Source organism: Aliiglaciecola sp., assembly GCF_039982535.1.
In the GTDB taxonomy this organism is placed as follows: Bacteria; Pseudomonadota; Gammaproteobacteria; order Enterobacterales; family Alteromonadaceae; genus Aliiglaciecola.
Genome location: NZ_JBDWYG010000062.1, coordinates 1 through 45,237 on the forward strand (window position 1 = coordinate 1; position 45,237 = coordinate 45,237).

At 40.7% G+C, this 45,237-nt stretch carries 38 protein-coding genes; 22 read left to right on the forward strand and 16 right to left on the reverse strand.

The window, feature by feature from the left end:
* Together ABJV04_RS16895 and ABJV04_RS16900 are read right to left on the reverse strand one after the other, a co-directional pair.
* Window positions 1-536: aminotransferase class I/II-fold pyridoxal phosphate-dependent enzyme (locus tag ABJV04_RS16895; protein ID WP_348492762.1), on the reverse strand; the 536-nt coding region annotated here is incomplete at its 3' end.
* Between the two features lie 97 nt (window positions 537-633).
* Window positions 634-4,161, reverse strand: a complete 3,528-nt coding sequence (locus ABJV04_RS16900; RefSeq protein WP_348492763.1) for a 6-hydroxymethylpterin diphosphokinase MptE-like protein — start codon at window positions 4,159-4,161, stop codon at window positions 634-636.
* Window positions 4,162-4,453: 292 nt separating this feature from the next.
* On the opposite strand from ABJV04_RS16900, the gene ABJV04_RS16905 reads away from it, so the two are divergent.
* The 19 genes from ABJV04_RS16905 to flhB all read left to right on the forward strand — a co-directional run bounded on the left by ABJV04_RS16905 (window position 4,454) and on the right by flhB (window position 23,787).
* Window positions 4,454-5,254 carry a flagellin gene (locus tag ABJV04_RS16905; protein ID WP_348492764.1) on the forward strand — a complete coding sequence of 267 codons (801 nt, stop codon included), beginning with the start codon at window positions 4,454-4,456 and terminating at the stop codon, window positions 5,252-5,254.
* A 350-nt stretch (window positions 5,255-5,604) separates the two neighbouring features.
* Window positions 5,605-7,086, forward strand: coding sequence for a sigma-54 dependent transcriptional regulator (locus ABJV04_RS16910; RefSeq protein ID WP_348492765.1), 1,482 nt, complete (start codon window positions 5,605-5,607; stop codon window positions 7,084-7,086).
* A 189-nt stretch (window positions 7,087-7,275) separates the two neighbouring features.
* Window positions 7,276-8,457: an ATP-binding protein gene (locus tag ABJV04_RS16915; RefSeq protein WP_348492766.1), complete on the forward strand. Its 1,182-nt coding sequence runs from the start codon at window positions 7,276-7,278 to the stop codon at window positions 8,455-8,457.
* The gene (locus tag ABJV04_RS16920) at window positions 8,454-9,797 is read left to right on the forward strand and encodes a sigma-54 dependent transcriptional regulator (protein ID WP_348492767.1); all 1,344 of its coding nucleotides are present in this window, start codon (window positions 8,454-8,456) and stop codon (window positions 9,795-9,797) included. Before ABJV04_RS16915 ends, ABJV04_RS16920 begins: the two co-directional genes overlap by 4 nt.
* A gap of 313 nt (window positions 9,798-10,110) precedes the next feature.
* Window positions 10,111-10,431: a flagellar hook-basal body complex protein FliE gene (gene fliE, locus ABJV04_RS16925; protein WP_348492768.1), complete on the forward strand. Its 321-nt coding sequence runs from the start codon at window positions 10,111-10,113 to the stop codon at window positions 10,429-10,431.
* Window positions 10,432-10,450: 19 nt separating this feature from the next.
* Window positions 10,451-12,154: a flagellar basal-body MS-ring/collar protein FliF gene (gene fliF / locus ABJV04_RS16930; RefSeq protein WP_348492769.1), complete on the forward strand. Its 1,704-nt coding sequence runs from the start codon at window positions 10,451-10,453 to the stop codon at window positions 12,152-12,154.
* An 8-nt stretch (window positions 12,155-12,162) separates the two neighbouring features.
* Window positions 12,163-13,200 carry a flagellar motor switch protein FliG gene (gene fliG, locus ABJV04_RS16935; RefSeq protein ID WP_303470190.1) on the forward strand — a complete coding sequence of 346 codons (1,038 nt, stop codon included), beginning with the start codon at window positions 12,163-12,165 and terminating at the stop codon, window positions 13,198-13,200.
* A 42-nt stretch (window positions 13,201-13,242) separates the two neighbouring features.
* Window positions 13,243-14,052 carry a flagellar assembly protein FliH gene (gene fliH / locus ABJV04_RS16940; protein ID WP_348492770.1) on the forward strand — a complete coding sequence of 270 codons (810 nt, stop codon included), beginning with the start codon at window positions 13,243-13,245 and terminating at the stop codon, window positions 14,050-14,052.
* A 3-nt stretch (window positions 14,053-14,055) separates the two neighbouring features.
* A complete protein-coding gene (gene fliI, locus ABJV04_RS16945; protein ID WP_348492771.1) occupies window positions 14,056-15,390 on the forward strand; it encodes a flagellar protein export ATPase FliI in 1,335 nt (444 codons plus the stop codon).
* Window positions 15,390-15,827, forward strand: a complete 438-nt coding sequence (fliJ, locus tag ABJV04_RS16950) for a flagellar export protein FliJ (RefSeq protein ID WP_348492772.1) — start codon at window positions 15,390-15,392, stop codon at window positions 15,825-15,827. The genes fliI and fliJ overlap by 1 nt, the downstream gene beginning before the upstream one ends.
* 116 nt (window positions 15,828-15,943) lie before the next feature.
* Window positions 15,944-18,232 (forward strand): flagellar hook-length control protein FliK, encoded by a 2,289-nt coding sequence (locus ABJV04_RS16955; RefSeq protein ID WP_348492773.1) that lies wholly within the window; start codon window positions 15,944-15,946, stop codon window positions 18,230-18,232.
* A 92-nt stretch (window positions 18,233-18,324) separates the two neighbouring features.
* Complete coding sequence (gene fliL / locus ABJV04_RS16960; RefSeq protein ID WP_348492774.1) at window positions 18,325-18,846, forward strand: flagellar basal body-associated protein FliL; 522 nt, start codon at window positions 18,325-18,327, stop codon at window positions 18,844-18,846.
* A gap of 31 nt (window positions 18,847-18,877) precedes the next feature.
* Window positions 18,878-19,936 (forward strand): flagellar motor switch protein FliM, encoded by a 1,059-nt coding sequence (gene fliM / locus ABJV04_RS16965; protein WP_348492775.1) that lies wholly within the window; start codon window positions 18,878-18,880, stop codon window positions 19,934-19,936.
* Between the two features lie 27 nt (window positions 19,937-19,963).
* On the forward strand, window positions 19,964-20,380 hold the full coding sequence (fliN, locus tag ABJV04_RS16970) for a flagellar motor switch protein FliN (RefSeq protein ID WP_348492776.1): 417 nt from the start codon (window positions 19,964-19,966) through the stop codon (window positions 20,378-20,380).
* On the forward strand, window positions 20,340-20,840 hold the full coding sequence (gene fliO / locus ABJV04_RS16975) for a flagellar biosynthetic protein FliO (protein ID WP_348492777.1): 501 nt from the start codon (window positions 20,340-20,342) through the stop codon (window positions 20,838-20,840). The genes fliN and fliO overlap by 41 nt, the downstream gene beginning before the upstream one ends.
* The gene (gene fliP / locus ABJV04_RS16980) at window positions 20,833-21,582 is read left to right on the forward strand and encodes a flagellar type III secretion system pore protein FliP (RefSeq protein WP_348492778.1); all 750 of its coding nucleotides are present in this window, start codon (window positions 20,833-20,835) and stop codon (window positions 21,580-21,582) included. The genes fliO and fliP overlap by 8 nt, the downstream gene beginning before the upstream one ends.
* Before the next feature lie 12 nt (window positions 21,583-21,594).
* Window positions 21,595-21,864 carry a flagellar biosynthesis protein FliQ gene (fliQ, locus tag ABJV04_RS16985; protein WP_348492779.1) on the forward strand — a complete coding sequence of 90 codons (270 nt, stop codon included), beginning with the start codon at window positions 21,595-21,597 and terminating at the stop codon, window positions 21,862-21,864.
* Window positions 21,865-21,868: 4 nt separating this feature from the next.
* Window positions 21,869-22,651 (forward strand): flagellar biosynthetic protein FliR, encoded by a 783-nt coding sequence (gene fliR / locus ABJV04_RS16990; RefSeq protein WP_348492780.1) that lies wholly within the window; start codon window positions 21,869-21,871, stop codon window positions 22,649-22,651.
* 11 nt (window positions 22,652-22,662) lie between these two features.
* Window positions 22,663-23,787, forward strand: a complete 1,125-nt coding sequence (gene flhB / locus ABJV04_RS16995) for a flagellar biosynthesis protein FlhB (protein WP_348492781.1) — start codon at window positions 22,663-22,665, stop codon at window positions 23,785-23,787.
* A 54-nt stretch (window positions 23,788-23,841) separates the two neighbouring features.
* On the opposite strand, the gene ABJV04_RS17000 is transcribed toward flhB, so the two are convergent.
* From ABJV04_RS17000 to ABJV04_RS17010, 3 genes are all read right to left on the reverse strand, one after another.
* Window positions 23,842-24,699, reverse strand: a complete 858-nt coding sequence (locus ABJV04_RS17000; protein ID WP_348492797.1) for a PA4780 family RIO1-like protein kinase — start codon at window positions 24,697-24,699, stop codon at window positions 23,842-23,844.
* A 106-nt stretch (window positions 24,700-24,805) separates the two neighbouring features.
* Window positions 24,806-25,000: a YwbE family protein gene (locus ABJV04_RS17005; RefSeq protein ID WP_348492782.1), complete on the reverse strand. Its 195-nt coding sequence runs from the start codon at window positions 24,998-25,000 to the stop codon at window positions 24,806-24,808.
* The gene (locus tag ABJV04_RS17010) at window positions 25,001-25,549 is read right to left on the reverse strand and encodes a hypothetical protein (RefSeq protein ID WP_348492783.1); all 549 of its coding nucleotides are present in this window, start codon (window positions 25,547-25,549) and stop codon (window positions 25,001-25,003) included.
* A 131-nt stretch (window positions 25,550-25,680) separates the two neighbouring features.
* Here ABJV04_RS17010 and ABJV04_RS17015 point away from each other — a divergent pair, with 131 nt between their 5' ends.
* Window positions 25,681-26,187 carry a DUF3087 domain-containing protein gene (locus ABJV04_RS17015; protein WP_348492784.1) on the forward strand — a complete coding sequence of 169 codons (507 nt, stop codon included), beginning with the start codon at window positions 25,681-25,683 and terminating at the stop codon, window positions 26,185-26,187.
* A gap of 93 nt (window positions 26,188-26,280) precedes the next feature.
* Here ABJV04_RS17015 and ABJV04_RS17020 read toward each other — a convergent pair whose 3' ends face one another.
* The 9 genes from ABJV04_RS17020 to ABJV04_RS17060 form a co-directional block, all read right to left on the reverse strand.
* A complete protein-coding gene (locus ABJV04_RS17020) occupies window positions 26,281-26,994 on the reverse strand; it encodes a DUF3379 family protein (protein WP_348492785.1) in 714 nt (237 codons plus the stop codon).
* Window positions 26,987-27,544 (reverse strand): sigma-70 family RNA polymerase sigma factor, encoded by a 558-nt coding sequence (locus ABJV04_RS17025; RefSeq protein ID WP_348492786.1) that lies wholly within the window; start codon window positions 27,542-27,544, stop codon window positions 26,987-26,989. The genes ABJV04_RS17020 and ABJV04_RS17025 overlap by 8 nt, the downstream gene beginning before the upstream one ends.
* Before the next feature lie 168 nt (window positions 27,545-27,712).
* Window positions 27,713-29,566: a DUF885 domain-containing protein gene (locus tag ABJV04_RS17030; RefSeq protein ID WP_348492787.1), complete on the reverse strand. Its 1,854-nt coding sequence runs from the start codon at window positions 29,564-29,566 to the stop codon at window positions 27,713-27,715.
* Window positions 29,567-29,584: 18 nt separating this feature from the next.
* The gene (locus ABJV04_RS17035) at window positions 29,585-31,333 is read right to left on the reverse strand and encodes a BatD family protein (RefSeq protein WP_348492788.1); all 1,749 of its coding nucleotides are present in this window, start codon (window positions 31,331-31,333) and stop codon (window positions 29,585-29,587) included.
* 1 nt (window position 31,334) lies between these two features.
* Window positions 31,335-33,233 carry a VWA domain-containing protein gene (locus ABJV04_RS17040; RefSeq protein WP_348492789.1) on the reverse strand — a complete coding sequence of 633 codons (1,899 nt, stop codon included), beginning with the start codon at window positions 33,231-33,233 and terminating at the stop codon, window positions 31,335-31,337.
* Window positions 33,230-34,234, reverse strand: coding sequence for a VWA domain-containing protein (locus ABJV04_RS17045; protein WP_348492790.1), 1,005 nt, complete (start codon window positions 34,232-34,234; stop codon window positions 33,230-33,232). The genes ABJV04_RS17040 and ABJV04_RS17045 overlap by 4 nt, the downstream gene beginning before the upstream one ends.
* Window positions 34,227-34,733: a DUF4381 domain-containing protein gene (locus ABJV04_RS17050; protein ID WP_348492791.1), complete on the reverse strand. Its 507-nt coding sequence runs from the start codon at window positions 34,731-34,733 to the stop codon at window positions 34,227-34,229. The genes ABJV04_RS17045 and ABJV04_RS17050 overlap by 8 nt, the downstream gene beginning before the upstream one ends.
* Window positions 34,730-35,677: a DUF58 domain-containing protein gene (locus ABJV04_RS17055; protein WP_348492792.1), complete on the reverse strand. Its 948-nt coding sequence runs from the start codon at window positions 35,675-35,677 to the stop codon at window positions 34,730-34,732. Before ABJV04_RS17055 ends, ABJV04_RS17050 begins: the two co-directional genes overlap by 4 nt.
* A 10-nt stretch (window positions 35,678-35,687) precedes the next feature.
* On the reverse strand, window positions 35,688-36,644 hold the full coding sequence (locus tag ABJV04_RS17060; protein ID WP_348492793.1) for a MoxR family ATPase: 957 nt from the start codon (window positions 36,642-36,644) through the stop codon (window positions 35,688-35,690).
* 254 nt (window positions 36,645-36,898) lie between these two features.
* On the opposite strand from ABJV04_RS17060, the gene fadI reads away from it, so the two are divergent.
* Both fadI and fadJ read left to right on the forward strand, forming a co-directional pair.
* Window positions 36,899-38,209 carry an acetyl-CoA C-acyltransferase FadI gene (fadI, locus tag ABJV04_RS17065; protein WP_348492794.1) on the forward strand — a complete coding sequence of 437 codons (1,311 nt, stop codon included), beginning with the start codon at window positions 36,899-36,901 and terminating at the stop codon, window positions 38,207-38,209.
* 64 nt (window positions 38,210-38,273) lie between these two features.
* The gene (fadJ, locus tag ABJV04_RS17070; RefSeq protein ID WP_348492798.1) at window positions 38,274-40,409 is read left to right on the forward strand and encodes a fatty acid oxidation complex subunit alpha FadJ; all 2,136 of its coding nucleotides are present in this window, start codon (window positions 38,274-38,276) and stop codon (window positions 40,407-40,409) included.
* Window positions 40,410-40,882: 473 nt separating this feature from the next.
* Here the strand turns inward: fadJ and ABJV04_RS17075 are convergent, their stop codons facing one another.
* Together ABJV04_RS17075 and ABJV04_RS17080 are read right to left on the reverse strand one after the other, a co-directional pair.
* Complete coding sequence (locus ABJV04_RS17075) at window positions 40,883-41,113, reverse strand: hypothetical protein (RefSeq protein WP_348492795.1); 231 nt, start codon at window positions 41,111-41,113, stop codon at window positions 40,883-40,885.
* A 350-nt stretch (window positions 41,114-41,463) separates the two neighbouring features.
* On the reverse strand, window positions 41,464-45,237 hold a 3,774-nt coding region (locus tag ABJV04_RS17080), incomplete at its 5' end, for an EAL domain-containing protein (protein WP_348492796.1).

Consider the following 45,237-nt stretch of genomic DNA (forward strand, 5'->3'; position numbering starts at 1 on the left):
AAATTTTTGAGAGTTGTTTTAGGCCAGCAGACTCCGCTTGGGTTAACGGGATTACATATGATTATTGCTGATGTCGCAGAAGTTATTTTATTTAAAATTTCATCGAGAGTGGGAATGAATTTGCATTCTTGTTTACCCGAAATGGACTTAACGTGGACGCCTGAATATTCACAAATCTCTTTGTAACTCATCCAACAGGGTTCTGGAATAATGACCTCTGAGTCTTTTGGGCAAACAGCATTGATAGCATATAATAAACCTAATTTAGCTCCTGGTGTAACAACTACATTACTCGGGCTAGATGATAGGTTATGTTTTTTATTTACTAGTGTGGAAATTAGTTTGCGTAATTCTGAGGTACCGTAAGATGAACTATATTCACTGTGATTACTGGAGTTAAGGACTTTACGCAAAGTTTTCTGATTTATTGGAGCTTTAAAATCAGGCTGCCCTACACTTAAGTTTATTATTTTTACACCCTTAACCTCTAACTCTCGTGCTTTTTGGGCTATTTCAATTGATGCTGGAATTTTCATACGCCCCACTTCATAACTATTGACAGTAATTGGGAATCAAGTCTTTTATTATCGACTCGTATTAAAACAAAACTCAAATAACTGATTTGGCAGTCTATCATTGCTCATAATGCTCATCGTTAAGAATACTGACTCCTCGTTTTTGATTTTTCTCAATATCTTCTTTAGGAGCAACTTCGTGTAGGAGATCTCTTTTTGTTACTAGATTAGTTAACTTTGTACCTCTAGTGCCAGTTAAAGACAAAGGTTTAATTTTAGATGGCTTATTTTTTAAAAATACGCACACAAATAGGGGGAAATCATAGGCTACATAATCCTCTTCGATAAATAGAATTTTGTCATCGTTAAATATTTTTTCATTATATGTTCTATGCTTTCCTAGTATGAAGTCGCAATTGTGGGCACTCAAGCACGCCCTGATTGTAGCATTAGCTGCGTAAAAAGTGTCGTGGATAATACTCTTATCTTTAATGAGAAGTGGAAGCACTGTAACGTTTTCATACCTCAAGTTGATATTATCGCTTACTATTATTGTCGACTTTGTCCCTCTAATAATTGGGCCCTGTATATTTTGATAATAGATGACATAATCGGGTAATTTATCCGAGTTTGCAGCAAACTTATCAGTACTTTCTATGATTAGATAATTGGTTAAATAAGAAAAGTTTTTGTTTAATATCCATTTTAAACTTTTATTAAAATTTTGATCAGAAGATACGACCAAGAGAAAGCTCTGTCTATTTTGTTGCTCTAAATAAACGTTTTCTTTTTGCCATTTATTGAAAAATGAAATTGAAATATCGAAATCTTCTATTTGGAAATCGTCAACTTTTATTTTTATGGAGTTTAAAGTTGAATGCCAACAGTCTTTCGCTGATACAAGTGATGCGGAGGGGGATGATTGCAAATTCGAAGAACAGCTCAATTTTGTTAAAACTGCATTGGCATAATTAACTGTTCCGTATAGATAATAAAATAATAATGACTTTCCATTTTTATATGAACGAAACAATAATTCTTTTTGTTTATTAATAAGTTGGTTAACTTTCTCTGGTGTGGAAATGTCTTGTTCGACTAATGTTTCTAAATCGCTTAATTCTTTAATTAAAAGTGAATGTGAATATTGTTTTTCGAATTTTTGTACAAATGTTTCTAGGCCATTAGTTGAAAAAACCCCTTCTTTAAGAGATTTAATCAGTTGTTGTTTTTGCTCAATAGATGAAACAATCAATAAGTTATCTGTTTCTACCGGAATAGTGCCTTGAATTTTTGCACCATCACTGCAGTTATAAAAAATTTGATGTTTAGGTTTTGCATTTGTAACTTGTTCAATTATTTGACGAGAAACTTTGAATTCGTGTTTTGTATTAACCGAAGGTCTAAAGTTACCCGGTACCACCAATGATGTGTTATTTCTTTCTGAGTAATCATAGGTTTCTTGGCCATCTTTCTTATAATAGCCAGATGACTTCGAATGGTGGTGTTTTACATTGACAAAACCAAGGTCTACACCCAGTAAATAAATCGTACTAAAACCTATTTGACTAAATAAATCACAGGCAAAATTGCTTACAGTTGGAAATGCGTTTTGTAGTACTCCAAAATTCTCCCACCCTAAAACATTTAGGGCTGATACAGTAGAAGATTCTCCCTCTTTAAAAGCAACTAGAACGTCTTTATATAAGTTACATGTATCAGGGTGGATACCATTACATGATATTAGGGTAATCTTTTTAAGGTAGTCTAGATCACCTATTACAACAGCCCAATCAAAAGTAGAACGATTCTGCTCAATTTCTGCATGAAAGTCTGGGGTAATACCGTTTCGATGCAAGGCCTGAAGTGCGGTTCCACAACTTACAACAATTGCTTTGTCTTGCCATTCTTTAATCGCTTCTATCGAGCTATCCAACGACGGTCCATTGCCAACTATAAATATTGGCACTTCTTTGTCATCGTAACTTAGCTTTGCAGATGGATTGTTGGTTAGTACTGGGATCTTGCGCCTCATTCCCTCTTTGGTATGAGCAATGCCATAATAAGCATGATCAAAATATTCGCCCATGGATATTACCACTTGCAACTGCTCGCGGAGTTGGCCAATTGCGCTGTTCAATGCGGAGTTATAGTAGCTTTGATAAAAGTAGGTATTGTTTAGAATATAGGGGCCTATTGAGTGGAACTGACTCAATAAATCTCTAAATAAATGAGATCCGTCATCACCGATATTTAAATAAATTCGTGCATTAGTCTTTTCAATTTTTTCAAAAATTGCAGACCAATCGATGGCAAACAGTGAGGCATAGAAAAAGTCGGAATTTGGCTCACAAATAAATAGTTTTTCAACTTTGTGGTTTGTTAATAAGTGTTCAAGTTGGTAACCGACACCCAAACCAAACATGATGATGGACGCTACTGTACTAGGTAGTTCGCCAATCTCATCTTCGGCTTGCTTTAACAGTTCTTCAGTTTTCTTTACGAATTTATAGTGCTCGTAATGCGCCAGCTTTTTACCAGAGTAACCTAAAACTAACCCATCTTTATTTGGCTGAGAGTAAAAATTGTCAAAATTTAATTGGCAGTCGTGGATAGGGGATTCGCCATACCAAGTTGTCAGGTTTTCTTTATTTAATAAATTAACTTCATCTTCTTGGGATTTAATGGGTAACCAATGAACCGGTTTATATGTTTTAAACTTTTTGTAAATTTCCGGATAGTACTTCTCGAAGGCCTTTAGATTTTTCTCAAACCTTTGTTGTTTTTCCGAAACTGGCGCACATTGTTGCAAGTTTACTTCTGGTGTCCAGCTCGGCACATAGGTGAGATAGTTTTCAGTTTCACTGACTTTAAAACCGTTCTTTTTAATATCTGACCATGAACGTTGTGATAGCTCATTAAAAATGGCATCAAAGATAGGGTGATTATAGTGTTTGAAAATACGAAACTTACTAATGCCCTCGTGCTCTTGTAATTGTTGAATATCGTCAACAATGTTGCGGCCATCTTTTTCTATTTGTAAGAAAATAGCGGTTCCATTCTTTTTCCCTAAAGCGAAAATTTCAGACCAATCAATGGCTAAGGATGAGCATTGGAAGTATTGAATTTGTGGTTCATAAATCACAAGGTTTTTGATTTTATGTTGGCTAAGTAGAAGAGGTAGATGCATACCTAATCCACAACCTAAAACCACTAGACATTCAATTTCTTCAGGTAACGAGGGTTGCTGTTGCCTAACTTGAAATGCATTTAGGGTATGAAAATCTAAAGAGCCTTTGCTTGGTTCATCTGTCACAGTTGACGTTGTGGCGTTTTCAGCTAACGAGATAACAGGACTGTGTTGTTCGAAACGTTGAACCTGTTGAGTGATTTCCTGTAACGGATGGAAGCCATATAATGTGCGTCCCACACCATAATCGACAACATTGATTTCACCAAACTTATTACAAAATAGAGAGTGGTTTTGTAATGAAGTGGATTTTATCGTTGGCACCAATGAAGGAATGTTTCGAGCAAAACTATTGATATTCGTATGCTGCATCTCAACAATAGTTGCAGCCAACGTTTGATCTAAATCTTTTTGTTTCTCTTCATCTTTTTCAATGTGTAGTCGTATATTTTTAAGCATGGTTTCTAATTTTTAATGGCGCCACAAGCTAACCCGTTAAAATTGACCAGTGCAGTCACTGGCGTGTTTTTCCTGTTAAAGCGTTAACTTATTGATATTTAATACTTAGGATGATTGTGACCCCTTGATGGTATCTGAGTCAATCGTGTTTAGTTGAATCATACTTTTATGATGAATAATTATACATAGTTATGAATATCAATACCTAGCTTAGCCTAAGTTGATTGCCGATTGCTTACTTTATCGGCGATATTTTGCTATCCTTAACTATAGGTGTAAGAGGAGAAAATTTATGATCAATCTTGATACCAGTAACAATTCATCAATTTTACAGCAGTTACAACAAAAGCAAGAAACCTTGTTTGAAAAGCTGGCTTCAGGTAAGCAAGTTAATAGTGCTGCCGATGACTCTGCTGCGCAACAGATCATTGCTCGATTAACCACGCAAGTAGAGGGGAATAGGCAAGCTATCTCCAATGCTTATGATGGAGTCTCTTTATCTCAGGTTGCCGAAGGCGGCCTGTCAGGAATTAACACCGATGTGAATCGAATTCGTGAGTTATCCGTTCAAGCCGGTAATGGCATTCTGAGTGACTCAGATAGAGAAGCGCTGCAATCGGAAATTTCTCAACTACAAAGCAACATTACCCAGACAATTGAGCAAACCAATTTTGGTGGAAAACCCTTGTTGTCAGAAGAAGGTAGTATTGATTTTCAAGTGGGAGCTAACGCAGGGCAACGCATAGGCGTAGGCACACAAGATGTGGCAGCTCAACTTGATGATGTGTTAAACATCGACGTGTCGACATCCGCAGGCGCTGAAGAAGCCTTGGAAATTGCAGACAACGCTTTGGAATATGTGGGTGGGGCGAGAGCTGATTTAGGGGCGACTCAGAATCAATTTGCCAGTGCTGCACGTAATCTAAGTCAAACTGACGTGAATGTTTCAGCTGCTAGAAGTCGCTTGCAAGATACGGACTATGCACAAGCAACAGCGGATAGTATTGCTACCGGTATTCAAAGCCAAGCATCTTTGTCTGTGCAATCTCAAGCGAATCAACAGCAAGGACAAGTATTGTCATTATTGAGTTAAGTTTCTCACAAAGAGCTTTACTTAATCTCAAACAGAGTAAGCAAAAATAAAAGCAGCTAAGGCTGCTTTTATTTTGTTCAATTTACTGATTTTATTCATAAACATAAAAATTGGTTGTTGCTATCCGACAACGAATGTTTAAAATCAAGATAGAATCGGCATGTGTGTTTCAGTTTCATTTTATAGGTTGCTGACATGAGTAAAAATATACGCTAATCTTTGAGTAGACGGTCTGCGCGAATAGGTAATGTGTTATCACCTATTTTAAAGTAGACAAGCTTGGCAAACTTTTACTTGGATTTGACACACCCTTGAATACAAAAAATAAAAATAACAAAGTTGGGGAAAGGATGAGCACAATTCTGATTATCAGCGGGCATATGTCGCGCGCCAATAATCTCAAAACAATCTTGTCTTTTTTAGGCGAACGTTGTGCCCAGGTTCCTTTTTCCGAAGCAATGTCTGCGTTGAAAAAACAAGATAGCTTTGAAGCGGTTATTATCGATTTCGACTCCCCCGAGCTTACCGATGATGTAGTAAGCAAATTTCCAGCCCAACCCTTTATTGTTATTGGCAATGCACAAACAGATGCTGAATTTAGAGCTAATATCGTCGGACATCTAGAAGAGCCCGTAACCTATCCCGTTTTGACTCAGATGCTGCATCGATGTCAAGAATACTTACGTAAACGGCCAGCCAAAAGTACGAATACTAGTAAAACCAAATTATTCCGTAGTTTAGTGGGGAAAAGCGAAGAAATTCAGAATGTTCGCCACCTAATTGAGCAAGTATCAAGTTCTGACGCGAATGTTTTAGTATTAGGCGAGTCTGGCACAGGTAAAGAAGTCATTGCTCGCAATCTACATTTCTTGTCGAATAGAAATAGTGGTCCTTTCATTCCTGTAAATTGTGGTGCCATTCCTGCTGAACTACTCGAAAGTGAGCTGTTTGGTCATGAAAAAGGCGCATTTACTGGAGCTATCAATTCACGTAAAGGTCGTTTTGAATTGGCCGAAGGTGGTACGCTTTTCTTAGATGAAATTGGCGATATGCCTTTGCAAATGCAAGTTAAATTGCTGCGGGTTTTACAAGAGCGTCAATATGAGCGAGTAGGGGGTAATAAACCCATTAAATGTGACGTTCGTATTGTGGCCGCTACACACCGAGAACTCGAAAATATGATCGCTGAAGGATCCTTTCGAGAAGATTTATATTATCGTTTGAATGTTTTTCCCATTGAAAGCCCTGCTTTAAGAGAGCGTAAAGAAGATATTCCCTTGTTGTTGCAAGAATTGGTATCACGACTAGAGCAAGAAAATGAGAAGTCTTTGCGTTTTACCGAAAATGCGATTAATTCGCTGGTGGAGCACCTCTGGCCCGGCAATGTACGTGAGCTTTCCAATCTCGTCGAAAGATTATTGATCTTATACCCCAATCAAGTGGTAGACGTAACTGATTTACCCTCTAAATACCAATATACCGATGGCGACAACTTTGAACCCGATTACCCTGAAGAGTTATTGGAACGTGAAGCTATAATCGCTTTGTTTAATGACACAAGTGATGATGAAGCCACTGATAGCGATGAAAGTGAATTTGCCGATTCCAATGGTAGTCAGGAGATTAATCAAAACTCTGAATTGAACACCAATTCAGCATTACCATCAGACGGTATGAATCTAAAAGAATATTTATCAGAGCTTGAAATCAGCATGATCAATCAAGCCCTTGACCAACAAGATGGGGTAGTGGCTCGAGCAGCAGAAGCCCTAGGTATGCGCCGTACCACCCTTGTTGAAAAGATGCGAAAATACGCTATTGTCCGCGACTAAATCTGTTGGGTTTAATCTTTACCTAAATTAGTTTCCTTAGTTTTTTTAGACTAAAATACACTCCCGTCATTTTGTTGACGTTCTATTCTCCGTTTGAATTCGTTTAACCTATTGATATATAGGGTAAAATAATTGGCATGGGATATGCTAAATACTCACCATAAGTAATATTTTTGACGTGAGGACTTTATGGCGTTCGACAGTGCATTCAACATATCCTATGCAGACGAACAGAGCGAAATTAGCTCTATAACATCGTCTCATTTAGGTGATCGTGCTTCACATTCAGTCGCACCTCAATCAAACACCCCATCAACTACTGAAGTGTCCAAACAAGAATTTGAGCAGTTAAAAAGCCAAGCTACTAGGCTTGAGCACCTGTTACAGGTTATGCCTGCCGGAGTGGTGGTAATTAATGGAAAAGGGCAAGTGAAACAAGCCAATGCCTTAGCTAAAGCCTTGTTAGGTGAGCCGTTAGAGGGCCAAGCTTGGCGAAAAATCATCGCCCGCTCTTTTAAACCACAAGCTGATGATGGTCATGAGGTCTCTTTGCATGATGGCCGAAAAGTAAAATTATCCATTACGCCGTTAACAGCCGAACCAGGCCAGCTTATCGTGCTGACTGACTTGACTGAAACTAGACAATTACAGCAGCGAATTAGCCACATGCAACGTTTGTCTTCCTTAGGAAAAACCGTTGCATCTATTGTTCATCAAATCCGTACGCCGCTATCTGCCGCGATATTATACGCATCGAATTTAGCCAGCAATCAACTTAGTGATAGTGCTCGTGAGCGCTTTGGCGAAAAGCTAATGCTAAGGTTGAAAGATTTAGAAGGTCAGGTAAACGACATGTTGTTGTTTGCTAAAAGTGGTGAAGAGCAAGTGGTACAAAATATCTCTGTTACAGAGCTAATATCAGAATTATTGGTTTCCTCAGAGAATATGGTTCAACAAGCTAACGCCCAGTTAATCGTCAAAGATATTGACCCGCAATTAACAATATTAGGCAATAAACCCGCGCTTTTGGGGGCACTGCAAAATATTATTCACAATGCGATTCAAGTTCAGCCTGAAGATTGCCAAATAACTATTAGTTGTTTAAACGACAGTCAACAGGTGAGCTTGCACATACAAGATAACGGCCCAGGCGTTGATACACAGTGTCTAAATCGCATTTTTGAGCCTTTTTATACCTCAAAAAGTCATGGTACAGGCTTAGGACTTTCAGTAGTCGCAACTGTGGCTAAGTCCCATGGTGGCTCGGTTACTGTGTCAAATATGCCAGGCGCAGGAGCGTGTTTTAGCCTCATGTTACCTATCATTAATTCAAGTCAAACAACTAAACAGGCTTTGGGAGAGAAATCGTGAGTCAAACCAGCATATTAATTGTAGAAGATGATGCCGGGTTAAGAGAGGCATTAGTCGATACCCTATTACTTGGTGGTTACGAGGTTATAGAGGCAAGCTCGGCTGAACAAGCGATGGTCAAGCTAAGTTCACATAAAGTCGACTTGGTCGTAAGTGATATTCAAATGGGCGAAATGAGTGGCCTAACATTATTGCGCAGTATTAAAAATAAATACCCTAACTTACCGACTTTATTGATGACGGCTTATGCAACAATTGATGATGCAGTGCAAGCAATGCGTGATGGCGCAACTGATTATTTATCAAAACCATTTAGTCCCGAAGTACTGCTAAATTTAGTTGGACGTTATGCTCCAGCTCAACAAGTTGAATCTCGCAATCCTATTGCTGCCGACCCAACTAGTATTAACTTGCTTAATTTAGCTAAGAAAGTTGCTACCTCGGATGCAACCGTAATGGTTTTAGGACCTAGTGGTTCGGGTAAGGAAGTGTTAGCGCGATATATTCACGATCAGTCTAGCCGCAAAGATCAGCCATTTGTTGCCATTAATTGTGCTGCTATTCCTGAGAATATGTTAGAGGCAACTTTGTTCGGCTATGAAAAAGGCGCGTTTACCGGTGCATTGCAAGCCTCTCCGGGTAAGTTTGAATTGGCCCAAGGTGGCAGTATTTTATTAGATGAAATTACTGAAATGGATTTAGCACTGCAGGCAAAACTATTGCGTGTATTGCAAGAAAAAGAAGTGGAAAGATTAGGTGGCCGCAAAACTATCGCATTAGATGTGCGAGTGATTGCCACTAGTAACCGTGATTTAAAACAAGTTGTCAGTGATGGTAAATTCAGAGAGGATTTATACTACAGATTAAATGTTTTCCCATTAATGTGGCATCCATTGGATAAGCGAGCAGGGGACATAGTACCCCTAGCAGAACACATGATAGAAAGACATTACAACGGTAATCAGCCTGCTCCGAGCTTAACCGCTTCAGCTAGAAGTAAGTTAATGCAGCATGTTTGGCCGGGTAATGTACGAGAGTTGGAAAACGTGATCCAACGCGCGTTAATTTTATCTGATGGTGAAACGATTGATGCCAATGATTTGATGATCGAAATTGAGACTGGCCAAACTATGGTGGCTGAACAAGGAAATCAAGCCGAGGTGGATGATAGTAAATTAGGCAGCGAATTACGTCATCAAGAACATCAAATCATTCTAGACACTTTGCAGTCGTGCAACGGTCGACGTAAAGATGTAGCAGAGCGATTGGGCATTAGTCCTCGTACCTTGAGATACAAACTAGCTCGTATGCGCGAAGTGGGGATCGAACTACCTGCTTAGTGATTTAATACCCAAAAAATAGCCGTTAACCAACGGCTATTTTTTTAGTTTTTCTGATGAGTTCATACCTCTTCTAATCCTCCTGTTAACTTACTCCGGTAAATCTCAAAGCTCTACTCAGCTTAGCCAAGCTTAAGTCGTGGGGAAACTGCACTCCGTCAATAAAATGACAAACATCATAACTTATTGATATTTATAGATATAAAAGGTTGGCATTGAGTTTGCTTAGTCAAGCTATAGCTGTAAAAAATTCATGCTTTGCCATTTTTTTTGACATTCGCAAAGCCTATTGATTTGACCACCGGAGCGACACATGGAAATCAAAGCACAATCTTTATATCAAGAAATGCAGGCAATGGCGTCCAATGCACAAATGGACGTTGCGCAGCTACCTGGCACCAATCCTTCTTCACACAACTTTGCCGAAATGTTAGGTCAGGCGATAAACACTGTGAACGATATGCAGCTCGATGCAAAAAACAAACAGATCGCATTTGAGATGGGTGATCCTAATATGAGCCTTGCAGATGTGATGTTGACTAAAGAGAAGTCAGGCATTGCTTTTGAAGCTACCGTGCAGGTACGCAACAAAGTGCTAGAAGCTTATAAACAAATCATGAACATGCCCGTTTAACTTAGCAAGAGGATAACTCGTGGCCGAGGCAACTAGCACTGAGCTTGCACTTAGTGACAATGACAATTATTCAGATTCCACAGAATTAGAGCATAAATCTGGTTTTATGGACGCATTGGGCAATGTAGACATTATGCGTCAAGTGACCATAGTGATTGCGCTAGTGATCTGTATCGCTATTGCGATTTTTATCGTGATTTGGGCACAAGAACCTACTTACCGTCCTTTGGGGAAAATGGAAACCCAAGAACTTATTGAAACCCTCGATTACCTTGATCAGAATTACCCCGACTACATACTTGAAGGTAACGTTGTCAAAGTATTGGAAAGCGACTACAAAGCGATCAAATTAAATATGACTCGCCAAGGTCTCTCTTCTTCCTCTGAAAACACCGGTGCTGAAATCATCATGCAAGATATGGGGTTTGGGGTTTCACAACGAGTTGAAAAAGAGCGTTTAAAGCACGCAAGGGAACAGCAAATTGCGCGCACCATTGAAGAAATAAATGGCGTTAAACGAGCTAAAGTACTCCTTGCTTTACCGGTCGAAAATGTTTTTGCACGAAGAGAGAAAAAAGCCAGTGCCACTGTCGTTGTTACCTCTGGGCGTGGCTCTAGTTTGTCTAATGAAGAAGTGGATGCCATTATCGATATCGTCGGCTCAGCGGTGCAAGGCATGGAACCAAGTCGAGTTACAGTAACAGATAGTAATGGCCGTTTACTTAATTCAGGCTCTCAAGATGCAGCTTCAGCTCGTTCTAGAAAAGAATATGAATTAGAAAAACAACGGGAAAATGCGTACTTAGAAAAGATTGATTCGATCTTGATACCCGTTTTAGGGCTCGGTAATTACACCGCTCAAGCGGATGTAACAATGGACTTTACCGCTGTTGAACAAACCCAGCGCCGTTACAACCCAGATTTGCCGGCTATACGCAGTGAGATGTTGGTGGAGGAAAATAGTGTAGGTGGCGCAATTGCTGGTATTCCAGGTGCCCTAACCAATCAACCCCCGTTAGACTCTAACATTCCGGAAAATGCCACCGGTAGCAACTCACAAACAACCTTACCCGGTAGAAATTCAAAAGAAGAAACCCGCAATTACGAGTTAGATACTACAATTAGTCATACTAAACAGCAGACGGGCTTTATTAAACGATTGAGTGTGTCTGTTGCTGTCGATTATGTGAACCAAGTGGCGGAAGATGGCACACAGTCTTCTTCACCAAGGGAGCAACAAGAGCTGCTTAATATTCGTCGTTTACTGCAAGGTGGAATAGGGTTTGATGTTACCCGAGGAGATTCCTTAGAAGTGGTAAGTATTCCATTTAGTCGTGACAATGATTTTGTACCTGTTGAAGTCCCTTATTATAAAGAAGAATGGTTTGCACAAACGGTAAAAGTAGCGGCTGGCGCCCTTATTATTATCGTACTAATATTTGCTTTAGTTAAACCTATGTTGAGTCGACTAATTAATCCTCAAGATACCACTGAAAGCGACGACTTTGATGTTGATAGCGCATTGGACTTAGGAGATGAAACTATTAGTATGTTGTCTCAAGAGTTTGATGAAGGACAAGTTGGTTTTGCGGCTGATGGTTCTTTGATGTTACCTGATTTACACAAAGATGAAGATGTATTAAAAGCGGTTCGCGCTCTAGTCGCCAATGAACCTGAATTATCAGCTCAGGTAGTCAAAGGCTGGTTAATGCAAGATGAGTAGGAATAGACATGCCTGAAGAAGAATTACCAGAATCCAGCGGATATGACGTTGGAAAATTAGAAGGTGTAGATAAAGCCGCAATTTTACTTTTGAGTTTATCAGAAGAGGACGCTGCTCAAATTCTTAAGCATTTAGAGCCCAAACAAGTGCAACGTTTAGGGCAAGCCATGGCGCAAATCGATGATATGACCCAGCCTAAAATTACCGCTGTGCATAAACATTTTATCGAAGAAATACAGAATTACAGCACCATTGGTTTCCAAAGCCAAGACTTCGTGAAACGCGCTTTAACCGCTGCATTAGGTGAAGATAAAGCGGCCAACTTGATTGACCAAATACTAATGGGAAGTGGAGCTAAAGGTCTCGATTCTCTCAAGTGGATGGACTCTAAACAAGTTGCCAGTATCATCCGAAACGAACACCCGCAAATTCAGACCATAGTTATGTCCTATTTAGATGCTGAGCAATCGGCAGAAATACTGGCACAATTCCCAGAAAAAGTGCGTTTAGACTTGATGATGCGTGTGGCTAATCTTGAAGAAGTGCAGCCAGCTGCCTTGCAAGAACTAAATGAAATTATGGAGAAACAATTTGCCGGTCAAGCGGGCACACAAGCCGCGAAAATGGGCGGCTTGAAGTCAGCGGCGGATATCATGAATTATCTTGATACCAATATCGAAGGTCAGTTGATGGATGCAATACGCGAACAAGACGAGGAAATGAGTCAGCAGATCCAAGACTTAATGTTTGTCTTTGACAACCTTGCGGATGTGGATGATCGTGCAATTCAAGCAATATTGCGTGAAGTGCAACAGGATTCATTACTCAAAGCAATCAAAGGCGCTGATGATGAACTGAAAAACAAAATTACCAAAAACATGTCTAAACGTGCCGCTGAAATGTTAATTGATGACTTAGAAGCCCTAGGTCCGGTTCGCATCAGTGAAGTCGAAACTGCGCAAAAAGAAATTTTATCGGTGGCTAGAAGACTGGCTGATTCTGGCGAAATTATGCTTGGCGGCGGCGGTGGCGAAGAGTTCTTATAAAGCCACTCTCAATTAGCTAGCTTTAATGAAACGGATAAAAATGTGACGGACAAAAATGTGACTGCAAAAGATACTGATGAACATACCCTAAGTGACGATGATATTGCCGCTTGGGAATTGCCGATCTTAGAAGAAACATTTGAAAACACCGACACCAAAACCAATGTTTTTGATCGAAAGCGCACCTGGAAGTATGAACCACCAGAGGTTGAAGAAACCGTTTTGCCGCCTACTGCAGAAGAAATTGAGCAAATACGCGAGTCTGCTTACAAAGAAGGTTTTGAACAAGGTAAGAAGGAAGGTCATGAAGCCGGTTATGCAGATGGTAAGGAGCTAGGTTTAGAAGAAGGTAAAGAGCAAGGCCAAACCCAAGGGTTAGAAGAAGGTTTAGCTCAGGGAAAAGAACAAGTTGAGTCGCATATTGAGGCTTGGCAGACACTTATGGAACAGTTACATCAGCCCGTATCTTTAGTAGAAGAAGAGTTACAGTCTGAATTAGTTAAATTGGCCGTTTCTTTAGCAAAATCGGTAATTCGAACCGAAATACAAACTAACCCAGAAATTCTATTTAATGCGTTAAACGAAGGTTTAAAAGCACTTCCCATCCACGAGTCTCAATATCAAATACATATGCACCCTGACGATATTGAATTGGTTAAAGAGCGTTTTACGGCTGAGCAAATTGAAAAAAATGCTTGGGTATTTGTGGAAAACCCAAGTATGTCTAGAGGCGGATGCGATATCAGCACACAAACCAATGCCGTTGATACCTCTGTTGAGCGAAGAGTTAAAGACGTACTTAATAAGTTTTTGCTTGAACAAGGCCTAAGTGATATCGAAAGTGAGTCCTAAAAGATGTCGGAAAAACTACTCGAGCGAATTAAATCATTACAAAGCCAAGTCCCCGAGGCACATACTGTTGCTTCAGGAAAGCTAGTTCGAGGTATTGGCCTCACTCTAGAAGCCGTGGGCTGTCAAATGCCCGTTGGGAGCCAATGTTTAGTACAAACGGTAGATGGACAGATCGAAGCAGAAGTCGTTGGGTTCGCCGAAAATATAACCTATTTAATGCCCACTGAAGCGGTAAAAGGGATTGTTCCTGGTTCTCGAGTGGAACCTCTTTCCCGTGAACCAGGGTTACCTGTCGGCATGTCTTTGTTAGGACGAGTTGTAGACGGCAATGGCCAACCCCTAGACGGGTTGGGGGCGATCAAAGCGGAAAAACGTGTTTCTTTAAGTAAACCACCTATCAACCCATTATCTCGAAAACCTATTTCGAACCCCTTAGATGTGGGCGTGAGAGCCATTAACTCGATGATCACCGTTGGTGAAGGTCAGCGCATGGGCTTGTTTGCAGGTAGTGGTGTGGGGAAAAGTGTGCTGTTAGGCATGATGACCCGTGGCACCTCAGCAGATGTAGTGGTGGTTGGCTTGGTGGGAGAACGTGGCCGAGAAGTAAAAGAATTTATTCAAGATATTTTGGGCGATCAAGAACGACAAAAGTCGGTAGTAGTGGCCTCACCAGCAGATACATCCCCCCTTATGCGCCTCAAAGGCTGTGAAACCGCAGTGGCAATAGCTGAATATTTTCAAGATAAAGGGTTAAACGTACTATTGCTAATTGATTCGTTAACACGATATGCAATGGCGCAACGTGAAATTGCTTTAGCCGTGGGTGAACCACCCGCCACCAAAGGCTATCCACCCTCGGTGTTTGCCAGACTGCCAGCTTTAGTGGAAAGAGCCGGAAACGGTAAAGAGGGGCAAGGTTCTATTACTGCGTTTTATACGGTATTAACCGAAGGGGATGATTTACAGGATCCTATCGCTGACTCAGCACGGGCGATTCTCGATGGGCATATTGTACTGTCTAGAAATTTAGCTGAATCCGGGCACTATCCGGCCATCGATATTGAGTCTTCAATTAGTCGTGTTATGCCCATGGTAGTCAGTGAAGAACACCTAATGGCCAGTCGTCGGATTAAGCAAGTGTATTCCAATTATCAACAGAACAAAGACTTAATTAATATCGGTGCCTATACCAAAGGAAGCGACCCTAGAATGGATTTAGCCATAGCTGCTGAACCCGTCATCAACACCTTTTTGCAACAAGGCATGAAACAAATCTTGCCTTATGATGAATGTATGGAAGCCATGTTGTCTTTGACTAAGGGCTTAGGTAACGGTTAATGGCAGAACGTCAGTTAGAATTAGTCGCCAGGTGGGAAAAAGACAAAGAAGATCGTCTTGCCCATGATTTTCAATTAGCACAACAGCATGCCGAGATGAACAAGCAGAAGTTGACTAGTTTGGAAGGTTACCGCTTGGACTATTTACGTCAGACGCAAATGAAAAGTGCAGGCATACTCAATATCGATAAATTTAACAAATTGCACTCTTTTATCGGCAAGTTAGACAAAGCTTGCCAGCAACAAATGCAAGTACATAATCAGGCCGTTTTAGTTGCTGAGCAACGAAGAGACCTTTGGCTAGCCCAACAGCGCAAACGCAAAGCTGTGGAAATGTTGTTAGATAAAAAGCGTCAGGCACGAGAAGTGAGGAATAATAAACTTGAACAGTTATTTATGGACGAACTTTCCACCCAACGTTTTATTCGCAACCAATAAAGTATGTTTTTTAAGCCCTTTTCCAACAGCAAAATTGCAGGTTGGAACACTCTTTGCTGTATCCAGCTAAGATGATTGATTTAAGCCATAAATCAATGCTGAAACGGGAATTAAAGATGCAAGATATTGCCACCACTAAATCAGAAATTGCCGCCTTAATGACTAAGGTGAATGATTATTCTGGCAACAATATTAGTCAACAGCTAGAGTTTCGCTCGTATTTAAAGCAAGCAGATAAGGTGTATGGCCAACCTGATGAGCCTCGTAAAAATTATATTGCTCAAGAAAATACCAACGCCGCTGAACAGAGCCGACAGTCAGAGCTAACAGAAAAGAGCAAAGACAATTCGCGAGAGTACGCTAAACCTGTAGAGCAAAAATCTTCAGCTCAGACACCTAATGAAACCTCTGATGATGTTGCTTATCCATCGAGTGATAAAGACGGTCTTGTTTCTGACCAACAAGATGTTAATCAACCGCTAACAGCCAACGGCAAAGACATTACTTCAAAGCAGGATACAAAAGAGCCAACGGCAAAATTGCAGAGCAGCGATGAGTTAAAAACAGAGCAAGACACCATTACCTCTAGCGAGCAAGCTAAACAACCGCAAGACAATACTACTATAGGGGATGAAACCTTAGTTGCGGGTGCACTTAACAGTATTAACCAGAATCACGAACAACTTGATGAGGTAATTTCTGAAGACGCAGCAGTAGACGAAGAGAATTTGATTGATTGGTTATCGTTGTTAGAAAAAAGTATCGCCAAAGCGTCCGATAATGTTGAACCGACATTGAATAAAAGTGCTGATAGTGAAACAGACATAGCCACTGAAATACTAGCTCAGCAAACTGATGTGGATGGTGATTTGGATTCAGATTTAACCTTGCTTGATTTACTCTCGCAAAAAGAAAATAGTGAATTGATAGCTGCCGATGCTGCTGCAGAGACCTTGATTGCCAATCCTGAAATAGATGCTGATAATCCACAGGTGATGTTAAATGTTGCGCAAAATCAGCCACAGGCAGAGCCAAATAAACAACAAATAAATGATCAAGTTAGTGAGGAAGCCGGCAGTCTTTCGGTGGAGCAAGAAACTAGCGTCACTCTAGATACTCTAACTACCTTAGTTACTGAATTACAAAGTGCTCTTAATGCATCCGAACAAACCAGTGCCAATGGTGATGCAGAATCCACCGATGAATTGCTCACTCGTATTGGCGAATTGTTAGAACAACTTGATCCTAAGGTTATGGATAAACTAAGGGAAACATTGAGCATAGAGTCAGATACTGTAGCAATGTCAAATAATATGATGTCGTTAGAGGACATTGAAGCTCAAGATACAGTGATTGAAGATATGCAGTTACTGCTGAGTATGTTGCACGTCGCTAATACTAGTGCTAATGCTAGTGATAGCACTCCAAAGGGAGCGGTTAATGGAGAGATACAACAAGATGGCAAAACAACACTAAACTCGCAAACCGCAGAAATTGCCTCGAATACGGCACAACAGAATAATTTATCAAGCAAGCCGATAGACAAGCAGCTTGCCGCTTTACTTGATTTACCAGCTGAAAAACTTGATGCTGCATTGACAAACCTTGCCCAACGTTTAGATCTTAAATCAGCGACTGCTCAAGTTGATACTTCCCAAACAAATCTTAAAACTGACTTTGTGAGTGCGCTGAAAAGTGGAATTGAAGAAGTAAAAGCACAAATGAAGCAAGGGCATCAGCCTGCAATCGACTTATCGGCATTGGTTAACGATGCGGCTAATAAAGTCAATTTAGTACCCATAGTGCCAGAAGTGTTAGATCAGTCGGTGACACGTTTTAACCAAAGCTTAGAATTAACTAGTCAATTAAACGCTAAAATAGAACAGTTACAGCATAATTTTGTATCTGAAAGAAATTTAGTTAAAGAAAACGTAAATCAGGCGCAACATTTGCAGACTAAACAAGGTCAGCAAATAGCTCAATTTGATAAGGCGGTGAATATTACCCGCAATGAAGGTTTGCAGCAGTTAACGGAAAAGGTTCGTTGGATGGCGAATCAAAACAATTTACAAGCTGAGATCCGTTTAGATCCGCCAGATTTGGGCGCAATGAAAGTACGCTTAAATATGTCCGGCGATACAGCTAGTGTAAATATTGTGGTGCAATCACAGCAAGCTAGAGATGTGTTAGATCAAGCTACGCCTAGACTTAAAGAGCTCCTTGAGCAACAAGGTATTGAACTTGGACAGTCTTCAGTGCAGCAAGAAAGTAGTAATAACAGTGAACAAGATTCAGAATATGTGGGCACTAATCAGGGCGACGAAAATATGCCGGCAGAAGAGTCCCAGGTTATTGAGCAGCGAATTTCTAATGGCAGATTAGGCGGAATAGACTATTTTGTGTAATAGAAGTGCTAATGAGCGATTAGAATCGTTTAGTTAGCGCAATTTATTGTTACAATGCACAAATATGCACACTAAACATAACTGAGAAGACGATGGCAGAAGAAGAATTACAAATGGAAGAGGGCGGCAAAGGTAAGATGATTATCATAATCATCGTAGCCGTAATCCTAATCGGTGGCGGTGCCGCAGCGTATTTTTTAATGGGTAGTTCAGATGAGCCTGAAATGGCTGCTGATTCTGAAATGTCTCAAGGTGCGTCTGATGATGGTGCTGAAATGTCTTCTGCGAATAAGGGAACTGCTTTGTATGTAGCAATGCCGCGTCCGTTTGTTTTTAACGTCCCAGGACAAGGTAAAGACCGTCTAGCACAAATAAAAGTGCAATTAATGGTGCGTGGAACAGACAACGAAGAGATGGCAAAAATGCATGTGCCGCTCATTGAAGGGACCTTATTAAAGGTTTTCAGTAGTTCAAACGCAGATGATTTAGTCACTGAAGCTGGCAAGGTAGCGTTAAGAGACCAAGCGGGCAGAGAAGTACAAAAAGTATTAAAAGAAACAGTCGGCAGTGAAGTGGTAGAGCAAGTGCTTTTCACTGGCTTTGTAATGCAATAATCGGTAAATGTTGATTTAAGCGAGCAAAACTTTGAGCGATTTATTATCACAAGACGAAATTGACGCGCTACTTCACGGCGTTGATGATGTTGAAGAAGAGGATACCGAAGATCTCGAAACCGATGGTTCGATGATCGAGTATGACTTTTCTTCACAAGACCGCATTGTGCGTGGTCGTATGCCCACGTTGGAAATTGTTAATGAGCGATTTGCAAGGCACATGCGGGTGAGCTTGTTTAATATGATGCGTCGTTCTGCAGAAGTGTCTATCAACGGTATTCAAATGATTAAGTTTGGTGAATACATACATACGTTGTTTGTCCCTACCAGTTTAAACATGGTGCGTTTCAGACCACTCAAAGGCACTGGCTTAATTACCATGGAAGCACGTCTTGTTTTCATTTTAGTGGATAACTTTTTTGGTGGTGATGGTCGTTATCATGCAAAAATTGAAGGTCGCGAATTTACCCCCACAGAGCGCCGCATAACCCAAATGTTACTGAAGTTGATATTTGAGGATTATAAAGAAGCCTGGGCTCCGGTTATGGATGTTTCTTTTGAGTATTTAGACTCAGAAGTGAACCCAGCAATGGCCAATATAGTCAGTCCAACTGAAGTGGTGGTCATTAGTTCTTTCCATATCGAACTAGATGGTGGTGGTGGTGATTTCCACGTTTCTTTGCCGTACTCTATGTTAGAGCCCATTAGAGAGCTCCTAGATGCGGGTGTTCAAAGCGATAAAGAAGATACGGATCTGCGCTGGAGTAAAGCACTTCGGGATGAAATTCTCGATGTGACAGTGGCGGTTTCAACCCACATGTTAGATGTGGATATCTCCTTACAACGATTAATGAATTTTGAACCTGGGGATATTATTCCCATTGAAATGCCTGAAACAATTACGGTTTTAATTGAAGACCTACCTACATTTAGAGCCAAACTAGGTCGTTCTCGGGACAATATAGCAGTAAAAATTACTGAGAAAATTCCACGACCCACTTCAGTTAAATCTGAATTGCAATTATTAACGAAAGGCGGACGCCGAATAGACAGTGATGCTGAGCTTTCTATACTTGAGGAAGACTTATGAGCGTCTGCAACAACGAGGTAAAGAACAATGAGTGAAGATGATGCAATGGACGACTGGGCTGCAGCCATGGCTGAACAAGCTGACGAGGAAGGTGCAGAAGGTAACGCTGGCGATAAAGAAGCCGAAGTGTCGGTAGCTGAACTGGATGAATTATCGGAAGATGCGCCTATCACCCAAAAAGAAAAGAAAAAACTCGATACCATTTTAGATATACCTGTAACGATTTCCATGGAAGTTGGACGCAGTCATATTAGTATCCGTAATTTATTACAATTGAACCAAGGATCCGTTGTTGAATTAGACCGAGTCGCAGGCGAACCTCTTGATGTGTTAGTAAATGGCACGTTGATTGCTCATGGAGAGGTAGTGGTCGTCAACGATAAATTTGGGATTCGGTTAACGGATGTTATTAGTCAAATCGAGAGAATCAAAAAGCTTAGGTAATAAAAACTCATATAAAACATGGGTTTGGATTATTCTGAGCCCATTATTCAGCCTTTCTAAAAGTGCTTTCGCGCAAGTCGATAGCCTATCAAACCCTACTTCGGTAGTGTCAATTTTTCTATCATTATTATTGGTTATTGTGATCGTTGTGGTGTTGGCGTTGCTAATGCGACGGTTTAATGTCACTGCTACGGGAAATGGTCAGCTTCAAGTCGTGGCATCTATGGTGGCCGGCACCCGAGAGCGCATTATGGTCATCGAAGTCGGGAATGAGCAGCATTTAGTTGGCGTAACTGCAACAAATATCAATCACTTAGCGAAGCTTGAGCAGTCCTTAGAAAAACCTTCCAGTTCCACTTCAGAGAGCTTTAAAGATAAGTTAACTCAAGCACTTGCCGGTAAAATTAACCCTAACTTTGATAAAAGCCAGCAGCAAAAAAGTGGACAAGACAATGATTAAATATTTACTTGTATTGTTAAGCGCCATTTTATTGGCTCCTGCTGACGCACTAGCGGCACCTGGTGTGGATGCGTTAACCATCACCACAAATCCAGACGGTACTCAAGATTACACTATGACGTTACAAGTGCTGGCGATAATGACCGCACTGAGCTTGTTACCTGCCTTTGTGATGATGATGACTTCGTTTACGCGAATTATAATTGTACTGTCAATTTTGCGTCAGGCCATAGGTTTACAGCAGTCACCTTCAAATCAAATATTGATTGGTGTGAGTTTATTTTTATCAATGTTTATCATGGCGCCGGTATTTGAACAGATCAACGAAAATGCCTTGCAACCCTACCTTAATGAAGAAATGACCTCCTTAGAAGCGTACGAGCAGGCTAAAGTGCCAATGCGTGCCTTTATGCTGTCGCAAACTCGTATCAAAGATTTAGAGACTTTTGTTCAGTTAGGCGATATGCAAGGCCAGTTTGATGACCCATCTGAAGTGCCTATGAACGTGTTGATCCCTGCGTTTGTGACAAGTGAGTTAAAAACCGCGTTTCAAATAGGTTTTATGCTGTTTATTCCCTTTCTCATTTTAGATTTAGTGGTGGCATCCATCCTAATGGCAATGGGGATGATGATGTTATCGCCAATGATAGTGTCTTTGCCCTTTAAGCTGATGCTATTTGTGTTAGTCGATGGTTGGAATCTGATTTTTGGCACTTTAGCGACAAGCTTTGGCTTAGGGTAGGGAGGTTCAACTATGTCACCAGAAGTCTTCGTCGAAATTCTAAAAGAAGCTCTGCAAATGGTTATTTTGTTGGTTTCGGCGATTATTTTACCGAGTTTATTCGTGGGCCTGATTGTCGCGGTATTCCAAGCAGCAACGTCGATCAATGAACAAACCATGAGTTTTTTACCCCGTTTAATTGTAACTCTCTTAGTTTTGAGTTGGGGAGGCCATTGGTTGGTGCAAAAGCTAATGGACTTTACGTTCACCATGGTTGAACGAATACCTGAAGTCGTGGGTTAGTTTTTTGGAATTTGCAGCTTCAACCATTACCGATTATATGGCAGACATGTTACTGCCATTTATGCGTATCTCTGGTTTGTTTGCCGCGATGGTGGGAATTAGTGCGAAAACGGTTCCCACTCCCATTCGTACTTTGTTGACGCTTTTTCTTACCCTCTTAATCATGCCAGTGGTGCCGCCGGTGGATATCTCTGAGATATTTTCTGTCAGTACTTTTGTATTAATTATTCAGCAATTAATTATTGGTTTAGCAATTGGGTTTATTTCAGCCATGATGCTCGATACCTTTGTAATCGCAGGACAAGTGGTAGCAATGCAAACCGGTCTGGGTTTTGCCTCAATTGTTGACCCTGTTAATGGAATTAATGTGCCAGCGGTAGGTCAGTTCTATCTGATTTTAGCTACCCTGTTGTTTTGGGCATTGGACGGTCACTTGGCAATGATCCGTATGGTAGTGATGAGCTTTGAGGCTTTTCCCATTGGCGAAGCTTGGTTTCAACCTGAACAGTTTAAAGAAATTGCCCATTGGGCGAGTTGGATGTTTGTTGCCGCGGTAACATTGTCTTTAGCGCCCATTGTCTCATTATTACTGGTGAACCTGGCGTTCGGCGTAATGACAAAGGCCGCGCCTCAATTGAACATTTTTAGTATTGGTTTTGCCATTGCGCAAATTATGGGTTTATTAATTATCTGGTTAACCATGGATAACTTCACCCATCATTTCGAATTACAATGGCAAAGAGCTCAACAGTTGATGTGTAATTTGCTGCAAGTATGCGCGAATTAAGGAAAGCATAGATGGCTGATTCAAGCGAAAAAACAGAAGACCCCACGGCAAAAAAGAAAGGCGACACCCGAAAAAAAGGTCAGATTGCCCGATCCCGTGAATTGTCCACCACTTTGGTTTTGGTGGGAAGCGCTATCGCCTTTTTATTAATTGGTGAACGCATTGCCGCTGCCTTGTTCCAAGTGATGCAACGAACCTTCACCCTTTCCAGAGATGAAAGTTACGATTTTAACCATATGTTTCAAGCATGGGGATATGCCTTTGAAACCATCAGTATTCCGGTATTGTTCTTTTTGTTAATCGCCATGATTGCCGGTATCTACGGTAGTATCGCCTTAGGTGGGTATAATTTTACTTGGCAATCAACCAAACCTAAAGCCAGTAAAATCAACCCGTTAGCCGGTTTCAAACGGATGTTTGGGGTTAATGGTTTGGTGGAGCTACTCAAAGCTATTGCTAAGTTTGTCGTGGTCGCATCTGCAGCTTATATTGCTTTCGTGGTTTTCCAAGATGAAGCATTGCATTTAGATATGGAGTTATATCCGCGCAATCTTTTTCACGCTATGGATCTATTAGCATGGGCATTTTTATTCTTATGTTGTGCGTTAATTCCAATTGCGGCCTTTGATGTGCCCTATCAGACTTGGAAACATGACAAACAAATGAAAATGACCAAACAAGAAGTCAAAGATGAACGCAAAAATTCTGAGGGTGACCCTCTAGTAAAAAGTCGAATTCGCAAACTTCAATATCAAGCTGCGGCGAAACGGATGATGCAAGAGGTACCAAAAGCCGATGTCATTGTTACTAACCCAACACACTTTTCAGTTGCTTTAAAATACGATAAAAACGGCACTACCGCGCCTATTTTGGTTGCCAAAGGGGCAGATGAATTAGCCATGCATATTCGAAAAATAGCGGGGGCACATGGTATTCCTATTATCTCTTCACCACCGTTGGCTCGGGCGATATTCCACACCACTGAGGCAAATAGCGAAATACCAGAGAAGTTATTTATGGCTGTCGCCCAAGTATTAGCCTATGTTTATCAGGTTAAAACCTTCAAGAGCGGCAAAGGCAAACGTCCTGCACCACTTAGTAAAAATCTGCCCATACCAGAAGATATGCGTTATTAAAAAGTTCGTGGGTAAATTGGTATTAAACAGAACAGGTATACGTAAGCGCTTGACCTATTCATCGCTGTTAGCGGCGCGGATACGTGCTAAGCGTTCTTCTTCTTCAGCAAAAGCGGCTTTTATTTCTTCTAAAACATTATCCACATCAGCTGCACTTTGATCGAACTCAAACTGCCCAGTTAATTCAGTCTCTGGAGTCAATTCACCAGCTTCAAATAATGCCCACATTTCTTCGGCGTAATGTGTGTTAAGCAACTCTGGGGCAAACTCACCGTAATATTCTGTCATATTACGTACGTCCCGCTGAAGCATACTAAATGCATTATTATTCGCCGCTGCGTTGACCGCTTGCGGCAAGTCAATGATCACTGGTCCATAATCATCAACTAATACATTGAATTCCGATAAATCGCCGTGGACTAAACCAGAACATAACATCAGCATCACATAAAACATGACCTGAGCATGATCTTCTAAGGCTTGTTCTTTAGACATTGAAACGTCGTTTAATCGGGGCGCAACTTCACCATTGTCAACGGTGACGAGTTCCATCAATAACACACCATCATAACAACCGAAAGGTTGGGGCACGCGAACACCGGCTTTTGAAAGGGTAAAAAGTGCGTCTACTTCGGCATTTTGCCATGCATCTTCTTGTTGCTTTCTACCAAACTTAGAGCCCTTCTCCATGGCTCTAGCACGACGACTATTTTTAACTTTGCGGCCTTCTTGATACTGCGCGGCTTTTTTAAAGCTACGCTGCATTGCTTCTTTGTATACTTTGGCGCAACGGATTTCGCCTTGGCTTTTTACCACAAACACAGTCGCCTCTTTACCGCTCATAAGCTGGTAAAGCACTTCATCAATAAGCCCGTCTTCGACTAATGGTTGTAAACGTTTTGGAATTTTCATGGCGCGTTTATACAGCACTCACACTCGTTTTTAAATAGCTTTTGGCTGAATTATTTGATTTTTAATTGAGCAAATAGCTGTTTTTAAACCTAAAGTTGAGTTGATGTTAAGACTCAATTTGCTTAACTCTGCCAACTTGACCATCTTCCAGACGCACCTTAATGCCGTGAGGATGGTTAGGTGACTTAGTGAGTATGGCGGAAACAACGCCTTGGGTAAGATTACCGCTGCGCTGATCTTGTTTTAAAACAATCGACACATTCGCACCTATCTTGATATTCGAGCGTTGAGTGCCGTTCATTTATTTTGTCCTGTTAAATTTAGTTTGATATTCATAAGCGGTTAAAACCTTGTCAATAAAGCTTAACCAAATCTCATTTGGTTGCCAAATTGCTAACATATCTTGTCGAGCAGCTTTTTCTGGTTTGTGTAGTTGCGTTACCTGGTATAAGTAAGTGAAAACCGAGCCTCGCATATTGACACGGCAATGGGTGAGGGTAACCCCTTCATTTTGCCTAAACCTTTGCATTACTGAAACGTATTCTTGAAAGTTCTCAAGGGTGGGGTTTTCCCATTCAACAGCAATATTATGATAATTCAATTGAATACTATCGATTAAACTTTGATGCTCTGTTCTATCCCCAGGAATTAAATCAACAACATTGTGTAAACCTAACTTCTGTAACTGTTGTAATTGTTGTTTAGTCGGTAATCCCGAACTCACCATTCTAGGAGTATTAACCTGATAGTTTTTTAGCTCTGGCATGGGTACATCGAGTGCATGTTCAGAGGCAAAGGTACTAAACATAAAACAACAGCTTATCAATAACACATATGTAATCTTCTTCACGAGATTTTTCCTTCGTTATTTACCGAAATTAGATTTATTCGGAACTAGTATAAAATACTTTTTAGTTAACAGAGTAACTTAGTTACAATTGCATACATTAAAATATTTATTAACGTTGTACTCAGCTAATTATGCACCTTACAGATATTAACAAAGCACTTTATCGCAAACGCTTAAATCGAATTATAGTCGCCTGCGTGATCACCTTCGCTGCCGGCAGTTTAGGTATTTCTCAACTGCTCATAATGTTATTTCCTGATGAAAGTGGCAGTCATTTTCATTGGAATTTCCTCGGCGTATTAATTAGCGCGATCAGCATTGCTTGGTTATTAAATAAATACCGAACTCATGAGTTTATGACTGAAGTTGTTTATGTTTGGGAATTGAAAAAAGCACTGAATAAAATTAATCGTAAAATGACGAAAATTAAGGCTGCAGCCCAAACTGGAGATGTGAATGCATTGATTACTCTGCAATACTGTTATGCAGGCTCTCGGCAACTTTGGCAACTCGATGATAATACCATTACCATGGAAGAGTTAGCGATTCATCAAGCTGAACTCGATGCAATGGCCGCACAGTATAATTTATCTTTAAATGCTAATGATTATGATGAGGGAATGTTGAAACAATTCTGATGAGAGTAGGTGGTTAGCTTAATGTCAGTTGATGCTAACCTATGTAGGTTAGCATCAACTGATGAGTTTTAAGTAAACTTTTTGAAAAAGTTACTAAGCACTAAAACGTAGTGTTTTTTGCAATTTCTCTTTCATTTTCCCCACGGACTTACCGTGCTCACCAACGACAATAACGTTAGCTTGATGGCTGCTAAACATTTGGCCTTTCAACTGATTGCCAGAAAAGTTTTCATCGCTATGCATATCGTTCGTTTGCGGCACAACAAAAACCGTTATCTTTTCACCATCTTCAGACTCCAAAACCATATGGAAACTGCGAACATTGTCGAATACACAAAAATTAGCAAAATAAATTCTGCCTACTTTTTGAGTGAACTCAGCCCCAAGATTGGCCAACTGAACATTGACATTATCTAAGGAAAAATCACCATCGACTTGCAGCGCATATCCATTTCCCTCTTGAGTAACGTGGGCTAATGCATGCTCGCCTAAGTCAATCCCTGGTGGTTGTTGAAACAGACTAACACTAATACCAATAACAAAGGCTACTGATGCCGCTACCGCTAAATGTATACGACTTTTAGTTCGCTGTGTTTTCACCACTTCTGTGGATTGTCTTAAAATTAACTTTTCAGCTAAGTTTTCTGGAACAGAGATGCTAGCCGCTTTAGCAATAGATTCGTCTAGCTGTTTAACCTCGTCCCAAAATTTTTGCTTCTGGGCATCTTCTTTCGCTGCCTGTATTACGTCGTCATCAGCACAATTAGGGTCTGCGTAAATGGTACGACGGAATGTTAAATCATCCATTTTTATAACCTCTACTGTTATTTGATTTCTCTAAAGCTTCTTTTAATTGACTGCGGGCTCTAAATAATCGGGTCATTACTGTATTTTTGTTTAGGTTTAATTGCTGAGCAATTTCGTCTCCGCTATAACCGTACATAACCTGAAGTATGAGGGGTTCTCGGTATTCTTCGTTTAAACCTGCCATTAGTAACCTGAGTTCTTGATACTCAATTTCTAATTCGTTTGACAAATTATCCCCTTCCAATGTCACATCATCCATGTCGACTAAATCAAACTGTTTACGTTCAAATCTTCTAGCATTTTCGCGTCGAAGAATGGTTATTAACCAAGACTTAGCAGCTTTTTCATCTTTAAGTGAATCCAACGATTTCCAAGCGCGTAAAAAAGTTTCCTGAACAATATCTTCAGCTACAGCTTTATCTTTTACTAACCAGTAAGCGTACCGAAATATATCGGCATGAAGGCTATGTACCAGTGCCTCGTATCGTTTTTGTTTTGCTACCACATCATCAGAGACCGAGTCATTGGCAGATTGCTTTCGAAAAAACATAAGTTCTTAAACCTTTTTTATTAAGTTTATGATTAGTAAAAGAATTAAATTTAAAAAATGATTGCATGAAATCTAGGCTATCACCCTAACTATTCATAAAGTAATAGACAATAAAAAATCCGGCGGTGACCGGATTTTCTAATAAATGTCTTCGCTTAGTCAGTATAGTTATTTCTGGCTATCTACCCAAGCTTTTATCTTATCTTCTAATACATTAAGGGGGACTGGACCGTCCTTTAAGATTTCGTCATGAAACCCGCGAATATCGAACTTTTCGCCCAATGTTTGTCTAGCATAATCACGTAGTTCCATGATTTTTAACTTACCAATCATATAAGCGGTGGCTTGGCCTGGCATAGCGATGTAACGTTCAATCGCTTTAACTGAATCACCCTCAGGATTTGGTGTATTGTCCACAAGATATTGAATGGCTTTTTCACGACTCCATTTTTGCGAATGAATACCGGTATCCACCACTAGACGGCAGGCTCTCCAAAGCTCCATAGCTAATCGTCCAAAGTCAGAATAAGGGTCTTGATAGAACCCCATATCTTTGGCTAATTCTTCGGAATATAATCCCCAACCTTCAGTATATGCAGTGAAAGACACGTACTTTTGGAATTCAGGAATACCATCTAATTCTTGAGCAATAGCTCGTTGCATATGATGTCCAGGAATACCTTCATGATAAGCCAAAGCTTCCATCTGATAGGTTGGCATATCTTTCATATTATATAGGTTAGCGTAGTAGCTACCCGGTCTTGAGCCGTCTTTCGAAGGACTTTGATAAAATGCTTTGCCTGCTGATTTTTCGCGGAAGGGTTCCACACGTTTCACAATCATTTCTGCTTGAGGCATTAATCCAAAATACTCTGGAATTTTGTCTTTCATCACGTTGATAAGGGCAGTGGCATCAGCTAAATACTGCTCACGGCCAGTGTCATCATTTGAGTAATAGAATTGCTCACTGGTGCGCATAAAGTGGAAGAATTCTTGAAGTGAACCTTCAAAATTCACTTTATCCATAATTTCTTGCATCAATGTATGGATACGTTCTACATGTTTAAGGCCGATATCGTGAACTTCTTGAGCAGAGAGATCCGTTGTCGTAAACCAAGCTAAACGGTTGTCATACCATTTGTCACCGTCGGGTAAGCGCCAAACTCCATCACCCTCAGGGGATAGTTCACGTTGAATTTCTAACTCGCCAATAAGTGCTTGATAAGCCGGTAAAACAGACTCCTGCAGCGCATCTCTAGCTTGTTTTTTTAAGCCAGTTTTTTCGGCGTTAGAAATATCTAACTCTTCCAATTTTTGTTGAAAATCATTCCAAATGGTGGAGTCTTCTGCTGATTCAATAAACGGGTTTCCGCTAATCACATTTTGTGATGCTTGAATCATTTGATCGTAAGACCATTTCGGTGGGAAAACACCTAACTTTTGTCTAATTTTAAGTTGCTCTATTACTTGCCCAAAAAGTTCGTCCACTTTGTCTAAGCGAGAGATATACGCCTCAGCATCCTTAACATCTTTGACTCTGTGGATATTCACTAAAAAGCTAGGAACAACCGTATGATAAGCGCGGAATTGATCCATTATATAGGTGTGATGTCTAAATTTATCATTTTCTAAACGACGTTGAATATCGACTTTAGCAATTTCTAAGCTCATTTTTTCTTGCTGATTGAGTTGCTCTTTATCGAAGCCCTCTAAGTCTTTTAATCGTTCCTGCAAAATGGCTATATATTGATCGGAGGCTTGGTCAGAAATATCGTCCCACTTACCGTAGTCCCATTTATACCCTAAATAACTTTGAGACATAGGAGAGCGTTTCAAATCTGCTTCGAACATATCTGCGAAATACGTAGCAAGCTTTTCCGACTCGCTGAGTTCAACTTGTTCATTGAGTGGTTTTTCAACCTGAGTTTGCGTATCTGGCGTAACGTTTTGCGCCGGTTCAGAGCAAGCAATGAGTCCAAGTGAAATCAGACTTAATGGAACAAATTGTTTTAAATTTTTCATGATGTACTTTTCCTGGCGTTAAGTCGCAACCCGTTGGGAAGCATATAGAGGATGCAACGAAGACGAATTATTTTTATTTTTTATTATATTTTTACGTAAACGTGCTAACACGGCTGCTAGGGTATCACTTTTCCAATTTTTGTCACCTTGCGCATATTGGCTGGCGAACATTGATTTCAGTTCTTCTTGCAACTCTGAGCTTGAAATATCATTTTCATCGAACAATTTTGTATTATAAGAATCCGCTAAGCTGGACTGCCATTTAATAAAAGCAGGGTAAATTTCACTCGATTTATGTCCCTTCAATGTAGATTTGAGTTGCTTCCAATTTTCAGTCTCTAACTCACTGGTATGCAACTCTTGGGTCGTTGAATGGGCCGCTGTTCTAGGCTTACGGTTTAACCACCAAAGCAGTAGCGTTAACAGCCAAACTACAAGAAGAACCCAACTACTAATACTCCAAATGGATTTTTCGGTTACAGTGACTACCTTAGGAGTTAATGGACTACCGCTGTCATTATCCAAATCACTAGGAGACTGAGGTTCCAACACTGGGGTAGGCGTCTCAGGCAGAGTATTGGTTTGAGTAGATGTCGAGGATGCAGCTACTTCAACGCTGCGCGCCGGTAACTCTGCGTATTCGGTTTGTTTGGTTAAGGTATTAAACCAGGCTACTTTCACCGGCGGTAAAACAAAGTTTCCAGCGCGATTTGGAATGATTGCAATATTTTCTACCCGTTGAGCAATGACATTATCTTCTCGAGTAACCGAGGCGGTTGTAGCTTGATCAGGATAAACCTTAAAATCAGGTGGATAACGGCCTGAAATTTGCGGTAATTGTTGTTCTGAAACACCCAAAACAGATAACGTAAGGGTTCGAGTAATAGGCTCGCCTACAGTGGCTTGTGATAAATCAGGTTGCCACTCTTCATTTAATTGCACAAACTCACTGGGTAACCAATGTCCGTCAAAATCCGATGGAGTAGGTTGCACATCTAAAACAACGTCTGGAGCAACGCGGTTGATAGGACGAGTCTGATTAAAGTAACTAAAGCTATTTTGGCTGCGATCAATGACTTCCGCTTCGAATAATGGGCCTTTAATTTTAACTTGGCCACTAGTTTGCGGGATTACGGCGTAATTGCGTTCGATTATGCGGTAGCGCTGGCCATCAACAATTTCAGAGTAATCTTTATCTTTTCCAATAAGACTAATATCTGCGTTTTCCAAAATAGGTTCAGACAAACTTCCTCGCTGCAAACTCGTGGCTAGATGGATTTTTACCTTATATTTCACCATTTGTTGTACATAAGGTTGGCCAACATCTACTTCAGCAGTGATAAAGGCTTCTCGAGCTTTATTATTGCTTGCTGCGGAGACAGGAATAATTCTAACGGTAATGGGTTGCGTTGATTTGCCGCCCACATCGAAGGCGGGAATTGTAAAGGTTCCTTCTTGTCGCGGTATTAAAATGGTTGTCCAGGTAGTCGAGCGTGTAGTATCGAAATTAATCACACGAGTTTGCGTGCTCACAGAGGTTCGGCCCACAACAAAGTCGTCTTCTAATACACTAGGGTCAAAATCAGAATTGTTAGCACTGCCATAGGCAACCACTGATAACACAATAGATTCATCCGCCATTGCTGGATTTTTGTCCACGCTGGCGGTCACGCTATCAACTTGCGCATACACAGCAGTTACTTTTATTAAGCTAAAAAGCAATAGGGTAAATAACAGGGTTTTACGGGTTAACAATTTAACTAACATGTTACCAATTCCTCTTCGACTGGCTTGGCGTGCGTTGACGACGTCTTTGTTGATTTTCTAACTGCATTTTGCGTTTTAATAAAAAGGACGGATCATCAGGGACACGATTCAATAAGTTTTGCATTCTCTGCATTTCTTCACGCTCTTCATCCGTCATTGGTTCGTCTGCTTGTTGCAGTTGTTCTGCAGTTTGTTGTTGTTCGTTTTGTTGCTCTTCATCGCTTTTTTGCTGTTCAGCTTGAGCTTCTTGTTCGGAATCATTTTGCTTAGCATCGTCTTGTTGAGAATCTTGCTGATTTTGCTCGGAGTCTTGTTCGTTCTGTGACTGCTGTTGCTGCTCTTGATTCTGTTGTTCTTGTTGGGATTGCTGATCTTGATTTTGCTGCTCTTGGTTTTGTTGATCCTGTTGAGACTGCTGATCTTGACCATCCTGTTGTTCCGATTGCTGATCTTCCGACTGCTGATTTTCAGAGTCGTCTCCCTGTTGATCTTGCTGTTGCTCCTGCTCCTGTTGTTCTTGCTGCTCCTTTAACTGTTCAATAATTTCTTTGTTTTTCAAGGCGTCAGCATGGTCAGGTTGCTGCTCGAGAACTTCGTCATATCGCTTTATGGCCTCATCGAGTTCACCAAGTTGCGCTAAAGTATTTCCTTGATTGTAAAGGGCTTGCGGACCTTCGGCTTGGGAGAACGCATCTAAGGCTGCTTGATAGCTTCCTTGTTTGTACTGGGCGGCACCTTGCCACATTGGGTTTTTAAACTCATTTGCGGCCTGCTCATACTGTTCGTTTTGCAGTGCTTCTAATCCTCGTTGGTCACTGTTTTTAAACCAATCTTGCCACCCTTTAGCAAATGCTGGTTGAGGTGTGAAAGCATTGCCCATCATCATAACAACAAAGATTGCGACGTAACCTCTTCGAAATGCAAATGCCGCTAAGGGTAATAAAAGTAAAAGCAAATAAGGGCCAGCTTCTTGCCACTCATCGCCGAACTGTTCACTGTCATCTTTGTCCGACATGGTTTCGCGATTAATTAGCTTTTGCTGAGTTAGATATTTAATATCACTGTCATTTGCTGAAATAGCATAAAACTTACCGCCACTTTTGCGAGCTAAGCCAGACAATATTTGTGCATCCATTTTTGGCACTACAATTGCGCCCCGATCGTCTTTCAAGAAGTCGCCATCGAGCAATTGAATAGGCGCACCTTGGGCCGTACCAACACCTAAAATGGAAATGCGATAGGGTAGGCTTTCAATATAACTATTGAGTTCAGCTAACTGAGAAACCTCGACACCGTCGGTGATCCAAAATATTTCACCTTCTAAAAAACCGGCATTCTTTAACAAATCGGCGGCCATTTTAAGGCCAAGGTAGGGTTCACTGCCAGAAACCGGCATGATCTCCGGTGTTAGGCTAGGTAGTAAGGCTGTTAAATTTTGAGCGTCAGAACTTAATGGGCTAATGGTAAACGCGTCGCCAGCATATGCCACTAAACCTACATCACCTTCTGCAATTTCATTTATTAAATCAATCGCTTTATATTTGGCTCGAGTTAACCTGTCAGGCTTCAAATCTGTAGAACGCATGGACATGGACATATCCAATACTACCGCTTTTCCAGCATTGAGTTGAAACACGGGTTGTGGGAGTCGCTCCCAAGTTGGTCCAGCTAAAGCGGTAACTGCTATAATCCAACCCAATGCCACTAGGGTAAAAGGCGGACGTCTTTGGCTATTACCTTTTTCTGAAATAAGGTGCTGATAAAGGTGACTTGCCACCACAGACTGCCATCCAGATTGACGTCTATGAATGTTCATCAACAAAATTAACAACAATAATAAGGGGATTAGTGCAAAAAACCATTCCGGTCTTAAAAAATGAAAGCTATTCCAATCAATCATTGTAGCCTCCCAAATAGACGCTGATTTATCCATGGCAATACACTTTTAACACCAATTAAAAAACTTAAAATAAGCGCTAACATTAATGGGTAGAAATAAAGGGCTTGTAGTGGGCGCATCTGTCGATTTTCTCTTTCGATGGGCTCTAAGGCATCTAAAATGCTGTAAATTTGTTGCAAAGATTGGGTGTCCTTGGCTCTAAAGTATTGTCCACCAGTGGACTCTGCCAGTTCAGTTAGCATTTTTTCATCGAGATCTCTTGAAGGATTAGTTTGTCGTTGGCCAAAAATCCCTTGGGTAATCATCGAATCAGCGCCCACACCTATGGTGTAGACAGTGACGTCATTATTGATGGCCAGTTCGTTAGCTTGCGCAGGGGTTATATTACCGGCGGTATTTTGCCCATCGGTTAATAAAATAATGACTTTGTTAGACTCTTCCTTACTGGCGAAACGTTTTATGGAAAGACCTATTGCATCGCCAATTGCGGTTTGTTCACCTACTAAACCAATTTGACTTTCTAGCAGTAATTGTTCGACGGTTTTTCTATCGTAGGTGAGGGGAGCTTGTAAGTACGCTGTATCTGCGAACAAGATTAAACCAAGTCGGTCGCCAACACGTCTTTCAATAAAGTCACTTAATACGCTTTTAATCATGATTAAACGGTTTACGCGGCGACCATTCACTACCATATCTTCTTGATTCATACTGCCAGATAGATCTACCGCTAGCATTAAATCCCGTCCCTCAGAAGGAATATTCACCGGTTCGCCTAACCACTGTGGACGAGCGGCGGCAACAACTAAGGCTATCCAAGCTAAAATAGCGAGGATCAAATTAATTCGATTGGGCCCCACTTTTTTAGTACTTGTTTGGATATTGTCAGTCAAAGCTGGTACACGTAACGCAGCTCCTTGCTGAGAGTCCTTTTTAGGTAGCAATAGCGCTAACAGCGGCAGTGGTAATGCAAATAGTACCCACCACCAAGCAAACTCAAACATTTGCAGCCTCCTTCATCGCCGTCACGTTCTCGGACTTTCGTTTCGGTGGCAATGCAGAGGTTAACCATGTTTTTGCGGTCAGGGCAGCTTGTTGAGGATCTTTTTCTGCTTTTTGTTGATATAACGAATCGACCAATTCTTCAATCTTCTGTTGCATATGCTGTTGTTGCTTTTGCGATAATTGATTGGTTAAAAATGCGCTCCACTGTGGCCCATGTAAAGAGGCAACTTGTTCTTCTGGGAAGTAACTTAACACTGCACGTTTTAGCACAATATTAATCTGTGAAATCGCATTTTTCTGACTCAAATCAATGGCCGAAAGCGCGGCAATGGCTGCCTTTTTGGCCCTTCGATTTAATATGTAGAGTCGGGTGCCATAAATAATACTGACTAAGATGAGTAAAACTAAAATTGCAGACACCCACCATCCCCAAGCGAGAGGCCAAATACTAACTTCTTGAGGTAACTGAATATCGGCTAATTGATCGAGTGGATTCATGCGCTCTCTCCACGATTTCCAACCAACTGTTGTTCAATGGGACTAGCCGCACTGACGTTTAATAATTGGGTTTTACTTTGCTGCAATGTACGGGATATTTGCTCATATTGTTGTTGATGTGAACGCTGATATTGCAGAGAAACGTTTTTTTCTCCTAACACTAAAGTTTGCTGATCGAGACCATCGGTAATTTCAACTGTTTGTGCGTTAGCTACCTTAGGTAAAGCATGTTCAAAGGGATCAGTTATCGAATAAGCAATCACTTCACTATGCCTTGAGATGCGGCTTAGGTGTTGTTTTGCTCCCTCATTGAGGTTTTGAAAATCACTTAAAACAAACACTAAACTACCTGGGTGAACTAGTCGGCGTAAACGTGCGCAGGCATCAGAAAACTGAAAGTTGCCTGGTTGCAGGTTATTCGGCTGATGCACCTCAATTAATCCATGCAGCAAGCCTAAAACCGCCTTTTTCCGTGTCAGTGGTTTAAATTCTCGATGTTGATGTTGGTTAAACACTAAACCACCAATCCTGTCACCACGATTGGTTGCTGACCATGCAATTAGTGCCGCTAAATGGGCTGCCTGAACAGATTTATAAAATAGTTGAGTACCAAAGTGCATGGAAGGAGAGAGATCTGCCAAAATAAAAATGGGTCGCTCTTTTTCTTCTCTGTATAACTTTGTGTGAGTCTTACCTGAACGGGCAGTAACCCGCCAATCTATGGCTCTGATGTCGTCACCGGGTTGGTAGTGACGAGCTTCATCAAATTCCATTCCGCGACCTTTGGTTTTCGCCAAATAGCTCCCCGCTAACTTTGATTGAATCGTTTTGCGGGGGGATAAATTAAGTAGGCTAGTTTTTTTTTGGTAATACAATAACTCTTTGATGTTTAGGGAAACACCATCAGCATGCAACCGAGTCAACCAGTTTGATACATCTTGCATAGGATAAAATCTATGGTACTGGAACAAGTGTTAAAATGCGGTCCAAGAGCTGATTTGCATCGATACCCTCAGCTTCGGCTTCATAACTGAGCAATAATCTATGGCGTAATACGTTATGGAATACTGCGCGAATATTGTCTGGGCCTACAAATTCTCGACCCATCAACCAAGCATGCGCTCGAGCACACTTGTCTAAGGAAATGGTTGCTCTTGGACTTGCCCCAAACTCAATCCATTTAGCCAGTTGCGGATCATATTTCTCCGGTGTACGAGTGGCTATGATTAATTCCACAATATAGTTTTCTAAGGCTTCATCTAAATGAATTTGCAGCACCTCTTTGCGAGCGGCAAAAATATCTGCTTGATTCATTATATCTGCGTTAACTTTTTGGCTACCGAGGGCTTCATCGCGAGTTAACCGCAAAATTTCCAACTCGGTTTCTGCACCTGGATAATCTATTTCTAAGTGCATTAAGAAGCGGTCAAGTTGGGCTTCAGGTAATGGGTAGGTTCCTTCTTGCTCAATTGGATTCTGTGTGGCCATTACTAAGAACAAGTCAGACAACGGATAGGTTTTATTGCCTACTGTGATTTGCTTTTCTGCCATAGCTTCAAGCAAAGCCGATTGAACTTTAGCTGGAGCACGATTGATTTCATCTGCAAGTACTAGGTTGTGGAATAAAGGACCTTTTTGAAAAACAAATTCTCCCGTCTCAGGACGATAAATATCAGTACCGGTTAAATCGGCAGGAAGAAGATCAGGAGTAAATTGAACACGATGAAAATCACCTTCAATTCCTTGGGCTAATGCATTTACCGCTCGGGTTTTAGCTAGTCCAGGAGGACCTTCAACCAGTAAATGTCCATTTGCCAACAAGGCAATCATAATATTGTGGGTTAGGTTGTTTTGTCCGATGACTTGCGAATCTAGGTACGCCTGTAGTCGTTTGAATTGTTCAACTGCCATTAATTTGTCCTAACTAGGATGAAAAAGGATAAAACGTGATAATTGCTATCTGCATTTTGCGCTACATACTGACACATCTTTTTATATAAGGTTCCCTTTTAGAAATACAATGTTACAAATCGCATAAATAGTCAGGAATCGATGCGAAAAGTTAATTTGTTAACTAGAATTTGAAATTTATCTAACACTCTGTACAATTGCGTTATACTTTACAGGTCAGACCACTCTGGCTAGCAAAAAAATGAGGACAAACAATGTCAGCAAAACAAACAGTTACTACCCGCGGTGGCGATAGGATTGCCATAGTGGCGGGTCTACGCACCCCTTTTGCGAAAATGGCGACCTATTTTCATGGCGTGCCCGCTGTTGATTTAGGAAAGTTAGTCGTTAATGAAATGATGACTCGCAATAACCTAGACGCTAATTTAGTGGAACAATTGGTATATGGTCAAGTTGTACAAATGCCTGAAGCGCCTAATATTGCTCGAGAAGTCGTATTAGGTACTGGAATGAATGTGCATACAGATGCCTATTCCGTTTCAAGAGCTTGCGCCACTAGTTTTCAAGCCACAGTTAATATCGCTGAATCTATGATGGCAGGCAATATCGCCGTTGGTATTGCTGGGGGAGCGGATTCTACTTCGGTATCGCCAATTGGGGTTTCTAAAAACTTAGCAAGAGCACTAACTGACTTGCAAAAAACCAAGACCCTTGGTCAAAAGTGGAATGTATTTAAAAAGCTTGGTTTTAAAGACTTATTACCTGTTCCACCTGCTGTAGCTGAGTATTCCACGGGGTTATCCATGGGACAAACGGCAGAACAAATGGCAAAAACCCATAATATTTCCCGTCAAGATCAAGATGCTCTTGCTCATCGTTCTCATTCCTTAGCAGCGAAAAGCTGGAATGATGGGAATTTAGCCGATGAAGTGATGACCGCTTACGCAGAACCTTACAAAGGTGCGTTGGAAAAAGATAATAACGTCAGATTTGATTCAACCTTAGAAGGTTACGCCAAACTTCGTCCTGTTTTTGATAAGAAGCACGGCACAGTGACAGCTGCAAATGCTACGCCTTTGACTGACGGAGCATCTGCCATCGTTATGATGACCGAGAGCCGCGCTAAAGAATTAGGTTATAAACCTTTAGGGTATATTCGCAGCTATGCTTTTGCTGCTATAGACGTGTGGGAAGATATGCTAATGGGGCCGTCGTATGCGTCACCTATTGCTCTAGATAGAGCGGGAATGACCCTAAACGATCTAACCTTAATCGAAATGCACGAAGCCTTCGCAGCACAAACCTTGGCGAATCTTAAAATGTTTGCCAGCGACAAGTTTGCCCAAGAAAAGCTTGGTAGAAGCAAAGCAACGGGTGAAATCGATATGGATAAATTTAATCAAATGGGAAGTTCAATTGCTTATGGGCACCCATTTGCAGCAACGGGTACGCGAATGATCACCCAAATGTTAAACGACCTTAACCGCAAAGGCGGTGGGGCTGGTTTGGTAACTGCGTGTGCTGCTGGCGGACTAGGTGCCGCTATGATTGTTGAAACAGAGTAAGGGGAATTCCGTGGAAAAAGCGAATATAGAGACTGAAGAAACACAAGTAGGCGAAGAATCTCAAGTGCCTGAAGCATCTCAAACAAATAGCGCCTTCACTCTGGACGTGCAAGACAATGGTGTAGCGATTTTAACTATCGATGTGCCAGGCGAGTCGATGAACACACTAAAAATGGAATTTGCAGAGCAAATTTCCGTGATGTTAGATGAAATCGAAAGTAATAGTAAAATTAAAGGTGTTGTGGTTGTTAGCGGCAAAGAGAACTCTTTCATTGCCGGAGCTGACATTAGCATGTTGGCGTCTTGTGAAACTGCTCATGACGTAGAGGTGATTGCCACCGGTGGACAGCAAATATTTCAGCGTATTGAAAATATGCGGGTTCATTTTGTTGCAGCAATCCATGGACCAGCACTGGGCGGCGGCCTAGAGTTAGCATTAGCCTGTCACTCCAGAGTATGTAGTGACGATAAAAAAACTCAATTGGGTTTACCAGAAGTGCAATTAGGTTTGTTACCTGGAAGCGGTGGCACTCAACGTTTACCTCGTTTAATAGGTATTCAGCAAGCCATGAAAATGATGCTTACAGGTGCACCTGTAAGGGCTAAGCAGGGGCTTAAATACGGTATTGTTGATGATATGGTACCGCGTTCGATCCTGATGGACGTGGCGACCGAAATGGCGTTGAAGTCAAAGCCATCGCGTAAGCCGCTCAAAATGAATTTGACGAGTCAGTTCTTAGAGAAAACCCCTGTGGGTCGAAATACACTTTTCAAACAAGCCAGAAAACAAACTTTAAGTAAGACCAAAGGCAATTATCCGGCACCTGAACTGATTATTGATTGTATCGAAACAGGCATCAATAAAGGCATAGATGCAGGTATGTCAGTGGAAGCTAAGAATTTTGCTTATTTGGTTATGACCCCTGAATCTGAGCAGTTGCGTAATATCTTTTTTGCGACCACTGAAATGAAAAAAGAAACAGGTGTGAGTGGCGTAGAGCCTGGCCAGTTGAAAAAGGTTGGCATTCTAGGCGGTGGACTAATGGGCGGTGGTATTGCGTTTGTAACGGCTACCAAAGCTGGCTTACCCGCTAGAATCAAAGATATACGTTCAGAGGGTGTGGCCAATGCCATGAAATACTCATTTGATCTATTGAATAAAAAGGTCAAACGTAGATTTATGCGCAAGTCAGAAATGCAACAACAAATGTCGTTGTTAACTGGCAGTGTCGACTACTCGGGATTTAAAGATACCGATGTGGTTATTGAAGCGGTTTTTGAAGATCTTGCCTTAAAACAGGCGATGGTGAAGGATGTAGAAGAGAACTGTAATGAAAATACAATTTTTGCTTCTAACACATCTTCTATTCCTATCGGTCAAATTGCAGAGAAGGCAGCTCGCCCTGAACAAGTTATTGGTCTGCATTACTTTTCTCCTGTAGATAAGATGCCGTTAGCGGAAGTGATTGCCCATGACAATACTTCAGATAAAACCATTTCCACTACCGTGGAATTGGCCCGCAAACAGGGTAAAACCCCTATAGTGGTAAAAGATGGAGCAGGGTTTTATGTTAATCGTATTCTTGCTCCTTACATGAACGAAGCGGCTAATATTTTATTAGCAGGCGAGCCAATTGAGCATATTGATAAGTCCCTAGTGAAATTTGGTTTTCCTGTGGGACCGGTTAAGTTACTAGATGAAGTGGGCATTGATGTAGGTACTAAAATCATTCCTATTTTAATGGCTCAATTTGGTGACCGATTTAAGTCAGCAGATGCATTTGATAAAGTACTTGCCGATGATCGTAAAGGTAAAAAGAACAAACGTGGTTTCTATGACTATTCAGGCAAAAAACCAGGTAAAGAAGTGGATGAGAGCGTTTATGAATTGCTTGGTATAAAACCTGAGCAAAGCATGAGTGGGGCAGAGATATCTGAGCGCTGCGTAATGTTGATGCTAAATGAAGCAGTTATGTGTTTACAAGAAGGTGTTATCCGCAATCCAAGGGATGGAGATATTGGCGCAATATTTGGTATCGGATTTCCTCCATTTCTTGGTGGTCCCTTCCACTATATGGATAAGCTCGGTGCTAAATTGGTTGTGGAGCGTTTACAGTATTACAAAACTAAGTTTGGTGATAAGTATACTCCGGCAACTAAATTGGTTGAGATGGCTGAAAGTGAAGATACTTTCTATTGAGCCACTGAATTCATTACGAATTTCGGGTGATTAATAAATTTTAAGTTTAATTAATTGCTCATTTTATGTAATTAAAATGTTAAAAGTCGGGCTTAGCTCGACTTTTATATTTGATATTACTAAAACGTCTGGTTTTGCTATTTGGCTTGGGTATAATTTGCGCAATTAGAATTTCACTCGGGTAGGTAAGATGATTTTAGCGATATTAAGCTGTATAGTTTTTAGCGTTTATTATTATGTTCAAGCATTCAAAACTGCACTACCTGCAAAAAAGTGGGCTGTTGCAGGGCTTATGTTTGGTCCAGTGATACTTCCCATGTTTTCGATTTCTCAACGAGTCGCTTTGCGTCAATCTCGAGGCTTTAATAACATTTTATTGCAGGTTTAAATAAAGCAGGCAAAAAAAAGAGAGGATAACCTCTCTTTCTTCAAATACTGTCCATGTCATATTATAAATTCCAATGCATTAGCACTTAAAAACCAATACCGCCTCCAGGCTTAAGAACTTTGTGTGAATCGAATCCGATACCGCCACCAGGCTTAAGAACCTTGTTTGACTCGAATCCAATACCGCCACCAGGCTTAAGAACCTTATTTGAAGCAGTTGATACAGTTTTTTGCTGGTTAGTGATATTAGCGCCATCTAAATTTGCGCTAGCAGGGGTAGTAGTTAGCATTAGTGCTACAGCATAAGCTTTTAACATTTTTTGGTTCCTCTTTGATACTTCTGTATTATTTTAATTTTAAAACTGACAATTTTTTGTCAATCATTTATATATCTGCGAGGAATATGCCAACTTTAATTTTTGTTGAAATATTTTACCTAATTAATAACGATTTTGATTGTGGGAACCTTAAATAATGCATATAAATCAATTGTTTGAGGTTGTTTTAAATATTTTCGATTTAACAGATCCAAATATTAATTTTGAACGTAGCGTGGTTTTTGACTAATTAAAAAAGTCGGAATATTGCCGCCTAGATTTTGACATAGCGGTGTTGGGGTGGGTGGCGAAGTCTATTTTTAAAAGGGCTAACCTTGTCTAACGTAAGGTTATTGGTTACTAATAAATTGGCTAATATGGACGTTTTCGGTTAACAACCTTTCAAACTTAGTGGCATTGAGGGGTTTACTGAATAAATAGCCTTGTAGCATTTCACAATCATAAAGACTGAGGATTTCTAATTGTTTTTCTTGCTCCACGCCTTCAGCTACCACTTTTAAACCTAAATTATGCGCGATATTTATTATTGCGGCCGTCATATGTTTGTCGACGCTACTAATGGCTATATCGTCAATAAAGGCTTTATCAATTTTCAAGGTGTTTAGGGGGAATTTTTTCAAGTAGGCTAGGGACGAATAGCCTGTTCCAAAGTCATCTAGAGCGAGGTGTATGCCCTTCTCACGTAATCTTTGCATCATCTGCAACGCTTGTTCAGGATTTTGCATTAACGTACCTTCAGTTATCTCACACTCCAAATGAAGGGGGGACAAACCAACTTTTTGTAGGATACGAGAAATTCGATCATCAAGATCGGGTAATTCAAATTGACGTGCCGAGATGTTCACGGCAACTCGGCCAGTGAATAAGCCTTGTGAAACCCAACGTTTAGTATCTTCACATGCTTTGCGAAGCACTTGTTCACCAATATCGATTATTTGGCCTGTTTCTTCCGCTAATGGAATAAATTGAGCTGGGCTGACGATACCTTTATCGGGGTGTTCAAAACGCACTAGGGCTTCCATACTCACGAGTCTACCCGTAGCTATATCGACCTTAGGTTGATAGAAAACAGTAAACAGATCGTCTTTTAAACCATAGCGTATCAGGTTTTCAATTTGTAATTGACGGACTGCATTTTGATTCATTTCTCCGCTAAAGAATTGGTATTTATTGCCGCCAGCATTTTTAGCAAAATACATGGCTGTATCAGAATTTTTCAGAAGCTCTTGGGTAGAAGTACCATCTTCAGGGTAGAAAGCAATACCGACACTTGCACCTAGCACGAACTCTTGTTTGTTGATCAAAAACGGGTGAGCCATTTGGTCAAGAATTCGCTGAGCATAATGGTTTATGCGTTGCATATCTTCTTCACGGTCTACTAGGATACTGAACTCGTCTCCACCTAAGCGGTAACATGTGGCATTGTTGCCGGTAATTTTCTGCAGTCTTTTACCAATTTGCTTAATTAAAATATCGCCAGTTTGGTGGCCTAACGAATCATTAATCTTTTTGAAATTGTCCATGTCTAAACAAACTAATGCATGGGGAACGTCTTTGCGCACTAAATTGTGATGGCTGGCTTGGAAAAATGAACGATTTGGCATTTCCGTAAGAGGATCGGTATTCGCTAACTTGAGAAGCTCTTTTTCCGTGCTTTTACGAGAAGTAATATCTGAGAAAACACCTACATAATGGGTGGTTTTGCCATCTTCACCATGAATGGCGTCTACATTCAATTCCATTTCATAACGCTCGCCATTGGCTCGGGTTGATTCAACTTCTCCGTTCCAGTTGCCTTTTTGACGTAATGCTTTTTTCACTTCTTCTGTAAATGCTTCAGGGTATTGATTAAATTTAAGGTAATTTGCCAACGCTTGTTCACGGGTTTCGCCAGTGTACTCACAGTAAGATTGATTAACTGAAATAAAGTGAAAACTTGTATCGGTGATAAATACACCGTCGGAGATAGTCTCTATAGAACGTTTGTAAAGCTTTAATTGTTCTTCAGCTTGTTTAAGGTGACTGATATTTTTGAGTGTGCCAGTCATCCTAATAGGCTGATCATTATTATCTCGTTTAACAATCATCCCTCTATCTAATATCCAAACCCAATCCCCTTTGAATGTGCGAGCCCGATAGGTAACTTGGAAATAATCGGACTTCTTCTCTATATGGGTCTTTAACGCATCCTGAACCCGGAGCATATCGTTGGGGTGTATATTAGCTTGATAAGAGCTATTCGAGCGGATGTCGTCTTGAGGGAAGTCCATGGTACCCCATGTATTTGCCCTATATACCTGGCCTCTGTATACATCCCAGTCCCAAAGCTCATCGCCACTACTCCAAAGCGTAAGCTTTAAACGTTCTTCACTTTCTTTAATCGCAATCTGTACTGCGCGCTTGCGTCTGTACTGTCGTAACATTAGCAGTAGCACCAGAATGGCAGACATACCATATAAAGCCATAGCAGGAGTATCTAACCAGAATGGCGGTGATATTTCTATGTTCAGTTTTGCAGAGTCGGACCATGGGCCTTTACCAATGCGCCCTTGTACTTCAAAAACATGGTTTCCATAGGTCTCAATGGAAAAAGAAGCAAACTTTTCATCGCTGCCTGTTTCAATCCACGTATCTCGCCAGCCCAACAATCTATAACGGTAGTTTATTTCATCTTGATACAAAGAGTTGATGTTATTGAAATAAATAGCGAAGGGAATACTTTCATAAGATAACGAAATTGAATTGGTTAAACTCAAAGGTTTAATCAATGGCGAATCTTCAGCACCGATAACAACAGGTTTATTATGGATCCTTAACTCAGTAAGTTTCGGGGGGGCTAAGCGGGGTAAGCTATGCAAATTATCCGTGTTTCCGAAGGTTAAGTCGGTTAATTTTTCCGGATTGAACACATGGAAGCCATCTGTTCCGCCAAAAAATAACATACCTTCGGCAGTCATCAAGGTTGCCCCTTGATTCAAGTCGTTGTAATCCAATATTTGTCGGGGGATTAACTGGAGTAATTCACCATTTTGCAAAGATATTTGCCAAATTTCCGATTGATTACTTTGCCAGACTGTTGTTGAATTTTTACTATCTAACACTGAATTAACTACTATGCCTCTAACGTTATAACCTCGAGGATGAATTTGTTCGATGGGCGCATAGCTTTGTTTGTCAAGTTTGAAAATCCCATGTTTACCTGTAGATACCCAAAACGCTTCGTCAGTTTCATGAATGTTGAAAACCACAGGTTGGGCTTCATCTAAATTATTTTGTAATAAAATACGGGTTGAGTTGCTGTAATTTTGATCTGTAACATAGATGCCTGCATCGGTTTTTAGCCAAATATTATTTTGACTATCCGATAATAGCTGTGCAATAACGCCGCTATTTAATCCTTTATAAGAAATTTCTGAAGATGGTTCATTTAGGTTTTTAGCGTTAACCAAATAAGAGTGTTCCTTGATATCTTTTACCCAGAAATGTCCATCCATTGGTTCTAATTCGGTTATTGGCATACCTGAGAATAATGACTTCACATGGTTTAAATTGTCATTTTTATACTCGTAGATGTGAATACCACTGTCAGTAGCAAGCCATAATCGCTTATTCTCATCAATTTCTATATCCCAAACTAGGGTAGTGGAGTCTTCTAAAAAGCGCTTAAATTGACCAGTTTGAGTACTATAAAGGCTCACTCCCCCAGTTAATGCGGCAATCCAGATTGTATTATTTCCATTGTCTGCGAAACCCCAAACACTGTTACTAATGCCAGGCATTTTTTCATTTACGGTTTTGAAATGTTTAATCGCAGAAAATAGTTTGTGATATTGAAAAAGCCCAGATGCATGGGTACCAAACCAAATAGAATTATTGCTGTCTTTATAGGCTTTTATAATAAATGGATTGCCTAAACCTATATAGCGGCCATTTTGTTGGTCGATGGAAAAAACCGTATTCTCGGATGTATCATAAATACTAATACCATCTGTAGTACCCAACCAGACTTTGCCATCTTCACTTTGTACTATGCTGCGCACCAAGTTATTAATAATTTTTAAGTCATCATTTCGCGATGCATCTAATTGCATGATAACTTGATA

Excerpts from the sequence above, each read along its gene's own strand:
- fliO (WP_348492777.1), top strand. The coding sequence starts at position 20,340 with ATGTTATTAGTCAAATCGAGAGAATCAAAAAGCTTAGGTAATAAAAAC.
- ABJV04_RS17075 (WP_348492795.1), bottom strand. The coding sequence starts at position 41,113 with ATGTTAAAAGCTTATGCTGTAGCACTAATGCTAACTACTACCCCTGCT.
- ABJV04_RS17000 (WP_348492797.1), bottom strand. The coding sequence starts at position 24,699 with ATGAAAATTCCAAAACGTTTACAACCATTAGTCGAAGACGGGCTTATT.
- fliE (WP_348492768.1), top strand. The coding sequence starts at position 10,111 with ATGGAAATCAAAGCACAATCTTTATATCAAGAAATGCAGGCAATGGCG.
- ABJV04_RS17045 (WP_348492790.1), bottom strand. The coding sequence starts at position 34,234 with ATGTTTGAGTTTGCTTGGTGGTGGGTACTATTTGCATTACCACTGCCG.
- ABJV04_RS17055 (WP_348492792.1), bottom strand. The coding sequence starts at position 35,677 with ATGCAAGATGTATCAAACTGGTTGACTCGGTTGCATGCTGATGGTGTT.
- ABJV04_RS17025 (WP_348492786.1), bottom strand. The coding sequence starts at position 27,544 with ATGTTTTTTCGAAAGCAATCTGCCAATGACTCGGTCTCTGATGATGTG.
- ABJV04_RS17035 (WP_348492788.1), bottom strand. The coding sequence starts at position 31,333 with ATGTTAGTTAAATTGTTAACCCGTAAAACCCTGTTATTTACCCTATTG.
- flhB (WP_348492781.1), top strand. The coding sequence starts at position 22,663 with ATGGCTGATTCAAGCGAAAAAACAGAAGACCCCACGGCAAAAAAGAAA.
- ABJV04_RS17020 (WP_348492785.1), bottom strand. The coding sequence starts at position 26,994 with ATGGATGATTTAACATTCCGTCGTACCATTTACGCAGACCCTAATTGT.
- ABJV04_RS17030 (WP_348492787.1), bottom strand. The coding sequence starts at position 29,566 with ATGAAAAATTTAAAACAATTTGTTCCATTAAGTCTGATTTCACTTGGA.
- ABJV04_RS17060 (WP_348492793.1), bottom strand. The coding sequence starts at position 36,644 with ATGGCAGTTGAACAATTCAAACGACTACAGGCGTACCTAGATTCGCAA.
- ABJV04_RS16905 (WP_348492764.1), top strand. The coding sequence starts at position 4,454 with ATGATCAATCTTGATACCAGTAACAATTCATCAATTTTACAGCAGTTA.
- fliG (WP_303470190.1), top strand. The coding sequence starts at position 12,163 with ATGCCTGAAGAAGAATTACCAGAATCCAGCGGATATGACGTTGGAAAA.
- fliJ (WP_348492772.1), top strand. The coding sequence starts at position 15,390 with ATGGCAGAACGTCAGTTAGAATTAGTCGCCAGGTGGGAAAAAGACAAA.
- fliQ (WP_348492779.1), top strand. The coding sequence starts at position 21,595 with ATGTCACCAGAAGTCTTCGTCGAAATTCTAAAAGAAGCTCTGCAAATG.
- ABJV04_RS16900 (WP_348492763.1), bottom strand. The coding sequence starts at position 4,161 with ATGCTTAAAAATATACGACTACACATTGAAAAAGATGAAGAGAAACAA.
- ABJV04_RS17040 (WP_348492789.1), bottom strand. The coding sequence starts at position 33,233 with ATGATTGATTGGAATAGCTTTCATTTTTTAAGACCGGAATGGTTTTTT.
- fliN (WP_348492776.1), top strand. The coding sequence starts at position 19,964 with ATGAGTGAAGATGATGCAATGGACGACTGGGCTGCAGCCATGGCTGAA.
- fliI (WP_348492771.1), top strand. The coding sequence starts at position 14,056 with ATGTCGGAAAAACTACTCGAGCGAATTAAATCATTACAAAGCCAAGTC.
- ABJV04_RS16915 (WP_348492766.1), top strand. The coding sequence starts at position 7,276 with ATGGCGTTCGACAGTGCATTCAACATATCCTATGCAGACGAACAGAGC.
- ABJV04_RS16910 (WP_348492765.1), top strand. The coding sequence starts at position 5,605 with ATGAGCACAATTCTGATTATCAGCGGGCATATGTCGCGCGCCAATAAT.
- fliP (WP_348492778.1), top strand. The coding sequence starts at position 20,833 with ATGATTAAATATTTACTTGTATTGTTAAGCGCCATTTTATTGGCTCCT.
- fadI (WP_348492794.1), top strand. The coding sequence starts at position 36,899 with ATGTCAGCAAAACAAACAGTTACTACCCGCGGTGGCGATAGGATTGCC.
- ABJV04_RS17015 (WP_348492784.1), top strand. The coding sequence starts at position 25,681 with ATGCACCTTACAGATATTAACAAAGCACTTTATCGCAAACGCTTAAAT.
- fliL (WP_348492774.1), top strand. The coding sequence starts at position 18,325 with ATGGCAGAAGAAGAATTACAAATGGAAGAGGGCGGCAAAGGTAAGATG.
- ABJV04_RS17050 (WP_348492791.1), bottom strand. The coding sequence starts at position 34,733 with ATGAATCCACTCGATCAATTAGCCGATATTCAGTTACCTCAAGAAGTT.
- ABJV04_RS17005 (WP_348492782.1), bottom strand. The coding sequence starts at position 25,000 with ATGAACGGCACTCAACGCTCGAATATCAAGATAGGTGCGAATGTGTCG.
- ABJV04_RS16955 (WP_348492773.1), top strand. The coding sequence starts at position 15,944 with ATGCAAGATATTGCCACCACTAAATCAGAAATTGCCGCCTTAATGACT.